General features: G+C 42.9%; 52 protein-coding genes and 2 tRNA genes (1 of these 54 running past the window's edge). 27 read left to right on the top strand and 27 right to left on the bottom strand.

Features of this window, described 5'->3' with window-relative positions; translation table 11 throughout:
* The 4 genes from GTQ38_RS20750 to GTQ38_RS20735 form a co-directional block, all read right to left on the bottom strand.
* Window positions 1-1,190: the 5' end (the start) of an RHS repeat protein gene (locus GTQ38_RS20750; RefSeq protein WP_161437507.1), read on the bottom strand. 2,320 nt of this gene lie to the left of the window's left edge; 1,190 of the gene's 3,510 nt are visible here — the first part of the coding sequence; it begins with the start codon at window positions 1,188-1,190; its stop codon lies beyond the left edge, outside the window.
* Between the two features lie 948 nt (window positions 1,191-2,138).
* Window positions 2,139-2,693 (bottom strand): REP-associated tyrosine transposase, encoded by a 555-nt coding sequence (locus GTQ38_RS20745; protein WP_161437506.1) that lies wholly within the window; start codon window positions 2,691-2,693, stop codon window positions 2,139-2,141.
* A 736-nt stretch (window positions 2,694-3,429) separates the two neighbouring features.
* A tRNA-Val gene (locus GTQ38_RS20740) sits at window positions 3,430-3,504 on the bottom strand.
* A gap of 48 nt (window positions 3,505-3,552) precedes the next feature.
* Window positions 3,553-4,443: a universal stress protein gene (locus GTQ38_RS20735; protein WP_161437505.1), complete on the bottom strand. Its 891-nt coding sequence runs from the start codon at window positions 4,441-4,443 to the stop codon at window positions 3,553-3,555.
* Window positions 4,444-4,627: 184 nt separating this feature from the next.
* Here GTQ38_RS20735 and GTQ38_RS20730 point away from each other — a divergent pair, with 184 nt between their 5' ends.
* Window positions 4,628-5,395 (top strand): YoaP domain-containing protein, encoded by a 768-nt coding sequence (locus GTQ38_RS20730; RefSeq protein WP_161437504.1) that lies wholly within the window; start codon window positions 4,628-4,630, stop codon window positions 5,393-5,395.
* A 57-nt stretch (window positions 5,396-5,452) separates the two neighbouring features.
* On the opposite strand, the gene GTQ38_RS20725 is transcribed toward GTQ38_RS20730, so the two are convergent.
* From GTQ38_RS20725 to GTQ38_RS20715, 3 genes are read right to left on the bottom strand one after another with little or no spacing between them, the layout of a single operon-like run.
* Entirely contained in the window at window positions 5,453-6,472 is a 1,020-nt protein-coding gene (locus GTQ38_RS20725; RefSeq protein WP_161437503.1) for a hypothetical protein, read from the bottom strand.
* A complete protein-coding gene (locus tag GTQ38_RS20720; protein ID WP_161437502.1) occupies window positions 6,469-7,644 on the bottom strand; it encodes a M20 family metallopeptidase in 1,176 nt (391 codons plus the stop codon). The genes GTQ38_RS20725 and GTQ38_RS20720 overlap by 4 nt, the downstream gene beginning before the upstream one ends.
* Window positions 7,641-8,252, bottom strand: coding sequence for a flavin reductase family protein (locus GTQ38_RS20715; RefSeq protein WP_161437501.1), 612 nt, complete (start codon window positions 8,250-8,252; stop codon window positions 7,641-7,643). The genes GTQ38_RS20720 and GTQ38_RS20715 overlap by 4 nt, the downstream gene beginning before the upstream one ends.
* A gap of 185 nt (window positions 8,253-8,437) precedes the next feature.
* On the opposite strand from GTQ38_RS20715, the gene GTQ38_RS20710 reads away from it, so the two are divergent.
* The gene (locus tag GTQ38_RS20710; RefSeq protein ID WP_238858058.1) at window positions 8,438-9,523 is read left to right on the top strand and encodes a site-2 protease family protein; all 1,086 of its coding nucleotides are present in this window, start codon (window positions 8,438-8,440) and stop codon (window positions 9,521-9,523) included.
* A 39-nt stretch (window positions 9,524-9,562) separates the two neighbouring features.
* On the opposite strand, the gene GTQ38_RS20705 is transcribed toward GTQ38_RS20710, so the two are convergent.
* From GTQ38_RS20705 to GTQ38_RS20695, 3 genes are read right to left on the bottom strand one after another with little or no spacing between them, the layout of a single operon-like run.
* Entirely contained in the window at window positions 9,563-10,534 is a 972-nt protein-coding gene (locus GTQ38_RS20705) for an MlaD family protein (protein WP_161437499.1), read from the bottom strand.
* 4 nt (window positions 10,535-10,538) lie between these two features.
* Window positions 10,539-11,264, bottom strand: coding sequence for an ABC transporter ATP-binding protein (locus GTQ38_RS20700; protein ID WP_161437509.1), 726 nt, complete (start codon window positions 11,262-11,264; stop codon window positions 10,539-10,541).
* A 53-nt stretch (window positions 11,265-11,317) separates the two neighbouring features.
* A complete protein-coding gene (locus GTQ38_RS20695; RefSeq protein ID WP_161437498.1) occupies window positions 11,318-12,100 on the bottom strand; it encodes an MlaE family ABC transporter permease in 783 nt (260 codons plus the stop codon).
* Between the two features lie 272 nt (window positions 12,101-12,372).
* Here GTQ38_RS20695 and GTQ38_RS20690 point away from each other — a divergent pair, with 272 nt between their 5' ends.
* Together GTQ38_RS20690 and GTQ38_RS20685 are read left to right on the top strand one after the other, a co-directional pair.
* The gene (locus tag GTQ38_RS20690; RefSeq protein ID WP_161437497.1) at window positions 12,373-12,876 is read left to right on the top strand and encodes a hypothetical protein; all 504 of its coding nucleotides are present in this window, start codon (window positions 12,373-12,375) and stop codon (window positions 12,874-12,876) included.
* A 14-nt stretch (window positions 12,877-12,890) separates the two neighbouring features.
* Window positions 12,891-13,259: a GerW family sporulation protein gene (locus GTQ38_RS20685; protein WP_161437496.1), complete on the top strand. Its 369-nt coding sequence runs from the start codon at window positions 12,891-12,893 to the stop codon at window positions 13,257-13,259.
* A 173-nt stretch (window positions 13,260-13,432) separates the two neighbouring features.
* Here GTQ38_RS20685 and GTQ38_RS20680 read toward each other — a convergent pair whose 3' ends face one another.
* From GTQ38_RS20680 to GTQ38_RS20670, 3 genes are all read right to left on the bottom strand, one after another.
* On the bottom strand, window positions 13,433-15,094 hold the full coding sequence (locus GTQ38_RS20680; protein WP_161437495.1) for a tetratricopeptide repeat protein: 1,662 nt from the start codon (window positions 15,092-15,094) through the stop codon (window positions 13,433-13,435).
* A 73-nt stretch (window positions 15,095-15,167) separates the two neighbouring features.
* A complete protein-coding gene (locus tag GTQ38_RS20675; protein WP_161437494.1) occupies window positions 15,168-16,253 on the bottom strand; it encodes a helix-turn-helix domain-containing protein in 1,086 nt (361 codons plus the stop codon).
* A 31-nt stretch (window positions 16,254-16,284) separates the two neighbouring features.
* The gene (locus GTQ38_RS20670) at window positions 16,285-16,683 is read right to left on the bottom strand and encodes a cupin domain-containing protein (protein ID WP_161437493.1); all 399 of its coding nucleotides are present in this window, start codon (window positions 16,681-16,683) and stop codon (window positions 16,285-16,287) included.
* Window positions 16,684-16,954: 271 nt separating this feature from the next.
* Here GTQ38_RS20670 and GTQ38_RS20665 point away from each other — a divergent pair, with 271 nt between their 5' ends.
* The 9 genes from GTQ38_RS20665 to GTQ38_RS20625 all read left to right on the top strand — a co-directional run bounded on the left by GTQ38_RS20665 (window position 16,955) and on the right by GTQ38_RS20625 (window position 26,394).
* On the top strand, window positions 16,955-18,775 hold the full coding sequence (locus tag GTQ38_RS20665; protein ID WP_161437492.1) for a pyruvate kinase: 1,821 nt from the start codon (window positions 16,955-16,957) through the stop codon (window positions 18,773-18,775).
* A gap of 292 nt (window positions 18,776-19,067) precedes the next feature.
* On the top strand, window positions 19,068-20,933 hold the full coding sequence (locus GTQ38_RS20660; RefSeq protein ID WP_161437491.1) for a YVTN family beta-propeller repeat protein: 1,866 nt from the start codon (window positions 19,068-19,070) through the stop codon (window positions 20,931-20,933).
* Window positions 20,934-20,997: 64 nt separating this feature from the next.
* On the top strand, window positions 20,998-21,462 hold the full coding sequence (locus GTQ38_RS20655) for an SRPBCC family protein (protein WP_161437490.1): 465 nt from the start codon (window positions 20,998-21,000) through the stop codon (window positions 21,460-21,462).
* A gap of 479 nt (window positions 21,463-21,941) precedes the next feature.
* The gene (locus GTQ38_RS20650) at window positions 21,942-22,829 is read left to right on the top strand and encodes a lysophospholipid acyltransferase family protein (protein ID WP_161437489.1); all 888 of its coding nucleotides are present in this window, start codon (window positions 21,942-21,944) and stop codon (window positions 22,827-22,829) included.
* Window positions 22,830-23,000: 171 nt separating this feature from the next.
* Window positions 23,001-23,405, top strand: a complete 405-nt coding sequence (locus GTQ38_RS20645; protein ID WP_161437488.1) for a helix-turn-helix domain-containing protein — start codon at window positions 23,001-23,003, stop codon at window positions 23,403-23,405.
* Between the two features lie 31 nt (window positions 23,406-23,436).
* Complete coding sequence (locus GTQ38_RS20640) at window positions 23,437-23,832, top strand: VOC family protein (RefSeq protein WP_161437487.1); 396 nt, start codon at window positions 23,437-23,439, stop codon at window positions 23,830-23,832.
* A gap of 82 nt (window positions 23,833-23,914) precedes the next feature.
* Window positions 23,915-24,580, top strand: coding sequence for an O-methyltransferase (locus GTQ38_RS20635; RefSeq protein WP_161437486.1), 666 nt, complete (start codon window positions 23,915-23,917; stop codon window positions 24,578-24,580).
* A 126-nt stretch (window positions 24,581-24,706) separates the two neighbouring features.
* On the top strand, window positions 24,707-25,885 hold the full coding sequence (locus tag GTQ38_RS20630) for an XRE family transcriptional regulator (protein WP_161437485.1): 1,179 nt from the start codon (window positions 24,707-24,709) through the stop codon (window positions 25,883-25,885).
* Entirely contained in the window at window positions 25,885-26,394 is a 510-nt protein-coding gene (locus tag GTQ38_RS20625) for a DUF4411 family protein (protein ID WP_161437484.1), read from the top strand. Before GTQ38_RS20630 ends, GTQ38_RS20625 begins: the two co-directional genes overlap by 1 nt.
* A gap of 100 nt (window positions 26,395-26,494) precedes the next feature.
* Here the strand turns inward: GTQ38_RS20625 and GTQ38_RS20620 are convergent, their stop codons facing one another.
* Window positions 26,495-26,998, bottom strand: coding sequence for a flavodoxin domain-containing protein (locus GTQ38_RS20620; RefSeq protein WP_161437483.1), 504 nt, complete (start codon window positions 26,996-26,998; stop codon window positions 26,495-26,497).
* Window positions 26,999-27,248: 250 nt separating this feature from the next.
* Between GTQ38_RS20620 and GTQ38_RS20615 the strand changes: the two genes are divergently transcribed.
* The gene (locus tag GTQ38_RS20615; RefSeq protein ID WP_161437482.1) at window positions 27,249-28,424 is read left to right on the top strand and encodes a DmpA family aminopeptidase; all 1,176 of its coding nucleotides are present in this window, start codon (window positions 27,249-27,251) and stop codon (window positions 28,422-28,424) included.
* 2 nt (window positions 28,425-28,426) lie between these two features.
* Here the strand turns inward: GTQ38_RS20615 and GTQ38_RS20610 are convergent, their stop codons facing one another.
* On the bottom strand, window positions 28,427-29,317 hold the full coding sequence (locus GTQ38_RS20610) for a LysR family transcriptional regulator (protein ID WP_161437481.1): 891 nt from the start codon (window positions 29,315-29,317) through the stop codon (window positions 28,427-28,429).
* Between the two features lie 136 nt (window positions 29,318-29,453).
* On the opposite strand from GTQ38_RS20610, the gene GTQ38_RS20605 reads away from it, so the two are divergent.
* From GTQ38_RS20605 to GTQ38_RS20565, 9 genes are all read left to right on the top strand, one after another.
* Complete coding sequence (locus GTQ38_RS20605) at window positions 29,454-29,846, top strand: rhodanese-like domain-containing protein (protein ID WP_161437480.1); 393 nt, start codon at window positions 29,454-29,456, stop codon at window positions 29,844-29,846.
* 11 nt (window positions 29,847-29,857) lie between these two features.
* A complete protein-coding gene (locus GTQ38_RS20600) occupies window positions 29,858-30,301 on the top strand; it encodes a GNAT family N-acetyltransferase (RefSeq protein ID WP_161437479.1) in 444 nt (147 codons plus the stop codon).
* A gap of 117 nt (window positions 30,302-30,418) precedes the next feature.
* Window positions 30,419-31,453 carry a phosphotriesterase family protein gene (locus GTQ38_RS20595; protein ID WP_161437478.1) on the top strand — a complete coding sequence of 345 codons (1,035 nt, stop codon included), beginning with the start codon at window positions 30,419-30,421 and terminating at the stop codon, window positions 31,451-31,453.
* A gap of 74 nt (window positions 31,454-31,527) precedes the next feature.
* Window positions 31,528-32,397, top strand: a complete 870-nt coding sequence (locus tag GTQ38_RS20590; protein WP_161437477.1) for a DUF5694 domain-containing protein — start codon at window positions 31,528-31,530, stop codon at window positions 32,395-32,397.
* 98 nt (window positions 32,398-32,495) lie between these two features.
* Window positions 32,496-32,885: a VOC family protein gene (locus tag GTQ38_RS20585; RefSeq protein ID WP_161437476.1), complete on the top strand. Its 390-nt coding sequence runs from the start codon at window positions 32,496-32,498 to the stop codon at window positions 32,883-32,885.
* 34 nt (window positions 32,886-32,919) lie between these two features.
* A complete protein-coding gene (locus tag GTQ38_RS20580) occupies window positions 32,920-33,453 on the top strand; it encodes a DUF7010 family protein (RefSeq protein ID WP_161437475.1) in 534 nt (177 codons plus the stop codon).
* A gap of 88 nt (window positions 33,454-33,541) precedes the next feature.
* Complete coding sequence (locus GTQ38_RS20575; RefSeq protein ID WP_161437474.1) at window positions 33,542-35,029, top strand: ArnT family glycosyltransferase; 1,488 nt, start codon at window positions 33,542-33,544, stop codon at window positions 35,027-35,029.
* 112 nt (window positions 35,030-35,141) lie between these two features.
* Window positions 35,142-35,957 (top strand): DUF5694 domain-containing protein, encoded by an 816-nt coding sequence (locus GTQ38_RS20570; RefSeq protein WP_161437473.1) that lies wholly within the window; start codon window positions 35,142-35,144, stop codon window positions 35,955-35,957.
* 51 nt (window positions 35,958-36,008) lie between these two features.
* Entirely contained in the window at window positions 36,009-36,797 is a 789-nt protein-coding gene (locus tag GTQ38_RS20565; protein ID WP_161437472.1) for a PhzF family phenazine biosynthesis protein, read from the top strand.
* Window positions 36,798-36,844: 47 nt separating this feature from the next.
* Here the strand turns inward: GTQ38_RS20565 and GTQ38_RS20560 are convergent, their stop codons facing one another.
* From GTQ38_RS20560 to GTQ38_RS20540, 5 genes are read right to left on the bottom strand one after another with little or no spacing between them, the layout of a single operon-like run.
* Complete coding sequence (locus tag GTQ38_RS20560; protein WP_161437471.1) at window positions 36,845-38,296, bottom strand: class I SAM-dependent DNA methyltransferase; 1,452 nt, start codon at window positions 38,294-38,296, stop codon at window positions 36,845-36,847.
* Window positions 38,297-38,300: 4 nt separating this feature from the next.
* Complete coding sequence (locus GTQ38_RS20555) at window positions 38,301-39,182, bottom strand: hypothetical protein (RefSeq protein WP_161437470.1); 882 nt, start codon at window positions 39,180-39,182, stop codon at window positions 38,301-38,303.
* Window positions 39,179-40,765 carry an ATP-binding protein gene (locus tag GTQ38_RS20550; RefSeq protein ID WP_161437469.1) on the bottom strand — a complete coding sequence of 529 codons (1,587 nt, stop codon included), beginning with the start codon at window positions 40,763-40,765 and terminating at the stop codon, window positions 39,179-39,181. The genes GTQ38_RS20555 and GTQ38_RS20550 overlap by 4 nt, the downstream gene beginning before the upstream one ends.
* Window positions 40,762-42,507, bottom strand: a complete 1,746-nt coding sequence (locus GTQ38_RS20545) for a restriction endonuclease subunit S (RefSeq protein WP_161437468.1) — start codon at window positions 42,505-42,507, stop codon at window positions 40,762-40,764. The genes GTQ38_RS20550 and GTQ38_RS20545 overlap by 4 nt, the downstream gene beginning before the upstream one ends.
* A 10-nt stretch (window positions 42,508-42,517) precedes the next feature.
* Window positions 42,518-42,727 (bottom strand): helix-turn-helix domain-containing protein, encoded by a 210-nt coding sequence (locus GTQ38_RS20540; RefSeq protein WP_161437467.1) that lies wholly within the window; start codon window positions 42,725-42,727, stop codon window positions 42,518-42,520.
* 146 nt (window positions 42,728-42,873) lie between these two features.
* Between GTQ38_RS20540 and GTQ38_RS20535 the strand changes: the two genes are divergently transcribed.
* Window positions 42,874-43,080: a hypothetical protein gene (locus tag GTQ38_RS20535; protein ID WP_161437466.1), complete on the top strand. Its 207-nt coding sequence runs from the start codon at window positions 42,874-42,876 to the stop codon at window positions 43,078-43,080.
* Window positions 43,081-43,351: 271 nt separating this feature from the next.
* Here the strand turns inward: GTQ38_RS20535 and GTQ38_RS20530 are convergent.
* From GTQ38_RS20530 to GTQ38_RS20500, 7 genes are all read right to left on the bottom strand, one after another.
* Window positions 43,352-43,426: transfer RNA gene (locus GTQ38_RS20530), tRNA-Val, on the bottom strand.
* Between the two features lie 87 nt (window positions 43,427-43,513).
* A complete protein-coding gene (locus tag GTQ38_RS20525; RefSeq protein ID WP_161437465.1) occupies window positions 43,514-44,725 on the bottom strand; it encodes a bifunctional folylpolyglutamate synthase/dihydrofolate synthase in 1,212 nt (403 codons plus the stop codon).
* Between the two features lie 31 nt (window positions 44,726-44,756).
* Window positions 44,757-45,656, bottom strand: coding sequence for an energy transducer TonB (locus GTQ38_RS20520; RefSeq protein ID WP_161437464.1), 900 nt, complete (start codon window positions 45,654-45,656; stop codon window positions 44,757-44,759).
* On the bottom strand, window positions 45,656-46,042 hold the full coding sequence (locus tag GTQ38_RS20515) for an ExbD/TolR family protein (RefSeq protein ID WP_161437463.1): 387 nt from the start codon (window positions 46,040-46,042) through the stop codon (window positions 45,656-45,658). Before GTQ38_RS20515 ends, GTQ38_RS20520 begins: the two co-directional genes overlap by 1 nt.
* Window positions 46,043-46,052: 10 nt before the next feature.
* Window positions 46,053-46,745 carry a MotA/TolQ/ExbB proton channel family protein gene (locus GTQ38_RS20510; RefSeq protein WP_161437462.1) on the bottom strand — a complete coding sequence of 231 codons (693 nt, stop codon included), beginning with the start codon at window positions 46,743-46,745 and terminating at the stop codon, window positions 46,053-46,055.
* A 58-nt stretch (window positions 46,746-46,803) separates the two neighbouring features.
* Window positions 46,804-48,192: a sodium:proton antiporter NhaD gene (gene nhaD / locus GTQ38_RS20505; RefSeq protein ID WP_161437461.1), complete on the bottom strand. Its 1,389-nt coding sequence runs from the start codon at window positions 48,190-48,192 to the stop codon at window positions 46,804-46,806.
* Between the two features lie 15 nt (window positions 48,193-48,207).
* Window positions 48,208-49,440, bottom strand: a complete 1,233-nt coding sequence (locus GTQ38_RS20500) for a Glu/Leu/Phe/Val dehydrogenase dimerization domain-containing protein (RefSeq protein WP_161437460.1) — start codon at window positions 49,438-49,440, stop codon at window positions 48,208-48,210.
* Window positions 49,441-49,738: 298 nt separating this feature from the next.
* Between GTQ38_RS20500 and GTQ38_RS20495 the strand changes: the two genes are divergently transcribed.
* The 3 genes from GTQ38_RS20495 (at window position 49,739) to GTQ38_RS20485 (ending at window position 57,191) form a co-directional block, all read left to right on the top strand.
* Window positions 49,739-50,881: an acyl-CoA dehydrogenase family protein gene (locus GTQ38_RS20495; RefSeq protein WP_161437459.1), complete on the top strand. Its 1,143-nt coding sequence runs from the start codon at window positions 49,739-49,741 to the stop codon at window positions 50,879-50,881.
* Between the two features lie 327 nt (window positions 50,882-51,208).
* Window positions 51,209-55,717 (top strand): glutamate synthase large subunit, encoded by a 4,509-nt coding sequence (gene gltB, locus GTQ38_RS20490; RefSeq protein WP_161437458.1) that lies wholly within the window; start codon window positions 51,209-51,211, stop codon window positions 55,715-55,717.
* A gap of 7 nt (window positions 55,718-55,724) precedes the next feature.
* Window positions 55,725-57,191 carry a glutamate synthase subunit beta gene (locus GTQ38_RS20485; RefSeq protein WP_161437457.1) on the top strand — a complete coding sequence of 489 codons (1,467 nt, stop codon included), beginning with the start codon at window positions 55,725-55,727 and terminating at the stop codon, window positions 57,189-57,191.
* The last annotated feature ends 480 nt before the right edge of the window (window positions 57,192-57,671 follow it).

Genomic DNA, 57,671 nt, shown 5'->3' with positions numbered 1-57,671 from the left:
CTAATAGAAGCTCCTCTGTATACGCTTGTAAGCTTTAAGGCCTTGGTCCGGCTATTGGTCTGTTTGGTGGAATCAAAAAAGATAGGTGCATTGTCATAGTCCCGTGAAAAATTACCCCCGGACCTCTGAAAGTAATCATAATTAAAGTGGAACTGATCTATAAGTTTCCCATTGGCCGTATCGTCATTAGTATAAATCTTGATAGCATCCAATTGATAGTCGTCCGCCAGGTCAGTTCGCCCTAAAGAGGATTCAAAATCAATATGTCCATTATTGAAAACGATTTTTTCAAGAAATTTTCTACTTGTAACAACGAGTTCCTGATATGCCGCTTTGAGATATAAATGAGCGACGGAGGGCAAAAAGCTCCCGTCTATATAAATGGTTTCACTTGCCGGTTCCGAATATCCACTCTGCTTTCCCAGGGATTTGTATTCAAATGAAATGCTTTGCTGCCTATCCTGAGATACCAGGCTAGTGAGATACCATGCGGAAATATAATCGAAAGTATAGCTGGCATTGTGATGATTTGTTACCTCAGTCGCTAAAGTCCCATCCTTTTCTTTGCCAAAGATGAGCAAAGTACCGTCTTCCAGTATGGCGTGTATTTCATCGGCAGACACTACCGATATCTCAATAGGGCTACCATCCTCAAAAACAGCTTTAAATCCTTTGTTCTGATCAAAATAGAAAGTTGCGGTCCTTCCCAGAGCATTGAGCACGTACTGATCTGGTGCCGTATCCCTAAGTCCATTAGTTGCCCCCAGTAAGTAGTTGTAATTGGTCTGAGAAAAGGCAGCGTTTTGCAAATTTGGAATATTACTGTTGTAGGTTTTATCGGGTAGACCTTTAACATTCCTTACAATCGCACCTCCCGCATCCAATGACCAGCCCAGTCCAACCCAGGAGGCCAAATCATTCAATCTTATTCCTGATGTATTGTAGTTCAAATTTATTGGAACAGTCAAACCACGTTCAGAAAGTGTATAGATTGGAATGTTAACATTGGCCGTCCCCAAGCTTTTATTTACTGGGTACAGTCCGAATTTACCAAGACTGGCGGCATTCGGAGATACCGGGTGGTAGTTTGGCAGGTCGAATGTAGACTGTTGGGAAAACGAACTGGTCAGAAGAAGAAAAAGGAGAACCGTAAAGATTTCCGTTCTTTTTCGATTTGCATTTATTGTCATAGATATTGAATTATTATTCTATAAGGTGAGCAATTGCGAAAACTTATCTGCCACAGGCTGTCGTATTGCTTTTCTTTAAATACCATTTACACTCTTGATATCCTTAAACATCCAACCAGATCAACCTTTTTATTCTGGGCCTATTTGCTTCTAACTCATTAGCAAAAGCGCAAGTGGTTCTTGATTTAATTTTACATCTGAACAAACAACATGTTCTGTCATAGACAATTGGGATTCATTGGTAATAGTCCTTCAACCAAAGATTTGCTTGTGTTATGCTAATGTGTCTTGAGTAACTTGACTATATTACCGAATCCCTTAAATTAATTCGGGCACAAATGTAATCTCCCAGACTGCAGTTTTTTTGCAGGGAAGTGATTTGAATAGAAATTAGAGTATGAAGTAAAAAGCGCGGATTACAGGTCTGGGCTATAAGATTATGAAAAAATATTAAACCGTAAAATTGAGGAATTGAGGAATTGAGGAATTGTGAAATTGATAGCAACTAGAAATTGCATACCACAAATTTATTCTCCAAAAGGGAGCGAAGGAGGGCTGTTTACTTTAATAAGTACAAGTTTAAGTTCAAGATCAAGCTTAATTATTTGGAGTTGGCTTTGCGCTATGCGCTATACGCTTTCATTCTGCGAAACTTACTAAAGGAGTGCTGTTCACTCCCGATAGCTATCGGGACTGTTTACTGTTCACTACAAAAAAACCCCACGCTACCGCGAGATTGTATCTCGTGGGAAAACCAAACTTACAAAAAGAAAAACCAGCAGTCATAGACTGGCGGTAGCAGAACTTTAAACCGAAGGTTTTTCAGAAATAGCGGTGCTGCAAGCGGAAGTGCTTTCGCCAAAGGCGAAAAGAGCATGTAGCGATAACGCTAACAAAAGATAGCGCGGATTTCCACCAGAGGCGGACAAGGTGCAATCCGTGCTCCAATTACTTCAAAAACAAAACGGTTACTTCCAACTCACTTTCCATTTCCGAATAATTTCTTGCCGAACTGAACAAGTAGTCTTCAGGTAAAGCAACAATTTTTGCAGCTACCGGATTATTGTGTATATACTGTATTTTTTGTTTGATGAACCAGTTAGATGTGGCGATCTCTGCATGATATCCATCTTGCCAGACTTTGTGTTTTTGGTCTCTTTTCAGATGTTGGCAGGCTTTTTTAAAATGATCGAGCATCCACTCCCTTCTGCTCTCTGGAAATTCCATCATGGTTTGTATAATTCTCTTTGAAGTATGTTTTTTAAAATCACGAATGATATCAAAAAGCAAAAATCCTTCTTCTGCCTTACATACCAGATGCAAGTGGCTAGGCATAATACAATATGCATAGATCTTAAGGCCTTTCTTGTTTTGGCAGTATGCCAAACTTCCTATCAGAACATATTTTTGCCTCAACCTTGTAAAGACATCGATCCAACCTACAGTAGTAATAGTAACAAAATAGGCCACATCTGGCATAGTGGCTTTATATTTTGTAGACACTTTCGTTTTAAGTCAAATGTACTGGCCAAGACTGTAATATGATTGCAGGAAAAGTATTTGTAGAAAATAGCACGGATTGCAAATTCGCATTAGTTTTTCGGAGTTTGGGGGAATAGCACGGATTGCAAATCCGCGCTAGCCACTTTGGATTAACTCGCTTACGCTCGTTGATCGCAGGTTAGTTCTCGACTGCGCTCGAACTGACATGGTCTGCTCTTGACGATTTATTATAACCGAAAACTAACTGTCACAGATTGGGCTTCGCCTGCAAAGTGTTTTTCATTTTAAAACATCGTGAGCAAGCTCCGGATTAACTCGCTTACGCTCGTTGATCCAGGGGGTGGTCCCTACATCCCAAAATCCCGCAGGCTTCGCCTGTGTGGTGTTTTTCATTTTAAAACATCTTGAGCAAGCTCCGGATTAACTCGCTTACGCTCGTTGATCCAGGGGGTGGGTCCCTACATCCCAAAATCCCGCAGGCTTCGTCTGCAAGGTGTTTTTCATTTTAAAACATCTTGAGCAAGCTCCGGATTAACTCGCTTACGCTCGTTGATCGCAGGTTAGTTCTCGACTGCGCTCGAACTGACATGGTCTGCTCTTGACGATTTATTATAACCGAAAACTAACTGTCACAGATTGGGCTTCGCCTGCAAAGTGTTTTTCATTTTAAAACATCGTGAGCAAGCTCCGATGTTCTAAAATGAAAAATCCCGATAGACTATCGGGATTTTGGGTGTGGAGTGTATTGGATTCGAACCAACGACCCCCGCCCTGTCAAGGCGGTGCTCTAAACCAGCTGAGCTAACACTCCTAAAGGGCTGCAATATCGTAAAATTATCGGGATTGGTAAAAGGGGATCTTAGCTATGCTTGTCAACAGCATAAAATTGTCGGGTATCCTTGCTAACCTGTGCAGTATCTCTTATGACCAGGAAAGGGATCTTCACCTGAAATCCGATCTGATCCACATTTTGTCTCCAGAGCAGACGCTCCATAAAGGAATGCTTTCTGTTCATCATGGTCAATAGCCCAAAGTCGTTTTCTTCTATGAAGTCCAATATGGCTTTAGGCATTAATGTATTTTCTACCTCTCTTTGAGTTACCGGTACATCTTTAAGGCATTCCAACAGGTGTTTCTGATTCGCTATCTGGGATTCATTGAGTTCAAATTCTTCCTTTATATGCAAAAGCGTGATCTCAGATCTTTGCGATTTTGCGAGATCCGCTATACGCTGTATTTCGTGTTTGTTGTATTTGGTCCAATATCCAGTAGGAAACAACATGTTTTTGATCTCTTTGAACTTGCATTTTTCCGGGATAGCCAATACGGCAGTCTCGGCTTTTCTCAAAACATATACCGTATTTGATCCAAGAAAGATCTCCTTGGCTCCCGTGGCGCCCTGGGTTCCCATGACCACCAAATCAATTTCCTTTTCCCTGCATACATCCACAATCTCATCCGCAAGGAGATTGAATGCCGAAATGATCTCGAACTTGTGCTTTGGATTGTTATATGCCTTTTTGATCTCTTCCAAAGTAGTTTCCAGGCCTTCCACAGAAATATCTACGCCGTAATCCGGTACGGCGCTCACAGCAGGCCCTCCAAAAACATAATCCATCCTGTAAAAAGCAGGTGTATAGGTATGGAGCAAGTAGAACTGGCATTCTTCCTGGCTGAACATTTCCATTGCATAGCATATGGCATTCCATGCGTTAGAGGAGAAATCGGTGGGAATAAGTATTCGTTTCATAACTGCTGCTTCAAAATGTGTCCTACAAATTACAATGCATAGAATCCTTATACCATGATTTATGTCAGTCTGTAAAGCAAACACTTGCGGTTTGACATTTGTCATTGTCTGGGTCTGACCTATTTCAAAACTTTGATATAGCCATCAGTTCCGGCCTATAATCGCCGCAAATCAAATCAAAGTCATGAATAAAAATAAAATCATCTCAGTTACTCCTGAAAATGTAGACCAGCAGACCCTATATTGTATTAAGAACACAAAAAGTGAAGGTCATAAACAGAAAAAAGAATGGTTTAACGAACAATACTCCCGGGGACTACGTCTCAACATACTACAGGACGCGGAAGAGAATATGTTGGGTTTTATTGAATATGTTCCGGCAGAAAACGCCTGGCGACCCATTGTAGCTCCTGGCTTTATGTTCATTCATTGCATTTTTGTCTACCCAAACAAAAACAAGAACGCGGGGAACGGATCCCTACTGATACACCAGGCTGAAAGGGAAGCAAGAGCACTGGGAATGCACGGCCTGTGCACAATGAGTAGCAAAGGCTCCTGGGTAGCGAGCAAAAAGGTATTTGTAAAAAACGGATTTAGGCAGGTCGGCAAACGCGACCGATTTGAACTATTATCAAAAAAATGGATCATCTCAGACGCGGATCCCCTACTTGCGGATTGGACCGCCAATCAAAAAAACTACCAGGGCTGGCACCTGGTCTATGCCAATCAATGTCCATGGCATGAGAAGTCCGCTGAAGCCATGCTAAAAGTTGCCCGGGAACACGGGATAGATCTGAAGATAACCCTGTTAAAAACTCCGTCAGATGCACAAAATGCACCATCGGGCTTTGGGGTTTTTAGTCTTTTACACGACGGCAAATTGCTCGAAGATCACTACCTCAGCGAGACGCGTTTCCGGAATATCTTAAAGAAAGAATTACAACTGGGTTAAGTCACTATGATAAATCGGCCTTTTACAGCGTTCAGGCCAGAGTTTATCTGGCCAGTTTTATAACTTAAGTCCGGTCTTTTCCGAGAGGATTTGTTTTAATTCATCTGTGGTTGAAGCATCTATCAGATTCAGTGCTTTTACTCCGCATAATTCCTTAACCATTCTTGTCCCGGCCAGGGTATTCGAAGCAACTCCGGTAACGATATCAGGAACCAGATCAAAGGCCTTCATCAATCCGAAAACCGCATAGGGATCGGAAGCACTGAGGATGGTGCATCGGACGTGTTCTTTTAAAGCGTTTATAGCCGTATCGCCGTTGTAGGGTTCTAATGGTGAAGCCCCAATCTCTATGATGGCGATATCAGCCTTTTGAACTGCCATTATATTCAAAAGCCGAAACAATTTGTCTTCATAGACCTCTTTGGGACAGATGGTGGAAGGAAGCCCGACATCCACAAAATCCAGGACTGAATCCGCACCAACGTCTGCCATTGCCAAAATATCTTTATACCGTCCGGCACCTGTAAGTTTTGCCGCTGCCACCTTATAACCCGCAAGTTTAAAAAGATGTGTTACGATTCTGGCAGAAGTAGTCTTTCCGGCAGACATTGAAGTACCTACAAATAGTACCACAGGTATATTGAATACGGCCTTTTGATGGGGTTTTACAAAATGGTCCATAGTGACTTTAACCCCATCCCTGCAAACATGACCTGTATAGGAAACTTCTATCATATTAGGGATAAATACGGATTTTGAAGTTAGCTTCCCCAGCAGGCCTGCACCGGTTAAAACACTCATTCTAAGATCTTCTGAAACCTCGCGCCAGGTTCCGGTAGCCTCCAGTGTTGCAAACCGCTCCCCCAGGGCACCGATCAGTGATTCTCCTCCTATTACCCCTCTCATACGGCCATTGGGCAATTCAAGGTTCAGGGTATGACTTCCCGGATCTTGTATTTCGCAAGCGACATAGTCTCCGGTCTCCCAATCTGCTTTGTCCAGTTTCTGCACAGAAAACTCCTTTTCCTGCAGATCGGAAATACGGGTAAGTGAAGTAAAGATATATTGATGTTTCATGAGCTGACTTTCAATGGATCCGCTAATAGTAATAGGGTTAACAAGGCAGTTCTTTCGATAAGCTTTTCATGAAATATATATTCATGCAGCGCGTGGGCTCCGTCTCCCGGAGTTCCGAGACCGTCCAGAGTGGCAGTAAACAAACTTGTGGTATTAGCATCAGAGGCACCACCGGCAGTGGCTTGCTGAAGTTCCAGATCTAAATAATCCGCCTGGTTCCTGGCCATATTCCACAAGCGTTGATTGCGTGAGTTTTTCTCCATTGGCGGTCTGCCAAAGCCGCCTGTAACACTTAATTCCACACCTTCAAAATGGGGTTTTAGCCCCAGGATCTTTTTACTGATATAGGGGATATCTTCCGAAGACAATACCCTGACATCAATTACGGCCCTGCTTTCGGGAGCCACAACATTAGGGGAGATACCACCTTCGATCATTCCGATATTCAGGGAAATCCCCTTTTCCGGATCATTCATGCCGTACAATTTTTGCACCTGACGTGATAGTTCAACGATCGCGTTGATCCCCTTAGCCGGATCTAATCCCGCATGAGCCGGTCTTCCCTTAACCTCTATGGTAAATCGGCCTATTCCTTTCCGAGCAGTTTTTAACTTTCCATCAATTCCCAATGGGGGCTCTAAAACATAGGCGCGATTTGCGACTTTGGACAAACAACGGATCAGTCTTGTAGACTCCTTACTGCCGATTTCCTCATCCGAATTGACCAAAATAACGGGCTCTGCGCTCAGGTCTAACGATAAGGCTCTGATGGTCATCAGAGAAAAGATCAACTGAGTGATCCCTGCCTTCATATCGTAGATCCCCGGTCCTTTGATCTTGCCGTCGTCGTGTTTGAGGGGCATATTTTCTAAGGTCCCCAGAGGCCAAACCGTGTCACAGTGCCCAATAAGTAGTTGAATGGGCAGGGATTTGATCCTTTGGCGACGCCTGGAATAAAGAGCTCCTCCAGTGTTTTTGCCCGGAAAATGCTCTGCAAAATATCCCATAGATTCAAAGCGTTCCTTCAAAAACTCCAGGATCTCGTGCTGTGGGCTTACCACAGATGAGGGTGATTCTTTGAGAACCAATTCACTCAGGAAAAGGATCATTTGCTCCTTATGACCATTCAGATATTCCCTGACCTGTTCCGCAATATTACCCAGCTGTGTCATCGTCTAAAGCCTTTAGGAAAAGGAAATTTATAAGTCTCCGTGATCCTTGCAAATCTGCCAGGAGAAATATACGCGAGCAAAGGGGATTGTATAAATTGGTCCTGTTCATCCTTTTCAAATTGATGCAAAAAGTCCTTGTGGCCATGAGCACATAGCACCTTCCCCGTTATCAGGCTATTGCTGTCAAAGCCCTCAATAATCTTGAACAATTCACATTCCAAATACAGATAAGCCCCTTCAAGCAAAGGCGCATCAACGCAAGTCCCTGGCATTGTGGGTAAAACCTTTAACACACCTTCATATTTTGATATTTCCTCTTTGCGCCTTGAGGCGCTCAGAGAAGTTGTTATCAATTGATCGAAAGTTGGAAAGCTGACGGTAAACTTCCGCGTTTCCTTTATGTTGTGATAGGTAGCGTGCTCAGCTGTACATACAAATCCAAAATAGTTCCCGAAGCCAAGAGGAGTTATCATATGTTTTGGAGCAAGATTGTATGCTTTTCCCTCTTTTGTGCCGATCAATACCAGTGGCGCTACTGTAAAAATCTGATCCCAAATTGAGGAATTTAAATCCAGGGAGCTATAATCCTCCTGTAATACATTGTTCATACAAAAAGCTTTGAGGTTCACTAAAAATACTAAAGGTATAGCAGGAGGGTAATGACATATATCATCGAAACCTGCAAGCCGCTTAATTCAGATCTACGCTTTAGATCATCAGCCCGAACGCTCTCCCGATGATAATCGTCATAGTAAAACCAATAGATACTGATTATTTTCCCAAAAAGCTGAGCATGAAAGGTGTTTTAAAACTTGGACGGATAGCCGGGATAAAGATCGAAGTCCATTGGACCTTCAGTTTACTTTTGATATGGGTGGTTTATCTGGACCTGAGAAGTGGTGGCAATATAACTTCTGCCATTTTAAATGTCTCCCTGATCTTAAGTTTATTCTTTTGTGTTGTACTTCATGAGTTGGGTCATGCTCTAACAGCTAGAAGGTTTGCCATTCAGACCAAGCGAATTACACTTTTGCCGATTGGCGGAGTGGCATCTTTGGAAAAAATGCCCGAAAAACCGGGGCAGGAATTGCTGGTAGCACTGGCAGGGCCAGCGGTAAATGTGGTCATTGCCATTTTATTAGCGTTGGTGGTTCCGGTACGGAAGTATCTCAGCATGGATTTTGAGAATATAGAGGCGCTGTTATCCAGCCCTGGACTGGAAACTCTGTTGTTTTACTTACTAATAGCCAATGTCATGTTGGTGATATTTAACCTTATACCGGCATTCCCGATGGATGGTGGCCGTGTGCTCCGGGCTTTGCTTTCCTATGGTATGGGAAGGGTAAAGGCCACTGAAGTGGCCGCAACACTGGGTCAGATATTAGCGGTAATCTTCTTTATTTTAGGATTAATGATCAACCCTTTTCTTGTCTTAATTGCATTTTTCATCTTTTTCGGGGCTTATGGGGAAAACAAAATGGTAAAGCAGGAATTCGTGCTGCATGGACATTATGTAAAGGAAGCCATGCTTACCCAGATTACCATAATTTTACCTACAGACAGCCTTCAAAGGGTTATAGAGGTAGTGCTTGCCGGAACGGAAAAGGACTTTGTGGTCGCTGAAAATGGAAAAATCGTCGGGATCTTAGATCATAAGACCATCATTGAGCATGCGAAGGATCCATCGGTACTGGTTGGCGATATCATGAAAAGAGATTTTAAAACCATAGACAGTAGTTTAGAGATTCAACGGGCCATTGGCATCATGAGCCAGGAAAGATCCAGATTTTTCCCTGTGGTTGAAAAGCATAAACTGATAGGAGCAATTAACACTGCCAATATCAATGAGTTTATTTTATTGAAAGCCAATTTCTCTTGAAGATCAACAATGATTTCATGCGTTTCCGGAATGAGATTGTCAGTTCCTGGCCTGCTCCTTTTCCATCTTCTTAAAATACCTTCGGGTAAGAAAACTGTGCTTTAGCGCCTCCATATTTTCATTAAAACTCGCGGTCCCCTCCTCAATATTTTTCATAGTTCTTTTCAGGTTTCCAACGAGGACGGTATCCCTTGACAGGTAATTTACTACCCCATCTTCAGCAACCAGATGGACTACAGCACTGTCCAGTCTTTGCACTAATGAACTCATACTCCTGCTGCTGACTTCCAGATTTGTAATAACATCTTTCATTTTGACTGTAGACAAAGAGTCTGCAAATAAAACACCAGCCACATTTTCGCCTTTGCCCATTTGCTCGATCACAGTCTGCAATTCCGCCAATGTGTTATTTGCCTTAGAGCTGGCACTTTTAAGATTGTAAATGGTCTGTTCCAGGTTTGCGGCCATTTCCTTATCGTTTAAAAGTTTACCCAGAGTTCCCTCACCATTGTTCAAGCTTTCTGTAACCCTAAGCAAATCAGATGTAAGCAGTGCCGCATTTTGGTTGGTTACGTTAAGAGTACTCAACATATCTTCGGCTCCTATACGGCTGTAGGATGCGATCTTGTCTCCTGCGCTCACGAACGGGGCCTCTCCTACACCAGGAACTACATTGACGATCATACTGCCAACAAGACCATCTGAACCTATTGTAGCAACGGCATTGGTCTTAATATGGGCTTTCATTTTTTCATCAATAAGCATATGGACGTTGATCGTGGTATCATTGACCATTTCAATTGCTTTTACGGTTCCCACATCAATACCTGCGTAACGGACATTATTACCCTTTTGCAGCCCGTTCACATTCTTAAAAACCGTTGTTACGGTCAGCGTATTCCCGAACATATTCTGCCGATTTCCAATTAAGTAAACTGCTACGATAAAGGTAATCGTCCCCAGTATGACTAAAACTCCTAATCTCAATTTTTCAGCTGCGGTCCTTTCCATTTTATTATTTTTTAAAAAATGCTTCTACTTTTGGGTCCGTGGAGCGGTTGAGTTCCTCGAATGTACCTTCCACGTAGTTAATGCCGTCTACCAGCAACACCATTCGCTCAGATATGACCCTGGCACAGTCTACATCATGTGTAATGATCAGAGAAGATGTTCCGTATTTCTTCTGAATACTTCGCATTAATTCAATGATCTCCTTAGCCGTTATAGGGTCTAAGCCGCTGGTTGGTTCATCATATAGAATGATCTTAGGTTTCAGGATCAGCGTTCTAGCCAGAGCCACACGCCTTTTCATACCACCGGAAAGCTCTTCGGGCATAAGGTCTATTGCATCTGCGAGCCCTACATTCTGCAACGCTTCTACCACCAACGGTTCGGGATCGGTATTTCCACCCATTTTTCTTTTGTGTCTTCGCAACGGGAATTCCAGATTCTCTCGTACGGTCATGGAATCGTACAGTGCACTACCCTGGAACAAAAAGCCTATATCGGACCTTAATACATCTAAGGTCTCCCTGTCCAGGGTTTTTATCTCTTTTCCCATAACAGAAATAAAACCCTTATCCGGTTGTATGAGTCCAACCAGACATTTTATCATCACAGACTTCCCTGAACCTGATTTTCCCATAACCACCAAATTCTCGCCTTCATACAGTCTCAAATTAAAGCCGTTAAGGACGTGGTTATTCCCAAAACTTTTGTACAGATCCTTAATATGGATCATCAAACGCTTTTGCTGGGACTCAGTATTTCCCGAAATATGGTTTTCCAGTGTTTTCACAGGTCATAAAATATATCTGTTATAAAAACCGCTATAAAATCAATTACAAAGAGCAGCATAGAGGTAAATACAACGGCGGTATTTGCTGCTACACCCACACCTGCCGTACCTTTTTTACTGTAGTATCCCTTGAAACAGCCAACAAGGCCAATGGCAAACCCAAAGAAGAATGACTTGATGGTGGCAGGGATCAGATCTCCATATTCCAGGGCATCGAACACCTGATTAAAATAAAGTTTAAAAGAAACGTGTCCTTTGATATTCTCCACCAGCGCGGAGCCGTACAATGCTATGGCATCACCCAGAAGAACCAAAATTGGCAACATCAGCGTAGTAGCCAGGATTCTTGTCACCACCAGGTACTTAAAGGGGTTGGTACCAGAAACTTCCATGGCATCTATTTGTTCGGTTACCCGCATGGAGCCCAATTCAGCGCCTATACCCGATGCTATCCTGCCTGCGCATACCAGCGCCGTAATTACCGGTCCCAGCTCGCGAACTATAGAAATGCCTACCATATTGGGCATCCAGGATACCGCGCCAAATTCAATCAAAGTAGGCCTGGATTGCAGGGTAAGGACCAAACCTATTATAAAACCGGTGACCAAAACCAGGAACAAGGACCTATTCCCCATATGGTAGCATTGCCGCAGTAGTTCCTTAAATTCCAAAGGTGGTTTAAGCACCTCCTTAAAGAATCTTCGGGCGAAATACGACAGTTCCCCGATTTCGATGAAGAATCGTTTAATCCCACTGAGTATTGGGCTGTAAGTGTTCATTAGGTACAAGTAAAATTGCAGAGGGGGGTATAAGGTCAAATATACCTTTATTGCAAAGGAGTAAATATGATTTAGATCAGCAGGTCTTTAGATCCACAAACCACAGAAATACTGATTTCTTTGAACTTGTCAGGCCAATTCAAGGGCATCCGGACAAATTGGAGGCCGTTTTGACAGCCGGATTTTTACACGTTCACCGGAAAAAAAGGAACAGCCATTGACCTGCGTCATTTGGCATAGAAACCACATTCCCTTCCTTTGCAAAAACCAATATGATGTGGTTAATTCTTGGATTCGCATTGTTCCTTGTTTTGTTGATCTCATTGCTTTTTGCCCCAATCGATCTGCTGGTGAATACCAATAAAAACAAATATAAAATTAGGATAAAAGGTCTGGCAAAGGCAGAAATTGAAGCAGATGAAAGCGAACTTTTGCGTATAAGACTGAAGGTTCTCTTCCTGAAATTTTATTTCTATCCACTTCGAAAGAGAAGCGCTTCCAAAAGTAAAAGAGAGGTGACGGGTGTCACCCGAAAAAAGAAAAGGCAAATGCCCTTAAAAAGGGGGCTGAAAGTACTCAGGTCTTTTAGACTAAAACGCCTGTTCTTAGAAATAGATACCGGCAACTGTATTTCTAATGCGCGGCTGTACCCCCTCTTCGCACTTTTGAACTTTTACACCGACGCGATGCTTCATATAAACTATGAGGGAAGAAATAGCCTGGTAATGCATGTTCAGAACAGGCCGGTCAATATTATTAGGTCATTCATTAATTAATTAAAACGAATATTATGGATTTACAATTTGAAGGTTTATTAGAAAAAATTACTGACTTTATTAAAACAGAAGCGAAGACGGAAACTGTGGTTGGCGAACAGTTTCAACTCGGCGAATTCATGTGTGTACCGGTCATAAAGGTAGGCATGGGATTTGGCTCCGGAGGAGGTGAAGGGACCGAAGCCAAAGGGCGCAAAGGCGAAGGTATGGGTGCCGGCGCAGGTGTGGGCATAGAGCCTATTGGTTTCCTGATCACCAAAGGAGATGAAATATCATTCCTGGAAGCCGGAAAAACCCACGGACTGGCAGCAGCCTTTGAAAAGGTTCCGGATTTGATTGAAAAACTAGCCGAAAACAGGCGTAAAGACAAAGAAATGGCTTAACAATAATTAGCCTGAAGTCAGGAATAGGGGTAGGAATATTCAAAAGACAGTTTGAATCCTGCCCCATTCTTTTTAATAGACTTTCAGAAGCTGAAGCAGTACGTTGTATCGGGCAATTGCTTTAGTCCGATAATAGTATACTGAAATCTCCTTTTAGGAAAACTTCTCCGGATCTATTGTGAATTGAGATACTCGAAGATAGCTTCCAGGGCAGGGTCGCGGTCGTTTGAGTATTCTTCAGCGCTCAGTTCCGCTACCAAATCCGGAGCAATCCAGGGCCGATTATCCTCCGAAGTACTTCCACCCTGCCAATACCTGCTGGAAATACTCCCCCTCAGCCCGCTGTAAGGCAAGCTGAACTCGTCGTCCTCTCCATAGAAATTGGGTCTGGAAGCCGTTGGTTCTCCCACAAAAATGGTATTGGTCTGTTGTTCCAGGTCTGAGGCGAGATTCATGGCTGCGGAAAAGGTCCTCCTGCCAATAATGGTAAAAAACTTACCGTGGGTATTGATCTTTTCACTTCTGATGATCTGCTGCACCAAGGCTTTGTTCAGGAAATTATTGCCGCCATTGTTGAGGCGGATATCCAGTACCAGGGCCCTTACTTCACGAGTGTCCACAAAACTAAAAAGCTCTTTGGCGAATTCTGCCAGGCTTTGCTCCGGCTTGTTCCTTACCTGATTAAACTGACAATACACCACTTTCTGCTCCTCCAGGTATTTATACCAATAGAAGTTTTCAGGATCTGAAGTCCATAGCGAGGAAGTTTCTTCTGATTTCCTTATCTCTACCCAGTGTTCCGGAGCAAATCTGCTCATAGGATCCCTCATAAGCGGCAAAGCATTCAGAGTCTCTTTAAAAACAGTTCCATCAGCTGATTCCAAGACGAATTCGGCCCTCTTTGCGATTCCTGCTCCTGTTAATGCATATATTTCGGTAAAGCTCAGGGCGATAGGTGTGATCCATTTTAATTGGAAATCGTTATCCCGACTAAGGTATCTCTGCGCTTTTGAGATCAGCTCCGCCGTTGAGAGTTGCCCCACCCCGATTACCTTAGTGCCTACCAGGTGTGCGAGTTCCGGAGCCGCGGCCCTTATATAAAGCTCATCCTTGAATAAATAGAATTCAACCGCAAAGGCATGGAAACCGTTGGCACCTTCAAAAGGGGGATAGAGGACGGTATGTCCGTCTCCTACCATGGCCATAATGGCCATAAATTCACCTATTATCTCAAGATCTGATAGTTCCGGGATCTGCTTCCGTAACTGCAGGACAGCACTTTTAAAATCTTGCTGCTGAACCGTATGATAGAGGTTCTTATGGCGGCTTTTCATCAGCTCTACCAAATAATCCAGGTCTGCACGCCATCCCTCATCCCGGTCCTGAGATTCAGGAGCTTCAAAGTTCACTAACTCCTTAAACTCCGGAGACCCCGCCAGGGCTGCAAGGACCGCGTCCCCAGCTATCCGGTCCGGGGCCGTTTTCCCTTCCTCCATATGGATCTTTAGCCACTTTGCGGCCTGCGAATTCTGTTGGATACCCGTGTAACTTTTAGCCAAAATCAAGGAAAGAGGTTTCTTTGAGGCACCGGTCTCAAGTGCCCGAAGGCCTGCCCTTATCGCTTCTTGAAAATTCTCAGTCTTTAGGCTTGTATAGGCATATTTACTCCAAAATTCGGGATTATAAGAGTTCAGCTTGGTCAGCTTTTCATAGCTTTTAGCGGCATCAATCCAGTTCTTCGCCTGAAATTGCTCCTGAGCCTGGTCCAGAAGATGTTGTGCATCAACACAAAAGCTACATACAAAGAGCAGACAAATGAAAGTTAATCTTTTCATTACTGTGTTTTTTGATTGTTTGAATGCAGCTAAAATCCGGAATAAGTCTAGGCCGGTCGTCTCATCGGGAAGGTTAAGACCGATTGTTTTTGCGGAATTCCGCCGGAGTGGTCTTTTCACTCTGTTTGAAGATGCGGTTGAAAGAAGCTTTGCTTTGAAAGCCGGACTCAAAAGCCAGTGCCAGGATGGTCTTATGGTCTTCCTCAGGGTCCGAAAGTTTTCGTTTAACCTCCCGTAGCCGATACTGGTTGATCAGCTGATAGAAATTCAATCCCAATCCTTCGTTGATTGCCTGGGAAAGTTGGTTTGGAGGTATGCTAAACTTTCGGGAAAGTTCGCTCAGGCTGATATTTTCATCCAGATAGGGCTTTTCAGACTCCAGATAATCCTTAAGCGATAATAGCAGCTGCTCTTTTTTGTGCTCCCCCAATCCGGATTTAGAGTATTTTGGGAGTACCCGCAGGCTTGCCGTAGGAATAAGGACATGAGGCCTTCGCAAGGTATTAAAGGAAAGCAGGTAAATAAAAATGGTTATCAGGATGATTCCCAGCATATCGGAATCCAGGGCAAATTCAAGTCCGAAGTAATTCACCCAAAAGGCCAATAGGCTTACAAGGGATATGACAACAAAGGGCCAGACGATATGCTTCAGAAAGTTTATTCGATCTGAACTGCCTTCTTTCCTTAGACTTTCAGCAGATCGGATCTCCCTGAGGATCCATATGGTATATATGCTTACAAAGGCAATTTTTAGCAGTACCAGGATGGCCACAGAGTCCGGAATGGTCCCAAAACTGGCATTGGTATTTCTCAAACCGGTAAAGTACCATACAAGCCCAATGCACACCGGGAGTAAATGCAGCCCGTCCTTTTTGCCAAATGCCGTCTGTCTGTTCAGGAAAAAACGCGCGGCCAACAACAATATAGGGCCAAAAATCAGGTCGATCAGAATAGCGTATTGTAGTACCGGAAAATTATCCGGCGAGATCCCGAAAAGTTCAAGGAATTCGGAGAACATCAGAGCTACTAAGAGCAATAATAGTAAAGCAATAAGTCTGGGAGCCATATTGCCCTTGCCTGAATAGAAAAACAACACCGCTCCAAGCAACAGTGCCTGAAGTATCCCTATGCTGAAAAAGAGTTGTAAAACCTGTTCCATCACCCAAAATCAAATGACTTTTAGACCTGTGCTATTGATCAAAAAATACAAGAACCTGCAGGTCTTCTTCAATATTAGTGAACCGATGCGCCACATTTGCCTTTACGAACAATACGCTACCCTGGCTGACCTCGGTTTCCTTACCTCCTGCAGTAAAACTGGCTTTGCCCTTTAGTACGTAATACACCTCATCGGTATCGTGAGGCCTTTGCTTGTCTTCGTCCCCGGCCTTTAAATAATACAAACCGGTCAATACATTTTCGCCCTTCAGAAAAGAAACCCAACGCTGATCTTTCGATATGAGTTCAGAACTTATGGTATCCAGATGAAAGAAGCGGGCATCCGGATCTTTGGGTTTTATATCCTGGGCAAACAAACTGCAAAAACTGTACAAAGTCAGACTAAAGACGAAAACACGGGCGTTTTTCATGGTTTTTTCTGTGATTTCCCAAAAGTTAATAATAATCCAATAATTTGTTTAAGTTTCAAAAACATTTATTTGATCGTCTATAACCTATCTTACCCGGAGTTTCTCGTAATAATGGATGATGGAAATGAATTTAATGCATAGTAAAAATCCTTGTTGTGGATAATTCGTTTTTTTCTAATTTCATTATGAGCATTGTTTGTATTTAGATATTGATCAAAAAATGGAAGTTCCAGGCAGCACAGCGGATCAGTTTGGATAATAAAGGAGTATTGTGAAAATAAATGTCGATAAAATAAACGAAGTAATAGAGACTCTCGATCGGGCGCTGGAAGCTATGGCCCTGGAAGAGGACCAACACCGGGAGTCACTGGAAGAAACTGATCCTATGTACGCTCAGAGTGCAAGGAACCTGCTACACTATAACGCCTTTAGAAGATTTGATCTCCGAAGTACCCAAAAACGACTCAAAAACATCGGCCTGACCCGTTTCGCGAATGCAGAGGGACATATTAAAGCCAGTGTGGTAAACACCAGGTATATCCTTTCAAAGCTGCTGGAACAGGAGGGAATAATTCCACATAAATCCGGCTTATCCATAAAAAAAGGCAAAAGATTACTGAATTCCCACACGAAATCGCTTCTGGGAAATCGTTCTAAGGGCCGCAGGGTTCGCATTATGGTAACCCAACCGACCGCAGCGGCTTATGACAGGCAATTGGTGTACAATATGGTACAAAACGGGATGAATTGTGCCAGGGTAAACTGTGCTCACGACAACGCTGAAGTCTGGAAAGGGATCATTGATAACGTTCGGGAAACCGCAGAGGAACTGGGGCGTGAAGTACAGATAGCTATGGATCTTGCCGGCCCCAAGATCCGTACGGGGCGTATTGTCCCCGGGCCAAAGATCCGAAAGTTCTCACCCGAAAAGGACCACTTTGGCAGGGTGGTAAATCCGGCCAGAGTTGTATTGGTACCAGAAGAAGACGGGATTGTTGAACCGCAGTTCTTACCTGTACCCGCAGATCTGTTGGATGGAATTCGGATGGGGGATAAACTTCAGTTTACCGATAGCAGGGACAAAAAACGCAAATTAATTGTGGTAGAGGTGGAAGACGATGCCGTGATTACCCATTGCTATAAAACCGCTTACATAAGTACAGGAACCCTATTGCGCTGCTCCAATCGAAAGCTGGAAGATATCCCGGTGGGTGAGCTTCCCGCTGTTGAAAGATCCATCCTTCTCAAAGAAGGAGACGTGTTGAGAGTTGTTAACGAAGATATTGAGGGTAGACCAGCGCTGCTGGACGAAGCCGGGAATGTTACCGAACCGGCTGTGGTAGCCTGCCAGCATTCCCGGGTTTTTAAGCGTGTAAAAGCGGGTGAGAAAGTCCTTTTTGACGACGGTAAGATCGAAGGGGTTATAGAAAATGCTACCGATACCCATTTTGAAGTAAAGATCATAAGGGCTAAAGAGAGAGGTTCCAGGCTCAAAGCTGAAAAAGGTATAAATTTCCCGAACACAGATCTGGGAATAAGTGGTTTGACGCCAAAAGACAGGGAAGACCTGAAATTTGTAGCCCAGCATGCGGATATTGTGAATTTTTCTTTTGTGAATTCACCTGAAGACGTTCAGGATCTGTACTCGGAACTGGAGCAACTCCAGGCCCTGAATAAGCTGAATGTTATTCTGAAGATAGAGACCGGCCGGGCTTTTGACAATTTAACCGAAATACTGCTGGAGGCCATGAAGGCAAAGCATTTGGGGGTAATGATCGCCCGTGGGGACCTGGCGGTGGAAACCGGATGGGACAGTATTGGCAGGGTACAGGAAGAGATCCTGGCGCTGTGCGGCGCTGCCCATATTCCTGTGGTTTGGGCTACCCAGGTCCTGGAAAAACTGGCCAAAACCGGCCTGCCTTCAAGATCGGAGATCACAGATGCCACCACTTCTCTCAAGGCTGAGTGTGTAATGCTCAACAAAGGCCCTTACATTATTCAGGCGATAAGCCTGCTGCACACTATTTTATCGGATATGGAAGCCTTTCATGAGAAAAAAGAGGCGATGCTACCTAAGATGCAGAAGTTGTAGGGGACTATTGGAATATTAGAAGGACACATCAACTTTAGTCAGATATTTCAGATTAGACTTTTAGGTTTTTAGATTATTGGACTTCTTAGATTGTTTGACATCCTGGAGAATTAGACTTAAAGGATTATTAGACTGCTTATGATGTGCAGGTCTTCAATAAGGAGCTTTCTGGTATAGAGATTAAGGTCTACCTAAATCCAAAAAAAAACTGTCTTATGCGAAATTGCTTCATGGCTTAGATTTGTGGATTTCCTATCTTAGAACAACGCTTATGTTTTAAGGTTGTATCGATATGAAAGCTTTAAATTCTGGATTACTGATCTTGCTAATGTTCACGGTTACCTTGGGCTGTAACGATAGTGAGGTCATAAAACAATTTGAGCCGGGCACCATTTCAACGGCTTCAGTGGAGTATTCCAGCACATTTTCACCCTCAGGAGAGGAGCTGTATTTTGCCCGAAGTGAACAAAAATGGGCTTCCGGGAATATGAAAAGTACCATCTACAGATCCACCCGAAAAAACGGTAGCTGGTCTGCTCCTGAAGTAGCTTCTTTTTCCGGAAAATACGACGATGGAGACCCACACCTCAGCCGGGACGGTAATACGCTCTACTTTATCTCCACCAGGCCTTCGGAGGATAGCCTGGTATCTGCGGATATCTGGAGAGTTAGAAAGGATGCGGCAGGCGCATGGGAAGCACCGGAGCGTTTGCCCTATCCTATAAATTCCTCAGGTACGGAATACGGTCCACGTACCGATGGGGATGGCAATCTTTACTTTGCATCGGACCGGCCGGGGGGATATGGGCAGGGAGATATTTATGTTTCCAAAAAGGTAAATGATAGCTTGTCTGCCCCGGTAAATATGGGAAATACCATCAACTCCCCTACCGGTGAATGGAACCTGGAAATTAACGGCTCCGGGAAGCTGCTTATTTTTGAAGCCTCACAAAGACCCCAGAATATAACCGGCTACGGAGATCTTTATATTAGCTTTAAACAGGGAGAGAACTGGACCCTACCTCAGCATATGGAGGAGCTAAACACCTCAGGTAGCGATCTGTTCCCCTATCTGCCGGAAGCCGAGGATGTACTCTACTACAGCAGTAGCGACAGCCTCAAAGGTGAGAGCACCCATATCTACTACACGGATTTTAAGCCGCTGGTCGCCAAATACAGGGCTGGTGCAAGAGTACCGAAGAAATATTTGCTGACGGTGAACAGGTCGGCGCACGACCTGTCTTTGATCAGTTTATCAAATCAGCAACTGATTAGGCGAATTCCGGTCGGCATAGGACCGCATGAATTGAGCCTGTCCAAGGACAATAAACTGGCCTTTGTGGCCAACTACGGCTCCTACCCCAAACCGCATGAAGAAGCCATCAGTTCCTCTCAATTGGAATGGGTAGAAGAGCCTCAAAATACCATTACACGAATAGATCTGACTGACTTTAGCACAGAGACTTTTACCATTGCCGGGAGCGAAGCGCATCACGGGATATTAACTAACGTAGATGGCTCTGTGTTCTGGACCACGGCCGAGAACGAGGCTAAGCTACTAGAGTTGGATGGGACTAGTGGTGAGGTCTTAAGGGAGTATACCACTATGCCGGGAAGTCATATTTTAAAGGCAAACAGGGACTTCTCCAGGATCTTTGTTTCGAATATAGCATCCAACACTGTTTCGGTGATAGATAGGGAGAAGGATTCAATTACCCATATTTCAGTACCTAAAGGCCCAGAGGGCCTGGAACTTTCGCCGGACGGGCAGCAGTTGTGGGTTTTGTGCAATAGCGCGAACAAGATTGTTGTACTGAATACAAGCACCTTAGAAGTGATCAAGACCTTTGATGCCGAAGGCAAATTCCCGGTAAAGCTGGCTTTTATCAATAATGAGGCTTGGGTAGCCAATGTCTTTAGCAAGCAGATCTCGATTTTTGATGCTTCAAGTTTTGAATTTAAAGGGCACATAGTTTTGGAGTCGACCCCCCTGGGAATTACGGCAGATAATGAGCAGGTATTTGTGAGTTTGCCGAGGAAGAATACCATTGAGATTTATGATCCCAAGACCAGGGAAAAGCGAGGGGAATTCACCCAGGGCATGGAGCAGGACGGGATGGTGGTAATCAATGATGTGGAGGGAATGATTGGGGAATAGTGATCTTGTGTGTATAAATTCACAATCGCTACAGGTTGAGAAGTACTCATAATCAGATATTATTATGGATGAAGCACAAAAACCCATGGTGGAATGCCAAATGATGGTACGAAAACCGGTTTCGGAAGTATTCCAGGCATTCGTGGACCCTTCAGTTACTACAAAGTTTTGGTTTACAAAATCCAGTGGAAAACTTGAACAAGGCCAAACAGTGACCTGGGAATGGGAAATGTACGGGGTTTCAGCCCAGGTAAAAGTGATTGAATTGTTTCCGGACGAAAAAATAACCTTTGAGTGGGACGATCCGCCAACCAGGGTAGACTTTGACTTTTCCGAACTATCCAAAGCATCCACCTATGTTGTCATCAAGAATTATGGCTTCCATCAAAGCGGAAATGAATTGATTGAAGCCATTAAAAACAACACTGGTGGATTTACCACAGTATTGGACGGATTAAAAGCTTATCTTGAATTTGGGATAGAACTAAATTTAGTGAGGGATAAGTTTCCTCAGATTGATCAGAAATGATGGTAAGTAGTATTTCCCACAGACTAATTCTGTAAGCCTTATTTAAAAAATTACCAAGTAAGTCTTGGAGAGATGACCAGGAATTCTGGGATTAGACTATTTGATTGTTAGATTGCCAGACGGTTAGATTTTTGGATATTTAACTGTTTATTATTGACTGTGGACTATTCACTTCTTAAATAGGTCTCGACTGCGCTCGACCAGACAGTGCTGCCAACTTATAGAATCCTCCGAAGCCTTGGCGAAGGAGGACTGTTTACTGCCTAAATAGGTCTTATAGAGATGCTAAGTAAAAATTGAATATATTGCCTGTATCAATTCCATTAGGATACCTCTGCCTTAGTTCCTATCTTTCACTGATCCGGAAAAACTGCAGTAAAGAGACATATACTGCAATCCAACCAAAAAAGATCTGAAACAGGTCAATTGCAGCCAGAATAGCTGATTATTAATACAACCAAACCACCAGCCGGAATTTCATGGACAGACTTATCTATTACGTATTGCTTTTGCCAATTTCACGTTTACCATTTTTCGTTTTGTATGGCATTTCTGATGTGCTGTATTTAATTGTGTATCGGATATTACGGTATCGTAGAACAGTAGTAAGAAATAATTTGACTTGTTCTTTTCCCAATAAAAAGGCATCCGAAATACTTGAAATTGAAAGATCCTTTTACCGGCATCTGGGTGATATGATCGTGGAAAGTATAAAAAACTTTACCATTTCCGAAACAGATTCCAATAAGCGGATGAGAATTGTCAATCCCGAATTGTTGGATCAATATTTTGATAGTGGTAAGAATGTAATTTTGGTAGGTGGGCATTACAATAGCTGGGAATTATTTGCACTGGCTGTACCGGGACAGATAAGACATAGTCCCATGGCCCTATATTCACCTCTAAACAACAAGTTTTGGAACGAAAAGATCACCAGTAGTCGTTCTAAATACGGATTGCAAATGTTGCGTATTGATGCGGTACTTCAAAAGATGAAAACACTAAAAGATCAGCAAATTGCTGTGATTTTTGGGAGTGATCAGTCTCCAAGAAAATCACAGTTAGTTCATTTTACAAAATTCTTAAACCAGGAAACCGCTGTAGCCTACGGTGCTGAAAGAATGGCACGGGAATTAGACATGCCTATCATAGCAGGCTCAAACATCAAGGTATCACGTGGGCACTACAAGGTAGTTTTTAACCTTATATCAGATAATCATAAAGATTTAAGAAAAGGGGAAATTACGAAAGCTTTTACAAGGCAATTGGAGAAAGATATTCTGAGTGCTCCACAATATTGGTTGTGGTCTCACAAGCGTTGGAAACACTGTGAGGCTGAACACCAGCCTGATCGATTGATCAGATAAAGGCATCAAATCCTTACGGCATTTTTACAAATCTCATAATTCGTCCTACCCGGACACAGCATGAAAAATTTTCCTAAATTGAAATCTTAGAAAACGAAATAGCAAGATACCACTACGACCCGATGAGAAAAGGAATGGTGGCAGTTGACAGTATCCTAAGAACCAAAAAGTATGACCTATTTCGAAAAAGAGCTTGCGAAACTCAAAAGCCTGATGTATTCCAACCAGGAGCAGATAGAAATGGTTATTGGGGTTCGGAATTATATCGACAATAATTATGACGCAGCACTGAATCTGGATTTTTTGTCCCAGGTTCGCTTTGTTTCCAAATACCATATGTTAAGGCTGTTTAAAAGGCATTACGGGGTAACGCCAAGACAGTATCTGATAGACAAGCGGATCGCTGCATCAAAAGAGCAGCTAAAAAAGGGGTTGTCTGTCACCGAAACCTGTTTTGCTGTGGGTTTTGAAAGTTTGGGTTCCTTTAGCAGTTTATTTAAGGCCAAAACCGGGAAATCTCCAAGCGAATATCAAAAAGAGCAACTTTCGAGAAGCGGCTTGCCACCTGAATCCTGATTTTTGGATAAACCTATAAAAAAACTCGAAAATGAAAGTAAACATTATCAGCATTCCCGTACGGGACCAGGAGAAAGCCTTAAAATTTTATACGGAAAAACTCGGATTCTTAAAGAAGAAAGACAAACCCATGGGAGGCGAAAACAGATGGTTAACCCTGGTATCCAAAGAAGCCCAGGAGGGGCCGGAAATATTGCTTGAGCCGGCACCTCTTCATTTTGAGCCTTGTAAGGTATTTCAGGACGCCCTGATGGAAGCAGGAATTCCCTATACTCAGTTTGATGTGGAAAGCGTGGACGCTGAATACGAGCGTTTGACAAAACTTGGGGTGGAGTTTAGCGTAAAACCTTCCACCATGGGCACAGCCAAATACGCTGTTCTCAATGATACCTGCGGCAACTATATCGCGATTACGGAGGAATTGTAAAAACACCATTGCCGATAAGCTGAAAAGGTATTTAACTCAAAGTATAATGAACCCTTTATACTCCAAAGTCTAATCCAACCCTATGAATGACCCCATTTTCCAAAATGTAGATGATTATTTAGCCGATCTGTTCCGCTTAGAAGATGATGTTCTAAAATCAACTGAGGAGTCCATACGTGAAAATGGTATGCCAGAACACTCGGTTTCTGCAAATCAGGGCCAGTTTCTTTATTTGTTGGCCAAATTGTGCAAGGCGCAAAGAATTATAGAGGTGGGGACCTTAGGAGGATATAGCACCATATGGTTAGGTCGGGCCCTGGATGGAAAGGGAAAACTGACCTCCATAGAAATCGACCCGAACTTTGCCGAAGTAGCACGAAAGAACATCAGTAATGCCGGATTGGAGCAAACCGTTGACATTATTACAGGAGATGCCCTGGAGATTTTAGGTGAGTTAAGTAATAATGGACATGAAACGATTGACTTATTTTTTATGGATGCAGATAAACCGAACTATGTAGCTTATTTTGAATGGGCCTTGAAACACTCCAGAAAAGGCTCACTAATTGTAGCGGATAATGTGATCCGTGAGGGTCAGGTACTGGATGAAAACAGCCGGGACGAAAAAGTGATAGGCGTTAGGAATTACAATAAAATGCTTTCGGAAAACCTGCAGGTCACAACTTCCATTTTACAGCAGGTTGGTATAAAGGATTACGATGGGATTGCCATATCCATGGTACAGTAAAATACCGGGCACTATTCCTGATATGAATGTCATGAGGATAAATGTCTTGGCTACACAATTCCTTGAACCTTTATCTGCAAGCACAAAGACAAATAAAGATTATTGTAGATTTGTAAAAAACGTAAAATGGCCGACAAAGCATTCCTAACTCCAAAGATTTTGAAATGGGCTCGTGAATCATCAAAAATTTCTTTGGAGGATGCTGCCAAAAAGGTAAATGTTTCACCGGAAAGGTTGGAAGCCTGGGAAAATGGAGCTGATTATCCTACAATAAGACAAGCATCTATGCTAGCGAAGTTTTATCGCCGACCTTTTTCATTGTTTTTCCTACCAGATATACCACTGGACTTTCAACCCTTACAGGATTTTAGAAGTGATGATTCGATTGATTTAGATACTGCTTCACTATTTATTATTAGAGAAATTCAGCAAAAACAAAGTTGGATAAGTGATTTGTATGAGGAAACTGGAGAAGAGGCTTTACCATTTATCGGTAAATTTTCCCTTGATAACAATCCAGAGGAGGTAGCAATTGACATTCTTAAAGCTTTAAACATTAATCCGGAATATTATGAAAAGGATCCCATAAAGGAATGGATTGAAAAAGCTGAAAGAGCTGGGATTTTCGTATCTCGGACAAGTTTTATTCACTCAAAACTTATTATCGACAAAGATGTTATTCAAGGGTTTGCCATTGCAGATAAATACGCCCCTTTTGTGTTTGTAAATTCGCAAAACTGGGACGCACCACAGCTTTTTACTTTAGTTCATGAGTTAGCCCATATTTGGATAGCTAAATCTGGTATATCAAACGAAATTGAAATCGACATAGTAGGAGACAGAAAATCAAAATACCATCCTGTAGAGTTGTTTTGCAATGTTGTTGCGGCCAATGCATTGATGCCTGTTAACCTAATGATGTCAATTCCAAGCGACGTATTTGATTCTCAAAGATCTGTTTTTAGGATAGTTAAAACTCTGGGTGTTAGTTCTTTTGCTTTTTTATATCGCTCACTAAATCTAGGCTTGATTGATCTTAATTCATATCGCGAACTAAAAAAAGATGCTGAAGAAGCTTTTAACGAATTTGTGCTAAGAGAACAAGAAAAAAAGCGCAAAAGAAAAGAAGAGGAAAAAGTTGGCGGCCCAAGTCCATACCTTCTTAAGCTAAATAAAAACAGTAGATTATTTACTCGTGTCGTAATGGACTCTTACAAATCTGGGATTCTTCCCCCTTCTATAGCTAGTAATTTGTTGAACACTAAAATCAATAAATTCTCAAAATTTGAAACCTATATGACTTAATGATTGAGCGTGGCTATCCATTGTATTGTCTCGATGCTAACGTACTTATTCAAGCTTGGCAGAAGTATTACTCACCTGAAATTAGTCCATCCTACTGGGATACATTAAACGATTTAGGTAGAAGAGGAATAATATTCGTCCCTTCTGCTGTTAAAGATGAAATAGAGAAGGGTGAAGACGACCTATATTTATGGCTAAAGTCAAGTAGCATTCCTATTCGCCAAATTGATGGACAGGTAACCAAATGTTTAAAGGACATATATGCCGCTAACCCAACCCATAAATATTTAGTATCTAGCAATGGTATACACTCTTTGGCGGATCCTTGGGTTATTGCCCACGCGATTAACGAGAATGCAGTCGTTGTGACTAAAGAAATCAAAGATGTATATAAAAAACCAACTAAGATCAAAATTCCACACGTTTGTGACAATATGAAAATAAAATGGATTAATGACTTTGACTTTATAAAGGAAGTGAACATCAGATTTAACTGTGAACTAAAATAACGTCATCAGCGAACAACGGCTATAATCCTTTCCGTTTATGAATTCCAAGGTGGAAATTAGAGTCTGGAGTATTTTTTTGAATGAAACGTCATAATTTATCCTAAGCTGCTTTAAATTGCTCAACAAGCTCAAGGATAGGATTGATGCTCTTTTTATCCATATAGTCGAAGCCTTCAAGTTCCTCCTTACTTGCTTCCGGGTCTTTATTGAACTTAGATCCAATGAATAGCATCATCCTGTCAAACCAGCTTAGCTTAGATCGTATTTGCCTTCCCTTGAGCGCAACATGATGCATTTTAGAAATAAAGCTTTCAGGTAAACTATTGGCAATCCACTCATTGAGTTTTTCTCCGGCAGGAGCTCCTGATACCGAGAAGAATATTACCGGCTTGGTATTGATTTGAGGTAGATATTTTTTTATCCATTTTCGGATAGAGAGCTTAAAATAAAGTATCGGACTTCCTATGATAAAATAATCATAGAGGTCCGGATCATAATTTCTATCTTTTACGTTGAACATGGGCAAACCGGTAGCCTCGGCTATCCATCTGGCGTATTGCTTTGTACTGCCATACTTACTCTGATAAAAAATCGCGCCTCTCATGATAAATGGAATTTTGAATAAACCTAAAGGTACTCTCGTTCAGAGAGATACGAAATGATACAGATCACTTTCTATATTTGCTATACCCTCTACTGTAATTGCAAAAGGGAGTAAATTAATAACGGTCTGAGTTAATTCTCAGGCTGTTGTTTTTATTTTACTTAGTATCTTCATAACCGGGATTTGAGATCCATATCATATTGTCGCTAGTCCTATAAAATGCCACTGCACCACTTTAAATACCAACACTATGAAATTCCTCTTTCCGCTGCTGACCATTTTACTGATTTCTTTACAGGCTTTCTCCCAAAAACCCAGGGCCAGGGATCTTGGGGTCCCCTTCTTTGGGCAAACGGGACCGCTAAACGCTATTACAGATGTTGCAGGGGTCCAGGTAGGCTATTCTACCATAATTTCTGGAACAGGGGATAACATGGCCGGCAAAGGTCCGGTAAGAACAGGGGTTACAGCTATATTTCCAAGAGGGAAAGAGGGTAAATTCAGTCCGGTTTACGCTAATTGGTATAGCCTGAACGGCAATGGGGAAATGACAGGAACTACCTGGGTAACAGAGTCTGGTTTTTTAGAGACCCCCATTATGATCACCAATACCAATAGTGTAGGGGAGGTAAGGCAGGCCGTGCTAAAATGGTATGTGGATACGGATTGGTACAAGGGGGAGGATTGGTGGTATACTTATCCTGTTGTAGCAGAGACCTACGACGGATTCCTCAACGATATTTACGGCTTCCACGTAAAGGAAAAACATGTGCTGGAGGCTATAGAAAACGCGTCCGGCGGTAAGATCGCGGAAGGGAATGTCGGTGGTGGCACCGGAATGCTGTGCCTGGGATTCAAAGGAGGAACGGGTACGGCCTCCCGCCAGTTCAAGATCAAAGACTCAACCTATACGCTGGGTGCACTGGTACAGGCCAACTTTGGGGCGAAGTTCAATCTAACCATATCTGGTGTTCCCGTAGGCCAGGAATTGAGAGACACTTTGAATTATGAATTGAAAAAGCCACCCATGTCTAACAGGCAGGAAGGAGACGGTTCCATAATTGTGGTAATTGCTACGGACGCCCCGCTACTACCCCACCAGCTCAAAAGGGTTGCCCAGAGAGTGCCGCTCGGGATAGGAAATGTTGGCGGCAGAGGATCCAATGGCTCAGGGGATATATTTATTGCCTTTTCCACGGCCAATGAAAATGCCTTCAACCGGGACGAGATCGTCCAGATAGAGAGTTTGCCCAATGACCAGATGAACTGGATATTTCAAAGTACTGTACAGGCCGTTGAAGAAGCCATTATAAACGCCATGATCGCGGCAGAAGATATGGAAGGGATCAACGGGAATAAGGCCTATGCCATACCACATGATTTGTTGATCAGCACCCTAAAAAAGTATAATCGAATTGAGGAATAAGGCTATTTCCTGGAAAACTCTTCTTCAAAGTTGGAGATAAAGTCATTGATGTACTTTTTGGCTTTGTCCACCTCGCGAAAGACCAGATAATGCCTTCTTTTAAGGCCATTCTTGCCAATTCGCTTAAAAACGAGCTCATCGGACAGCTTAAAGGGTTTTAAGGCCCATTTTGGGATACACATTATACCCATATTGGCATGGACCATTTCCAGGGCTACCTCTGTAAGGGGTATGGCAGAGATCTTTAAAGGCGTAATTTTATTGGGTTTTAAATATCGTTCATAGACGGATACGGTTTCCAAGGGAAATGAATGAATGATCAGGTGAGCATCCGAAAAGTCGTGGGTATCTAAAAAATCGGGCTTATTCAAGGGATTTTCCTTGTGCATGATCGCGAAGATCTCATCTTCGTATATCGCTATACTGGACAATGTTTCGTTTTCAGGCTTTACCGTGACTACGGCAATATCAATTTCGTTAGACAAGATCTTGGAAATGGGTTGATGGGTGGCTTCAAGAATTAAATCAACCTTTATCTCCGGATACAACAGGCCCATTTTCTGGATGAAGCCGGAAAGCCCCTGGTAAAAACTATAACATTCCGTACTCACCTTGATGGTCCCTACAGAACCTGATCGCAATTGCTCAATATTCTGAAAACCCTTTTCAATGCTGTCGAGTATAGAGTTTCCCAATCTATAGAGCTCGGCCCCTTCATCCGTCAGTTGCCATTTATTGCGTACCCTGTTAAAGACCTTAAATCCCAATCGCTCTTCCAATTCACGCAATTGATGACTTAAAGCGGATTGGGTTAAAAACAATTTTTGCGCAGAATTCGCGATACTGCCTTCTTCCTGGATTGTCTTTATAAGCCTGAAGTACTTGATCTCCATAAGAAGCAAGGTAAAAAATCTACGGATAGGTTGTAGCTGAGAAATTTTCAGCTTTATATTCAAAAACCTCAACTTCAAAGTTCGGAATCACCCGGTATCCCCCATTACTTTTGATCAAAACAAAAATCTGAAAATCATGCAAAAGCAAATTGAATTTTACGAAAACAAGCTTTCTTACGAAATGGACCCTTCGGATCTATGGGATGCTTTAGAAAACAATGAAAAAGTGGTTGCCCTGGATACAAGGCAGGCTTTTGGTTATGAAAAAGAACACATCCCAACGGCAATCAACATCCCTCACAGAGAGATGAAGGAAGAAAGCACCAAACATCTGGACAAGTCTAAAACCTATGTTTGCTATTGCGACGGGATAGGTTGTAACGCTTCCACCAAGGGAGCCTTAAAAATGGCCAAGCTCGGATTTAAAGTAAAAGAGCTTATGGGTGGTATAGAATGGTGGAAATTCGACGGATATGCTACCGAAGGCAGCAAACCTTTTGAAGGAGCAAAAATGGCCTGTGCCTGCTAGTAAGACAACTCATGGAATTACGATTAGTTGAAAAAAAGGACTTGCCACAACTTGTTGAATTGTGCAGGCTTCACGCGGCTTACGAGAAGGGTGAGTTTGACCCCCGTAATAAGTTAGAAGCCTTGTCTGATCACCTTTTCGGGCCAAGTCCCAGCTTCCAATGCCTGGTTGCAGTACGAGAAAACTCCCTGCTTGGGTATGCCGCTTTTACGAAACAATTTTCTACCTGGGATGCGGATTTTTACCTCTACCTGGATTGCCTGTACCTGAAAGAAAGTGCCAGAGGCCAAGGTTTGGGAACGCTTTTTATGAACAAGGTCATAGAATTTGCCAAAAAAGAAAACTGTGATATGGTACGATGGCAAACACCAGCAGATAATGAGAAAGCCATTAAATTCTATCAAAAGATGGGCGGTGTATCAAAAGCCAAAGAAAGATTCTTTATGAACATTTGAAAGCGGAAAGTACAGGCAAAAAATAAGTTTAAAAACAATTGCGGTTCGGGTGAAAACCCGGGCCGTTTTTGTGCTTATTTGAGTATCTTGAGATACGAAATGCAGATAGTGTTAATCATGGGCAAATTAATCCTCTTCATAATAACTTGTTTTTTTATACTTGCCTGTACTCCAAAACCGGAGCCGGCAAAACTCATTACGGTTAAAGGCGAGATTCCTGTTGAAGCCATGGGAACCTCCTTAATTCACGAACACGTCATAGTAGATTGGATTGGAGCAGACAGTACAGGCTCGCACCGATGGGACCGGTCTGAGATAGTAGCGCGTGCCCTGCCTTTTATGATGGAAGCCAAGAGCAGGGGTGTAAATACATTTTTTGATTGTACCCCGGCTTACCTGGGTCGTGACGCTGAAGTGCTCAAAGAGCTGGCTGAAAAAACCGGAGTCAATTTGGTTACCAATACGGGTTACTACGGCGCGCGGAATAACAAGTTTATCCCAAAGCAGGCCTTTGATGCCACTCCTGAAGAACTCGCCCGGATCTGGATCGACGAATTTAAGTATGGGATCGATGGCACCGGGATATTTCCCGGGTTTATGAAAATTTCTGTTGGCCGAAGCGATACGCTTTCGGCGTTTCACACTAAGCTTATAAAAGCCGCTGCAATTGCCCATAAAAACACTGGTTTGACCATTGTTTCCCACACAGGTCCGGACGGGCCGGCATTTGCGCAATTAAAAGTGCTGGAAGATGCCGGGGTTTCTCCTGAGGCATTTGTTTGGACACATGCGCAAAACGGTACTTCGGAGGGTCATATAAAAGCCGCCAGCCTAGGTGCCTGGATTTCCCTGGACAATGTCCGATACATCGCCTCCGGGCCAGATCAGGATCAGGGGAATATCGATTGGTATGTCGATCAGCTGACAGCATTAAAGAAGGAGAAGCTATTGCATAAAATATTGATCTCTCATGATTCCGGCTGGTATACCGTAGCTGAGAAAAACGGAGGAGATTTTCGGGATTATAATGATATTTTTGATCATCTTATCCCGGCTTTAAAGGAAAATGGGTTTACTCAGGAAGACATTGATGTATTGCTTGTTAAAAATCCCCGGAAAGCTTATGCCATTCAGGTTAGAACGATTAAATAGCGATAACTTTGGGAGAGACTTTTACTTTCTATCAAAGAACCTCACATAACACCAATCAGAACTAAAGCTAAACTATGAAATTAGTATGGATTACTGTTTTGGCCGGAGTGCTTATTGTATCTGGGGGCTATGGGCAGAACACCAAGGAGGCGGTTCAATCTGATCTTGAAAAAATAGCCTCTGATTTAAAGGTTTACGATTCTCTTGCGCAATATGAAGTAATGGTGGTCGGGACCGCTCACTTTGGCAAAGAGGTTTTAACAGGGGAAAATCAAAAAGAAATCTCCAGACTGCTTGACAAGCTTGCCGGTTATAATCCAACTAAAATTGTTTTGGAATGGGAACCCTCCAGGCAATCCAAAATGAATAAGACCTTTCAGGAGTTTTTAAAGAACGATTTTGACATTTCCAAAAGGGAAAATGAAGTCTTCCAACTGGGATTTCGGCTTGGAAAAAGGGTAATGCACGACAGTTTATACCTTTTTGACAATCAGACAGAGTTTATAGGCTCCCTGGAAAACTTCTCTTTTGATTCTTTTGTAAAGTATGCCAAAGAAAATGATGAAGGCTTTTACAATAAGTATGAAAAGGTCATAGGCGAAGTATTTACTGAATATCAAAAGAAACTTGAAAGTCTCAGTCTTTACGATCGCATTTTGCTCATGAACTCCCCGAAAGCCCAGGAAATGAATGCCCGTAGGATGCATATGTTTGAAATGAGAGTGGGGATAGGGAAAAACTGGATAGGACCGGATTGGCTGGGTAGGTTTTATCAAAGAAATGTGAGAATGGTTGGCAATGTTCTGAAATTCGCTGAAGAAGGAGATCGGATAATCATCATTGTAGGGGATAATCACAAATGGATATTAGATATGCTCTTTGAAAACACCCCGGATTTTAATGTGGTATCCAGTTGGGACAGGCTAAGAAATAACAATAAATAAGAGATCTCACTTAGTAGCCCACTAAGTTCGGGATTCGGACATTAAACAGTGTTATCCCTATTACAAAAGGGCCCTAATGAGAATTAAAAAAAATAAATATGAATAAGATCGATCGATTGATGACGAACATATGTTCCGACAACCTGGCGGCAAGTCGGGACTTTTATACTAAACTGCTGGATTTTGAAGTGGCTTATGACAGTGTTTGGTTCGTTCAGCTAGCCTCAATAGACAAAGGGCTGGAATTGGGAATCATAGACCGGACCAATGAAATTGTTCCTGAGGATTTCCAGCAAACTCCACAGGGGTTTTACATAACGTTTGTAGTGGAAGACGCAGATGAGGTATTTAAGATCGCTGAATCGGAAAATTTTGAAATCGTAAGCGAACCTGTGGACACCTTCTACGGACAACGGCGACTATTGCTAAAAGACCCAGATGGAACCTTAGTAGACATTTCTTCTCCTATCAGGAATTTTGAATTTTAGAACAGGTTTATCGAAAAAATATTGAATTGAATAGATGGAAAGAACATTAGACGAGCAACGGATCGCATTTGCCAATCAAAAATTTCTGGCTACCCCTCTGGCAGGACTTATTATCTGGACTATTATTGGCTTTACCGGGATTTTTTTCTCTGATTTTGTGGCTATATGGACAATATTTATCGGAACGGGAAGCATTGTTTACCTGGGATTGTTTCTCTCCAAATTCACCGGAGAGAATTTCCTGGATAAAAGCAAACCGAAAAATGAATTCGACACGCTTTTCATGTATACCGCTGCGCAGGCGATCTTGGTCTATGCCATAGCCATCCCCTTTTTCCTGCTCGACTATTCTTCCCTTCCGATGACCGTAGGGATACTGACAGGCTTGATGTGGTTACCCTTTTCCTGGATCATAAAACATTGGGTTGGGATCTTTCATACCCTGACCAGAACCACCGTAGTTCTTGCTTTGTGGTACCTTTTTCCTGATTATAGGTTTATTGCCATACCCTTCGCCATTGTTTTGATCTATATCATTACCTTATTCATTCTCAATTCCAGGAAATGAATTAAAAAAGACACTATAACAGTTGCTAAGATTCTTCCTGATAATGCAACCTTGGACATGAAACATTCCCAAAACCCTTAACCAGCCCATGAAAAAATTCCTCCCAATAATTGTAATACTTTCTATAGGCAAACTATCAATACAATTAATTGGGAACAGGAATTACGGTTTTCACCGCGATGAACTGCTTCATTTATCTGTAAGCGAGCATCTGGACTGGGGGTTTATGGAGTTTCCGCCCTTGATTGGTTTGATAGGAAAAATATCCTATTTGCTTTTCGATTATTCTCTTATGGGCATGAGGCTTTTTCCAACGCTGGCCGGCGTAGGCATCCTTATATTATGCTGCCTGATGGCCAAAGAATTGGGCGGTAAGTCTAAAGCTGTACTGCTTTCAGGCATATGTATACTTGCTTTCTGGCCCTTTTTCCGAAATCATACCCTGTTCCAGCCTGTCGCATTTGATCAATTCTTCTGGACACTCGGTTTATACTATTTGATACGGTTTATGAATTCTGAGGATAAAAAATTCCTGGTTTTAATGGGCATAACACTCGGCCTGGGCCTGATGAACAAATACACCATCTTAGTTTGGGCTTTCGGAATCTTTATCGGGCTGTTCTTTTATCAAAAAGGAAAAGTATTCCGGAATAAGTGGCTTTATATTTCGGCCGGCATTGGGCTCCTGCTATTCATTCCGAATATCATATGGCAGGCTCAAAATGACTTTCCTCTTCTAAAGCATTTGGAAGTTCTGGACCGAAAACAATTGTCTGATTTAAATCCCATGGAATTTGCCCTGGAACAATTGAGCTTTCCCATTACACTTATCGTTAGTATTTTGGGTATTTTCGCCCTTTTCATCGACAAAAATCTGAAAAAATTTAAAGCTATTGGTATTGCCAGCCTGGTCATATTTGCTACCATGTGGATCCTAAATTCCAAAGCCTATTATTTTTTCGCTGCTTACCCTGTACTTTTTGCTGTTGGAGCCGTTAAACTAGAGGCATTAATTGCCAAAAGACCCAAGCTCATTTATCCAATCTGCGGCTTGTTACTCTTGCCATCCGTCCTGTTAATCCCGGAAGCCACCCCAGTACTTAAGATTGAAAGTTTTGTGGCCTACCAGGGTTTGGAAGAAGAAAACGGACGCATAGAACTTAGCGGGGATTACGCGGATATGTTTGGTTGGGAGGAGCAGGTTAAATTGGTGGATAGTGTTTATCAATCATTAAGTCCGAAGGAAAAAAACAATTGCGTGCTGTGGGCAGAGAATTATGGGGAGGCCGGGGCTCTTAAGATCATTGGTAAGAAGTACGGGCTTCCGAATCCAATCAGCAGGCATGGGAGTTTCTGGACCTGGGGATACGGCAATAAAAATGCCGATGTTTGGATTAGTCTGGGGAATGAAAAGCCCTCCGTTGAGCGTGTATTTAAGGGTGTTCAACTGGTTAAAATAATAAAGCATAGATATGCAATTGGGGAAGAAAACGGGATTCCCTTATATATCTGCAGGAACCCAAAAGTGGATATTGAGCAATGGTGGAAGGATTATGAAGAGCATATTTTTGATTGAAAAGCCCGGCCTATGCTAATGGACCCAAAGCAATTAAACAGGACTGTTTTTTTTACCCGAACGATCTGTAACCAACCCTTGAGTTTCATCGTCATAAACGGAAAACCACATTATGAGACCAACTACACTTTTTATCATTGCCTTATTCGCCAATCTGACATTCTCTTTTGCCCAGTCTAATCCGGGCGAGGAACAAAAACCTACAATCGCTTTACTCGGAACATTTCACTTTGCCGGATCTTCTGATCTCATTGCTCTGGACGTTAAGGATCTAAAAACGGACAAAAGGCAAGGCGAAATTCAAGACCTGGTGACCGCTTTAGCTAAGTTTAAACCCACCAAAATAATCCTGGAATATCCATATCAGAAGAATAGACTTGATTCTCTTTATCAAGAGTATCGGGAGGGCGAACATCAATTGTCCATCAACGAGAGGCAGCAGTTGGGGTTTAGGCTGGCGAAGGAGCTGGGACATAATCACATCTATCCGGCGGATCATCATTTGGATCTGCCCTTTGATGAATTGATGGCCTTTCTTGAAGAAAACGAACGCATGAATGAGTTTCAGGCTATGATGGAATACATGAAATCTGAGGTAATGGTTAGCATGCAGAATGCCTACGATAGCGCTTCCTTAAAAGAATTCTTTGTTTGGTTGAACAGTGATAGATCAGACAAAATGAATAAGAATCTCTATATGGAGCGTATCAATAAAATGGGAGCCGAGAATAATTATATCGGCTCTGATGTTGTATCAAAGTGGTGGGAAAGGAATTTTAAGATCATGCGGAATATCGATGAGATCATGGAGCCGAACGATCGGGTATTAGTCCTGTTTGGACAAGGACATACTTCTTTGCTAAAAGACTTTTATCGCGATAGGGATGATGTGATCTACACAGACATCCTGGATTATCTAAAAGATTAGGGATTTCATAAATTGCATATCTAAAAGATTAGTGCGAAGGAATAGCTTAAAATGAAGCTCCAGCTTTTTCAAATAGATGCATTTACCGATAAGACCTTTGGAGGGAATCCGGCCTGTGTGGTTCCTTTGGATGATTGGTTGGCTGACGATACACTCTTAAAAATAGCCCGGGAAAATGCGGTGGCGGAAACCGCATTTTTTGTGGACAAAGGAGATAAGATACATTTGCGATGGTTTACCCCGGAGATAGAAATGGATCTGTGTGGCCATGCCACCCTTGCCACGGCCCATTGCCTGAAGTCCATCTTAAACTATCCGAAGGACGAAATAACTTTCGAAACACATAGCGGCGAGCTAAGCGTTTCTGTTACGGAGGATCTGTATCATATGGATTTCCCCTCTCGCATGCCAATTGCTGCAGAGCTTCCGGATATCATCAGCAAGTCATTAAACATCCAGCCCAAAGAAGTTTACAAATCCAGGGACTATGTGCTGGTCTACGATAGCGAAGAGGACATCCGGAACATCCAGGTGGACCGACAACTATTTGACCAGATCAATCTCGATCCGGGTGGGGTGATCGTAACCGCAAAAGGAGAGCACTGCGATTTTGTGTCCCGCTTTTTTACGCCCCAGGCCTCCATTCTGGAAGACCCTGTAACCGGTTCCGCGCATTGCTCCTTAATTCCGTTTTGGGCAGCAAGGCTTGGGAAGGATGAGTTATTCGCCAGGCAAATTTCGGACAGAGTTGGGGAATTGTTTTGCAAGAACAGAGGAGAGCGGGTAGTTATTAGCGGTAAGGCAAAGACTTATTTTGTTGGGCATTTGTGGGTGGGGTAGACTTATTAATGGTTTAAACAAAATCTGTTCAATCGACCAGCAAGGGACTAATCATCCTTTAACATACTTGCCACATTTTCGAAACTTTCCAATCCAGCCCTTAAGTTTTCGATAATATCATTGGCGATTACATCAGGTTCAGGAAGATTGTCTAGGTCAATCAGGCTGGCATCTCTAAGCCAAAATATATCCATGTTAGTTTTGTCTCTTGTAACTATATCATTGTAGTTGTATTTCCTCCATCGTCCTTCTGGACTAGATTCACTCCAGGCTTCTTTTCGCTTACTTAAGTTGCCCACTTTGTAACAATTAATAAAATCTCGAAGATGCTCAAAAGTTAAAGGGTTTTTTTTAGGTGTATGATGCACATTAGTCCGGTAATCATAAAACCAAATCTCTTTTGTTCCAATTTCTTCTGAGTTGTCCTTTTTTTCAAAGAATAGAACATTTGACTTTACTCCTTGGGCATAAAAAATACCTGTAGGTAATCTGAGTATGGTATGAACATTTACCAACTTCAGAAGTTCCTTTCTAACTGCTTCTCCGGCTCCCCCTTCAAACAAAACGTTATCCGGAAGTACCACAGCGGCTCGTCCTTTTTCATTTAACATAGTTACTATGTGCTGCAAAAAAGAAAGCTGTTTGTTACTCGTAGTTACCCAAAAATCATCTCTCAGAAAATACCGTTCTTTTTTGGCTTGTTCTTTGTCAGTTGTTGGAATATCACTGCTACTCTTGCCAAAAGGAGGATTTGCCAGTACTATATCCACTTGATCTGGCTTGGTTTTCAAACTATCTTTAACCTGTATATCTGGTGTTTCTTCCAAGTCTCCTATTCCATGTAAGTAAAGATTCATTAAGCACAGTCGGGCAGTTGCTTTTTCAATCTCCCATCCATGAAACATTTTAAACTTAATATGCTCTTTTTGTTTCTGTGAAAGCTTTGGCAATTTCTCTAGATATTCAAGTGCTCCTAAAAAAAATCCCCCCGTACCACATGAGGGATCGGCAATAGTTTCATTGGGCTTTGGCTGTATGCATTCAACCATGACTCTAATCACAGGCCGTGGCGTAAAATATTGCCCTGCTCCACTGTTTTCTGCGTTCTTCTGTAATAGAGATTCGTAGATTTCACCTTTAATGTCTGCTTCTGTTAAGGTCCAATCTTCATCATCAATGAGGTTAATTAGCCTTTTTAATTTGGCAGAATCATGAATTTTATTTTGAGCTCCTGAAAAAATCTTTTCCAGCATTCCCCCTGATTGGGCAAGAGTTTTTAAGATACGCTCATACTGATCCTGTAAATCACCTCCACTCAAAGAGGTTAGTTTACCCCATTCGCATATATCAGGGAGGTTATACTTGCTCTGGTTTTCGTCAGCCATCTTTAGAAAGAGCAAATAAGTGAGCTGTTCTAAATAATCATTATACCCTAGTCCATCATCTCTTAGAGTATCACAGAATGACCAAATTTTCAGAACTAAATTATTCGTTGACATTTCCTTAAAGTGTTCTTACTAAATTCTTTAACCACGAAAACTCGCTCAGTTCTGAGTATACCATAAGGCAAGCCTTAGTAGTGCTTGTATATGGTTTGCGTTCAGAATCCGCAAGTTTTCTTATCTCGCGAAAGCATTTTGCCATCATTGTCTTTTTCTCTGCAAGAGTATTGGAGTTATCAATGCAATTTTTAGCATCTTTTAATTGCTCAACGCAATCATCCCAAACGATTTTTCTATCCCTATTTAACTGATCCAAATCCAAGTGATAGTAGAAGATAGACTGCTTTACCCTATCAATTTCTTCATCATCATTGGTCGCCGGAATAGGTAAACCTTTATCAAAAGTTAAAAGGCAAACATCAGCCGGATCAATCGGATCCAACAGAATTGGCATTTCACAATTCGTATCTTCTTCATCATTGGCGACTCGACCATCTACCAGATTTAACGGGAAATAGTCTCCTTTACCCTTTACTTCGTCTGTTCCCCCTAATCGATCACGCCTACGCTTATTGGCCAGGGCTCCAGTTAACCTGTAGTTTGTCCATTCATAGGCTAACCACCAATATCCGTTCTGTTTATGGGTAACCGATTTACTTTTTGGATCAGTGTAATCAACTTTCTGTTTTGATTTGTTCTTTGGGCGAAAATGGTCTACTTCAAAATCACCATTCCCGATAGGAGCTTCCGAATACCAGCACTTGTTGTGCGAAACTCTTAACATAGCGGGTTGAAGTCGATTCCAGTCTGGATTATTTGTGACATACTGTTTTCTAGCAGTAACGTCCATTCCTTGCATAGCAACTGAATGTACTTGTTTAGTGGCTTCCCATCCTAGTTGTTCAACCTCATCCTGAATTATATTAAGGTCGATATACCTCATTTCGTCTTTTCTTCCCTTAAAATTTCATCCAAGACCTCTTTGGCTATTCGATCTAGCTCTTCCGCCTCTTCCTTGGTATATTTCCTTTTCGTAAATGCCTCTTTTTCGCTTGTAAGCCTTAAAAACTGATTATATCGACTGTCTGCCGTTTCCTCATTAAATCCAATTCTATCGAAGTAGGTCTTTAGTCGTTCAAACTCTTTGCGCTCAATCTCACTCAGTTCACCTTGCACCAATTTGGCTTGTAGGAATCGCTTTTGATTGAGCAAGTCTTCAAGTTTTTTACTCATTAGCGAAGGAATTCCGAAAAGTTCACTGGTAAGGATTTTGGAAACGCTCATCTCTCGTGGACTCATGTAGGGGTTGAAAGCTTCCGTTTTGCCTTCTTCGTTCTTTTTGAAAATCTGAACTTGGTTCTTTTTTAGATTACCAATTACCAAAGGATCATGAGAGCAAAAGATGATTTGAGTATTTTCCTTGCGCTTAACAACCCTATCTAAGTAGTCTAAAAATTTCCATTTCCACATTGGGTTTAAGTGAGTGTCAGGTTCGTCTAATAAGATCAAGGATTCTTCATCCTTTGTAAATTTCAATAAGCCAAGTACCGTAAGTAGCTGTTTTTCTCCTTCGCTTAATTCGGCCATTGCCAATTCACCGTCCACTCCTTCCTTTTGTACCTTGATCTTTACATCATGGAGCATATCTGATATGTGAATGCTCTCTAAGGCATTAAATAGCGATATCTTATTGGTATATTTTGACTCAACCAATTGAGAAAACGTTTCTCCATCGGGAATGAAGAGGTACAACCTATCTTGTGTTTCCGCTCTCTTGTATGACACTTCGACCCTTGCTTTATGCTGTATTGGAGCAAAGGAATACTCCAACAAATCATCCAGAAAGTTCCTGACCAAACCTTCCGCACCCCACAAAACAGCTTTTTTGTTTTTTGGTCTTACCCATTTTGGCTGCTTTAGCATAAACAAAGCAGAACCAAATTCATTGATCTTTAACTCTTCACGAAGAAATGTCAGCGTTTCATCACTATGATCTTCCTGAAACATATAGAAGGCAATCAGGGCAAAACTGGCATGAATGTTCTGAGCAAGAAAAATTCTGCGGATAGTATCGAATTGAGTAATCCTGGCTCCTGACTTAATTATCTCATCGTAATAGAGCTTCTGATGAGGGATGTATAAATCCGCTAATCGGTCGCTAATACCGGAATAATATATAAATACATGCTTTGGAAGATAATGCTCGATGTTTTGAGTCACTTTTGTCGTTTCAGCTTTACCATTTACCTTAAAAGAGTACTTGCCACCATTCAGATCAATTTCAATGTGATGACCTCTACACTCATATTTGACATAAAAGTCAAACTCATGCTTCTTGACCTTCCGTTTATGATTGTAGATTAAGTCAAGGTCTCTGAAAATGATTACTAGTGCTTCCAGAAAGTTCGATTTTCCAGTGGCATTGAGTCCTAATAATACTGTCTCCCAAGCATTTTCGTCAATGTCTATGACAAAATCATTTAAGTTTTTGAAAGCAGACTTAATATGTACCTTGTCAATCCTCATGACCTGAGTGACAATAATGATTGTGTACCTTCCTTAACCTGCTTTATGCTGGTCTTAATCTCCTTGAGCTCCGAATAGAATTTTTCAATATCGCCCTTGTACTCACTTTGTTGCCAAACATCTTTGGCCAGTACCGGCTCGCTAGAGGCTTTTAGTATTTCTTTGATATTTAGGATTTTGCTCATCTTTTTAATTCTTTTTATCTGCTTTTCTTTTAGTGCCCTTCGACTATCCTGATATTCTTTTTTTTCGGTTTTAATTCGCTCCAGTAATTCCGAAACTGGTTCATCATTAGAGTTTTGTTCTACAAGGTTGCCCTCAAAAGCTTTCTTCAATATGCTTTGTTTAAGGGCTTCTGTTTGTGCCAAGCTCTCCTGGATGGACTTTTCAAGATTTTCGATTATTGAAAACTTTGACTCTAATAATTCTACAATGACTTCCTGCTCTTCTTTTGGAGCCAATGGAAAAGGAAAGTTTCTAATCTGGTTAAATGTAAGAGCTTCGCGAGTAGCACCGGAATTAATTCTTCTGATGATCGATTGTGCTCTTGGAGAGTTTAGGTAAAAAGTCAAATACTTATAATTGACCAATTCTGTGCAAATCCTAATTATACATACATGTTGATTTACATTGGCTTCACCGAAACCCTCAGGGACAAAAGCAGTACGACCGATTGATGCTCCCGTTATATTAATAAGAACATCCTTGTCATGCACTTGACTTCTCTGCATACGCTTATGCGTGTAATCATCGATATGAGCTACATCTTTTAAGTGTAATTTATTACGTAAAACATTTTGACTTCTGATGAATTTAACTCCCTTATCAGTATATGCACTTCTTCCGCCTTTAGGTGTTGAGCCACTTCCAATCAACTCTTCAAAATCACTAATTCGAATCCATTTCCAATGTCTAGGAATAATAGAGGGGGGAATATCAAAATCTGTCTTTGACGCTGTATATCTAAGAGGTTTTCTTGGTTTAATCCCTTTTCTCGTTATATTCCATTGCTCAATTTCAACTTTCCATAAGTATAAGATTTCGTTGTGTCGTTCTTCCTTTTCATTTAGTACTTGATCATGATATTTTTCTATGGAATCGAAATCATGTTTTCTTGCCCATTTTTCGGAAATTTCACCATCAAATGTACTACTAAGTAAAGCTTGACTATAAACGTCCAATAGCTTTTGAGCACGGGTTAGACTTGATGTACTGTGAACTAATTCACTCAATAATTCCTCTAATTTGTTTACTATTCTACTTTGTTCTTCTAAAGGAGGGATAAAACACTCCGTAGATTGTAATTCCCGTTTTGTTATGTGAGCGAGACCTGCGGTACCCTTTGATTTTTCAATAAACTTACGTACCTGCTGATTTAGAAGATAAAAGAGGAAGTTTCTGCTCATACCAGAAAAGCAGATAACTTTAAAGATATGTTGGTTAAGATAAGCTTTAGGTCCCTTCCAAATGTGTGCCCCAAAAGAAGTGCCTGGAGTCCCAGACCAAGCAAATAACAGGTCTCCAGGTTCAACAAAATATTTTTCTTCAACATACTGATTACCTGAAATGTAGTTGAATTTAGCGTCTTTATTATTTAGATTCTGAATCCTGATAATAGGAATTCCCTCACCCTTCCAATCAGATGACTTAAAAGATTTGCCATTAATAAAAAGTGCAAGGGAATCTATATTTGTCAATTTCCAACCACTCGGTAAATCATATTTGGAAAATGCTTTATTCACGGAATTAGTTTTAAAGTTCGAGACCAGCATAAATTTCCTTCAGTACATCGCAGGGGTCAGCTCCAATAGCCAAGGAAATAAGATAGAGTTCCTTTGCTCTTAAATGTGCTGATTCCTTCAACGTTAATTCGCTCAACCGCGGTTTGCTAATACCCGTTTTACGTGAAACCTCAGATTTATTAATGGATCTTTTAGCTAAATATTCTCCTAACTCAGTCATCGTTATTTAAAGATTTTCTGTAAGTAATATCGGATAAAATTATAAAATGTACATAGATGCAGAAAACTAATTTGGCAAATTGAAATTAAATCTTTAAACTTGTATGGATTTCCTGTAAATATTTATTTAATCGATTAAAACGAACAATGAAACGATACACCAAAGCCGACTTAGAAGAAATCGTCTACGCACAACTAGAAAACCTAAACGCCTTACATGACCTGCTTAGCATTATGAAACACCAAAATGAATTGTTGGAGAAGGCCAACATGAAATTAAGAGATGAAATCACGGATTTCAAACAGAAGATGTATCCCAAACTTTCCGGACGGAAGAGTAAATTGTCTGAATAAGATAAATGTACAAAGAGTACATTGCTAACCCAACATTTTCAGACCATAACCCGAATAAACGCAGGATTTTAAAAGTTACCAAGTAAGTCAAGAAAAGATACTTGGTAAGTCCTGGAGAGATGCTAGGCAAATCTTGGGGAGATACTAAGTAAATGGTTCAAACCCGTCCTGACCCCTGCGTCAGGACATTTACTCCGAACGCGAAAACGAGTTTTCGGTTCTCCGTAAATGAAAAAATCCACACCTTTCGGTGTGGATTTTCTGCTTGATGTGGGCCCTACTGGATTCGAACCAGTGACCCCCTGCTTGTAAGGCAGGTGCTCTGAACCAACTGAGCTAAGAGCCCCCAAATCCTTATGATCAAATAAGGGTGTGCAAATATAGGATAGTTTTTTGTTACCCAAAACAAAAAGATGGAAAAAATAAGAGAGATTTAGAGCACCTCAGCAACGGTAAAGGTACTGCCCCCTACAAAGATAAAATCCTTCTCTCCTGCCTCACTTAAAGCCGTATCAAAAGCAGTGCTTATCGAAGAGAATTCCCTTACTTTTAGCCCGTAATCCTGCATCTTTTCTCTGAGAACAGCAGCGCTCAAACCCCTTCGGATATCAGGGCGGGAAATATAATAGATTGCATCTTTCGGAAGCAGCGGTAGGATCTGCTCCAGGTTTTTATCCTCCACAAATCCCAAAACCAAACGGAGCTTCTCATATGGTTGTTGCTGTATCTGTTCCAGTACTATAGCCAGGCCCTCGCTATTATGCGCGGTATCCGCAACCACTTTAGGTGCTGTTTGCAGCAGCTGCCATCTTCCCATTAACCCGGTATTCTTTACAACATTTAGCATACCCTGCTTAATAGCGTTTTCCGAGATCTCGAGACCATTCAGCCCGTTGAGCGTAGCCACAACCCCACGGATATTTTTCAGTTGATAGTTGCCCAGCAATGGAGTTTCGTAGGAGGCATTCACAATATCTTCAGCAAACACAATAGGCGCGTTTCGGTTTGCGGCTATTTCCTCAAAAAGACCGGCAATTTCGGGCTGTTTCTCACTGATCACCACCGGAATACCCGCTTTGATGATCCCTGCCTTTTCCCGGGTAATCTGTTCCAGGGAATTTCCAAGGGTGTCCGTATGATCCATTCCAATATTGGTAATCAAAGATATTTCTGGTTCTATAATATTCGTGGCATCCAAACGCCCTCCTAAACCAACCTCAATCACCCCGATATCCACCTGGTTTTCAGCGAAATACTGAAATGCCATGCCAACCGTCATCTCAAAGAAAGACATCTTGCGGGCCTCAAAAAAGTCGCGATGCTTTTGGATAAAATCGATGACAAATGCCTGTTCCACCGGCTTTCCGTCAATCCTGATGCGTTCCCTGAAGTCTTTGAGGTGTGGCGAAGTATAAAGTCCGGTTTTGTAACCGGCTTCTTGCAAAACAGAAGCCAGCATATGGCTACTGGAACCTTTACCGTTGGTGCCCGCTATGTGAATGCTTTTAAACTGTTTGTGAGGATCTCCAAGGTATTGCGAAAGCTCCCTGATGTTATCCAGCTTACCATTAAAGGCTTTAGGGCCTTTATGTTGATACATTGGAAGTTGGGCAAACATCCAATCCAAGGTTTCCTGGTAGGTCATACTTTACCGATTGAGCGCACAAAGGTACGACCTATTCGCCCAATTTAAAATTGACAACCACAAAACCGATCTGTTCGTTGGGTGCTTTGGAATCCGGGTTCCATCTGTGCTTAAACGCGGTTTTCCTGGCAGGCTCTAAAAGACATGGATCGCTGTTAGTAGTCCCTTTTACCCCAGGGAGCGCTTCAACCACTTTACCGCTTTTGTCTACCTTGATCCTCACCACTACCCGGCCTTCCTGGTTGCAGTCTTGCTGTACTTTTCCTTTACCGGCCAAAGACCTGCCTCTTAATCCGTAACCCCCCGTTCCACTTCCGGATCCCGGACTGCCGTAATAGCTACTCGCATAGGGATCACCCCCCTCCTGACCTTTGTCTCCGGGACGGTTATCATCCCCTTCACTTCCGCTGGCGGTACCGTCAGATTTGTTCAGGCCACCCATAAGGTCGTCCAGCTTTTTCTTCTTAGCTTCCTGCTCTTTGCGGGCGCGCTCTTCTGCTTCCTTTTTCTCCCGCTCCTTCCTTTCGGCCTCGGCCTTAGCCTTACGCGCAGCTTCTTCAGCCTTGCGTTTGGCCGCCTGCTGCTGCTTTATACGGATGGATTCTTCGGATTCCTGGGTCAGTAGTTTTTCTGAAGGTGCTTCTGTCACTTCCTCCTGGGCTACTTCCTCAGGCGGGGCAGCTTCCTGTTCCTCTACCACTTCCTCTTCCACAACCTCCTTTTCAGGCGCAGGTTGCGATCGTATCTTTTCCTTGGGTTGCTGATTGCCCATGCCCACATCCATGGAGCCAAAGTTTACCGTAATTCCGTTCTCTTCAGGCGGGTCCAGGTAGGTCAACCCGATATAGAACAATAGCAGGATAAGAACACTTAACAAGGTTGTGGTAAGTGTAAAGGATTTTTTCTTGTGTCTCGTGTCTAAGAATGACATTAATTCGGTCGCACCGCCAGTATCACCTTGTAGTTATTCCTATTGGCAATATCCATCACGTTGACCGCTTCTTTGATCGCAACGCTTTCCTCTGCCCTTAGAATAATGGTCGGCTTGTCCTGGCCTTCCAGTGCTTTTTTTAGTTCAATTTCAATATATTCCCCGTTGATCTGCTCGTTGTTCACAAAATACTGAAGGTTCCTGTTTATGGTAACGGAAACGTTCTGAGTGTTGGTCGACTTCCCTTTAGCTTTAGGTAATAACAAGTCCAAAGCGTTAGGAGAGTTCGCGGTGAGCAAAAAGAAAATAAGCAACAGAAATACAATATCTGTCATGGAAGACATACTGAATTCCGGGCTTATTTTATTTCTTCCTTTCAGTTTCATATTCTAGTGTCTAAACCGGTTCGTTCAAAAGATCCAGGAACTCCACGGCATTTGCTTCCATTTTGTGTACCACCTTATCCGTTCGGTTTACCAGGTGGTTGTAACCCATATAGGCAATGATACCTACCACAAGACCTGCAACCGTAGTGGTCATGGCGGTATAGATCCCTGATGCCAATGCACCCATTTCTGCCTGCCCTCCACTACTGGCCATTTGATGGAACGCTAAAATCATACCAATTACCGTACCAAGGAAACCGATCATGGGAGCAGCTCCGGCAACTGTAGCAAGTATATTCACGTTTTTCTCCAGTTTATACACTTCCAGGGTTCCCGCATTTTCTATCGCCGTGTTGATGTCGTCCAGGGGCTTCCCGATACGGGAGACACCCTTTTCCGTGAGTCGGGCCACGGGAGAGTCTGTCTGTGCGCAAAGGATCTTGGCTGCTTCCAGCTTGCCATTCATCACGTGATCACGAATTTGATTCATGAAGTTCTTGTCGATCTTAGAGGCCGCTTTGATGGCCAAAAGGCGTTCAAAGTAGATATATAAAGCCACGGCCAGCATGGCAAAAAGAACCGAAATAATTACAATACTTCCGGTCCCTCCATTAAAAATAAGATCAATAACAGAAAGGGTCTTTTCCTCGGAAACGACTTCCCCCACTTGGGCGTCGTTCACCAGGTCTTGTAACAATGCCATATATTTTCTCGAATTTAAGTTGCCTTTATAACGGTATTTTGTCGATAAAAGTATACAGCTAGAATAAATAACGCGTCAAAATAAATACTACGGCTCCAGCGATAAATCCGACAGCAGCCAACCAGGCAATCTTGCGCAGGTACCAGAAGAAATCTATTTTTTCCATTCCCATGGCCACCACACCTGCTGCGGAACCGATAATAAGCATACTCCCACCTGTCCCCGCGGAATAGGCGATAAAATGCCAGAGAGGATTATCCTGAGCTTCAGAGAACATCCCCAAACTCGCGGCTACCAATGGAACGTTGTCAATGACCGCTGAGGCAACACCCAGGAGTATGACCACCAGGTCTGAAACTTGTGTACCTACAATTTCTGTACCTACAAGAGGGGTAGCCACTTTCAGCCAATCCGCAAAGCCAAACAACAGGCCTAAGGACTCCAGGGCCGCCACGGCCATCAGTATCCCAAGGAAGAACAGAATACTGGGTAGTTCTATTTTAGATAAAGCCTTATGCACCGGGCTGTGATGCGCTCCCTCCTCATGATCCCCGTCAACCGTTGATATGCTGAATTTGCTGCTACTGTAGATCTCGGCAAAGGTAGCTACAACCGCCAGCGAAAGCATCATTCCAACATAAGGTGGAAGGTGTGTAATTGTTTTGAAGATGGGCACAAATACAATGGCGCTGAGTCCAAGATACAACATCGTTGGGCCGAAACGGTGCAGTTTCTGCCCGTCCTCTTCTTCGTAATCTATCTTGCCTTTGAAAGCTGGCAGGTAAGAAGCGATAAAAGAAGGGATCAGCATACAAATTAACGATGGTAATAACAGGTAGCTTATCAACTTGACCGTAGTTACCTTATTTCCGATCCAAAGCATGGTAGTGGTCACATCCCCGATAGGAGACCATGCCCCACCCGCGTTGGCTGCAATAACGATCAAACCGGCGTACCACAGTCTGTCTTCCCTCCTCTTTACGATCTTCTGTAAAATAGAAACCAATACTATAGTGGCGGTAAGGTTATCAATGATAGCTGAAAGGATGAAGGCAAGAAAAGAAAAGATCCAAAGTATCTTTCTTTTACTTCGCGTTCGGACAAATGTTTTTATAGTGGCAAATCCATTGAAGTAATCAATGATCTCAACAATGGTCATGGCACCCAAAAGAAATACCAGGATCTCTGAAGTTTTACCAAGATGATGTAGCAGAGTCTCCTCCAAAAGATGCATCCTGTCTTCGTGCATTAAAGCTTCATAACCATCAACAAGGGCATGTTTCCCAGAGTCAAACCATGTGGAGAAACCATCTACTCCAAAGGCCATGATGGCCCACAGTATCGCCATCATTGCCAGAGCCGGGATTAATTTGTCTACTTTAAGATTATGCTCAAGAGTAATAGCCAGGTAGCCCATGGCAAAAATGACAATAAGAAGCGTCTCCATAATTTAGTGGTTGGTTTAAATTAGTTGTTTCAATGCAATTTCGAATGCAGTTCTGCTTATATTGGTTTTGGCTGCATTTTGCTTAAAGATATTCAAAATTGCGTTTCTAATGGTATTCGAGGTATCATTAAATATCAATTCGTCATCCATTCCTACTCTACGCTCCATAAAATAGGCAAAAACACGGGCCATTCCGCAGTTGGAAATGAAGTCCGGGATCAGACTTACGCGCTCATCCGTGTACTCCATAATGGGTCCGAAAAATATTTCCTTGTCCGCGAATGGTACATTGGCGCCCGAAGAGATCACCTCTAATCCGGTGTCCATCATGGTAGTGATCTGCTCTTTAGTGATCAGCCTAGAGGCAGCACATGGCGCGAAGATCTCCGTGGGTAAACTCCAGATCCTCTCATTCATTTCCGCGAATGGGATCATTCGATCCGCGTCTGCTATGAGGGTATTTCCTTTTTTGTGAAGAAAGAAGGTTTTGATCTCGTCATAGGAAAAGCCTGCTTCGTTGATCACTCCTCCTTCACGGTCTATGATCCCAACGATCTTAGCCCCCATCTGAGCGAGGTAAAAGGCGGCCGCCGCACCCACGTTTCCAAAGCCCTGGACAATAGCTTTTTTACCTATCACAGAACCTCCGAAAATATCGTAGTAATGCTTGATGGCTTCCGCAACGCCAAAGCCCGTGATCATATCAGCAACGGTATATTTGTTTTTGACACTTGGGGAATACTGATCGCTTTCAAGGACCTTGATCACCCCCAGCCTTAATTGTCCAATACGATTGATCTTGTCTGCCTCAGTGGGCCTGAAATGTCCGTTAAACACCCCTTCCTGAGGATGCCATACCCCGGCGTCTTCGGTGATTGGGATCACCTCATGAATTTCATCTACGTTGAGATCTCCTCCTGTTCCGTAGTAGCTTTTAAGCAGTGGGGAAACCGCCCTGTACCATCGTTCCAGTACCCCGCGCTTCCGGGGATCGTTCGGGTTAAAATTGATACCGGATTTTGCTCCTCCAATTGGTGGGCCGGATACCGTGAATTTCACTTCCATGGTCTTCGCCAGGGATAATACCTCATTCATATCCAGGCCTTCCCGCATCCGGGTACCTCCTCCGGCGGCTCCACCGCGAAGTGAGTTGATCACCGTCCAGCCTTCTGCCTCAGTTTCAGGGTCCTTCCAATTAAAAACAATTTCAGGAGCCTTATTTTCATATTTCTTTAAAAGTTCTTTCATTACAATTGATTTTGATCTCTATATACATTACCTAAGCATTCTCATTCCCGAAAATAAACGCAATAAATCCCCCAAATGGGGCTAGTGTTGTCTCATAATTATAGGATTAAATCAATTGCCGGATATCGGCCGGACAAATATAAAAATATTGCATCGGATTGAAAGGGATCCGGCACATCATAGTGCACTAGCATTGGAAAATAAACATTGATAAATTCTCAACTATCCTTTAGAATAATTTAATTTTTTCTTTTGGCACCGTATATTTGCACTGATCTTTTAAAGATATCACAGCGAAATGGATTTTACCCTGACAGAAGAACAACTGATGATACGGCAGGCCGCCCGAGACTTTGCCCAGACTGAATTACTGCCCGGTGTTATTGAAAGGGACGATGCACAGCAATTTCCCGCCGAGCAAATGAAGAAGATGGCAGAACTAGGATTTTTGGGTATGATGGTAGATCCGAAATACGGTGGTAGTGGTCTGGATACTCTTTCGTATGTGCTGACCATGGAAGAGCTCTCCAAGGTAGATGCTTCTGCTTCGGTTGTGGTTTCCGTTAATAACTCGCTGGTATGCTGGGGGCTTGAAACCTTTGGTACAGAAGCCCAGAAAGAAAAATACCTGACGCGCCTGGCCACGGGAGACTGTATTGGGGCCTTTTGCCTTTCTGAACCAGAGGCTGGTAGTGATGCCACCTCGCAAAAGACCACCGCTATAGACAAAGGAGATCACTATGTACTGAACGGCACCAAAAACTGGATCACCAACGGAAATACGGCCGAGATATACCTGGTGATCGCACAGACGGATAGGGAACTTGGACACAGGGGGATCAACGCCCTGATCGTCGAGAAAGGCATGGATGGCTTTGAGGTTGGGCCTAAGGAAAACAAGCTGGGTATTCGCGGAAGTGATACACACTCCCTGATCTTCAACGATGTAAAAGTACCAAAGGAGAATAGGATAGGCGAGGACGGCTTTGGTTTTAAATTCGCCATGAAAACCCTTTCCGGAGGGAGGATAGGTATTGCAGCACAGGCCCTTGGAATTGCCGCCGGCGCTTATGAGTTATCCCTGAAATACGCCGGAGAGCGAAAAGCCTTTGGAACAGAAATAGGGAATCACCAGGCAATCGCCTTCAAACTTGCCGATATGCATACGCAAATTGAAGCGGCCCGTCATTTGGTGTACAAATCCGCATGGGATAAAGACAACGGAAATAACTACGACCTCTCCGGGGCCATGGCAAAACTATATGCTTCGGAAGTGGCTATGGCCACAACGGTTGAAGCTGTGCAAATCCATGGTGGAAATGGTTTTGTAAAGGATTATCACGTAGAAAGACTCATGAGAGACGCCAAGATCACCCAGATCTATGAAGGTACTTCTGAGATTCAAAAAATAGTTATTTCAAGAAGTATTCTTAGAAATTAGTTGATTTAATTCCGATTGAATCTAAACCACCCCCCTCAAAAAATAGGGGGTATCTTCCATAAATTGTATTTTTTTGTGTTGCACCACTAAAAATATAGGGAAAAGTCCCATCAACTAACTACATTCTTATCCTAACCCCATCTTTTGGGCGGGTATCCCACTTACGAGCCTTCGATTTTATCAATATCCCAATTTAAGCATCCCAATATTTTCAATATGTGTTTTTTTTAACGTTTAATTAAAAACGTTAAATATTTTACATATATGATATTAAATGTGTACATATTTATCATCAATTATGATATTTTTGAGTAAATACAATAATTTATGACATTGAAGAAGCAGGGCTTGTATTTACCGGATTTTGAGCATGACAATTGCGGAGCGGGATTCATATGTAGCTTAAAAGGGCAAAAATCTAACGATATCATTCATAAGGCACTGGAAATTCTGGATAAGCTGGAGCATCGTGGTGCGGTAAGTGCGGATGGTAAGACCGGCGATGGTGCTGGTATCCTCATAGACATTCCTCACGAGTTTTTCACTGAGGTCTGCGCTTTTGAACTGCCCGAACCAGGAGATTATGCAGTAAGTAATGTTTTCCTGCCACAAAAGGACAATCAGCGGGACTTTTGCATAAAGACCTTCGAGGACAATATTCGGGATCAGGGACTAAAACTGCTCGGCTGGCGGGACGTTCCGGTAGATCGATCCATACCGGGTCGAATTGCCATGAAGACCGAACCTTTTGTCAAACAGGTCTTTATAGCCAAAGAGGATGCGGATCAGGATGATTTCAGTTTTAACAGAAAGCTATTTGTGGCCCGTAAACTCACGGAGCACGCTATTATTGACTCCAGGTTGTCTGAGAGCCAGTTCTTTTATATTCCAAGCCTTTCCACAAGAATTATCATATTCAAAGGGCTCTTAATGCCCAACGACATCAAGCTTTATTACAAGGACCTTCTCAATCCGAAAGTGGTAACCAGACTGGCTTTGGTTCACCAGCGCTTCTCTACCAACACCTTCCCTACCTGGGACCTGGCTCAGCCGTTCCGATATATGTGTCACAATGGAGAGATCAACACCCTGAGGGGTAATGTAACCCGGATGAAGTCCAGGGAAGAATTACTGGAAAGCGAACTTTTCGGAGAAGACATAAAGCGCATACTACCCATCATTTTACCCGGTAAATCAGATTCTGCCACTATGGACATGGTGGTTGAACTATTGTTGATGACCGGGCGATCCTTACCAGAGGTCATGATGGTATTGGTACCGGAAGCCTGGGAAAAGAACCCGGATATGTCCGAGGCGAAAAAAGCCTTTTACGAATATCATTCCTGCATGTTGGAACCCTGGGATGGTCCTGCCAGTATACCTTTTACAGATGGCAACTACATTGGGGCGGTACTGGACAGGAACGGACTACGTCCTTCCCGATACTCCGTGACCAAAGACGGTTATGTGATCATGTCTTCGGAAACCGGAGTGGTTGATTTGGCGCCCGAAAACATTGAATTTCACGGAAGGTTAGAGCCAGGGAAGATGTTCCTGGTAAATATGGAGGAAGGCCGGATTGTGAATGATGAGGAGATCAAGGAAGAGATCGCTCAACGACATCCCTACAAAAAGTGGCTGGACAATAATCTGGTTCACCTCAGGGATATCCCGTATAATGATTGCCCTTTGTTTCTGGGTGAGGCCTCCCTGGACAAAAGAAAAGCCATCTTTGGTTACACCCTCGAAGATATAAACACCATCATTCTTCCTATGGGTAAAAATGCAAAGGAGCCCATAGGGTCTATGGGGTCAGACACTCCTATTGCGGTTCTGTCCGAAAGGCCACAATTGATCTACAACTACTTCAAACAGCTTTTTGCACAGGTTACTAATCCTCCATTGGACGGTATACGGGAAGAGTTGATCACGGATATCAGCCTTACCCTGGGAAGTGATCAGAATATTTTCGACTTTACAGAATTACACTGCCGCAAATTAAAGATCCAGAACCCGGTAATTTCCAAGGAAGATCTGGATAAAATAAAGAATTACGACTCCAGCCCGGATTACAAAGTGGTTTCAATTCCAATCTTGTATGATGTGAACCGGGGCCATAACGGCCTTGAAGAAGGGCTACAATCCATACTGGAGCAAGCAGTTCAGGCCATAGATGAGGAAGCGAATATCATCATACTCTCAGACCGTAATTCCGATGCGTTGAATGCTCCGATACCAGCTCTTTTAGCTTGTTCATATGTAAACAGTGGACTACAGCGGCTCGGCAAACGATCTAAACTAAGTGTGATCGTAGAATCCGGGGAACCCAGAGAAGTTCATCACTTCGCCCTGCTTTTCGGTTTTGGCGCCAGTGCTATCAACCCCTATCTGGTCAATGAGATCATTGGAGAGCAGATCGAGGAGAATGATATCACGGAATACACCTTCGATGAGGCCATCAAAAATTACAACAAGGCCATAGGAAAAGGGATTCTTAAGGTTATGAATAAGATCGGGATATCTACTTTGAATTCCTACCGCGGATCTCAACTTTTTGAGTGTATAGGTCTGAATACCAATGTGGTGGATAAATACTTCCCTAATACCCCTACGCGTATACAAGGCATAGGCCTTTACGAAATAGAAAAGGAAATTTCCAAACGTCACGGCAAAGCCTACAAAAAACAACAGGTTGCGGCCAATCTTGAACTGGAGATCGGCGGAGAATACCGATGGAGAAGAGATGGTGAAAAGCATATGTTCAATCCGCTTTCCATTGCCAAACTTCAGAAATCTGTGCGTAACAACGAGCCGGAGACTTATAAGGAATTCGCTGAAATGGTCAATGAGCAATCCACTAACTTAATGACCATACGCGGGCTGTTTGAGTTTTCTAATTTTGATCCCATCCCACTGGAAGAGGTAGAACCCTGGACAGAAATCGTAAAGCGATTTAAAACAGGAGCGATGTCCTACGGTTCGATCAGCAAAGAAGCACATGAGAACCTGGCCATTGCTATGAATCGAATAGGCGGTAAAAGTAACTCTGGCGAAGGCGGAGAAGATGCTGAGCGTTTTTATAAGAACCAGACCGGTGATTGGAGAAACAGCGCAATTAAGCAAGTGGCATCAGGAAGATTTGGGGTTACCTCTAATTACCTTACCAATGCCCAGGAAATACAAATCAAAATGGCACAGGGTGCCAAGCCAGGAGAAGGAGGTCAACTTCCGGGACCGAAGGTTAATCCGGCTATTGCAAAGACCAGGAATTCCACGCCCTATGTCGGCCTGATCTCGCCACCCCCTCATCACGATATTTATTCTATTGAGGATCTCTCTCAGCTGATTTACGACCTCAAATCCGCTAATCGCGAGGCAAGGATCAATGTTAAGCTGGTTTCCGAAGTTGGGGTAGGCACAGTAGCCGCGGGAGTATCCAAGGCTAAGGCCGATGTTATTCTTATATCCGGATCTGACGGAGGAACCGGGGCATCTCCCCTCACTTCCCTGAAACACGCCGGACTCCCCTGGGAGCTTGGTATAGCGGAAGCACAGCAGACCCTTGTCATGAATGACCTTAGGAACCGTGTGGTCCTGGAATGTGACGGACAATTAAAGACCGGAAGAGACGTAGCCATAGCTTGTCTGCTGGGGGCGGAGGAATTCGGATTCGCTACAGCACCCTTAGTAGCCTCAGGCTGCATTATGATGCGTGTATGTCATTTGAATACCTGCCCTGTTGGGATCGCGACTCAAAATCCGGAATTGCGGAAGAAATTTGAGGGCAAACCTGAACACGTTGTAAACTATATGTATTTCATTGCACAGGAACTCAGGGAGATCATGGCACAACTTGGATTCCGTACGGTGAACGAGATGGTAGGCCAGGTCCATAAATTGGACAGGAATAAGGCCATAAGCCATTACAAAGCTCATGGTATTGACCTAACACCGATCTTACATGAGATTGATGTTCCAAAAAGCACCAAATTCTACAATACACAACAACAAAAGCACGGGATTGAGAATTCCGTGGAATTTGAGATCATAGAAAAGGCCCACCCTGCACTCTTTAGGAAAGAAAAGACCAGTCTTGATTTCCCCATCCGAAACACGGACCGGGCGGTAGGAGCCATAATCAGCAATGAGATCTCCAAAATATACGGCGCTAAAGGCCTTCCTGAAAATACCTTAAAACTGAATTTTACAGGTTCTGCAGGACAAAGTTTTGGGGCTTTTGCCACCAAAGGGCTTACCATGGTGGTGAATGGAAATACCAACGATTATATGGGTAAAGGCTTGTCCGGGGCGAAATTGATCATCAAAGTTCCTGGCCAATCCACACTCAAACCGGAAGAGAATATAATAACCGGTAATGTGAGTCTGTACGGAGCAACCTCAGGGGAAGCGTATATCAACGGAAAGGCTGGCGAGCGTTTCTGTGTAAGAAATTCCGGGGCGACGGCTGTCGTGGAAGGAATTGGGGATCACGGTTGTGAATATATGACCGGAGGGGTAGCTGTGATCCTCGGATCTGTTGGCAGGAATTTCGGAGCCGGAATGAGCGGGGGTATTGCCTATGTTTTTGATGAAAAGGGAACTTTTGAGAAAAACTGCAATAAGGAATCCCTGAATTTGCTGGCGGTTGAAACCGAAGAGGATATTTTGCAGCTAAAAGGCCTGATTGAAAACCATTACAATGCCACTTTTAGCCCGTTAGCTCAGCGTATTCTGGAGAACTGGGAGCAGTGTTTGCCGAGGTTTATCAAGATTTTCCCCGAGGAATACAGGCTGGCACTGATACGATTAGAAAAAGAAAAATTGGAAACCATATAATTGATCCATGGGAAAGATTACAGGATTTTTAGAGTACGATAGAAAGGATGAGGCCTACACTCCCGTGGAGGAACGCGTTAAGAACTTTAAGGAGTTTACCAAACCTCTCAAAGAAAAGGCAATAAGGGAACAGGGTGCCAGATGTATGGACTGCGGCATTCCGTTTTGTCATAGCGGCTGCCCCCTGGGCAACCTTATCCCCGATTTTAACGATGCGGTATACCGCGGTAAATGGAAGAAGGCCACTGAGATACTACATTCTACCAACAACTTCCCGGAATTTACGGGCAGGCTGTGTCCTGCACCTTGCGAGGAAGCATGTGTTCTTGGGATCAATGCAGATCCGGTCTCCATTGAAAACATTGAAAAGAACATCGCGGAGATGGCCTTTAAGGAAGGCTGGATCACTGCGGAACCACCGGAAACCCGTACCGGAAAAAGTGTGGCTGTTGTAGGTTCCGGCCCTGCAGGCTTAGCGGCTGCCCAACAGCTGAACCGTGCCGGGCATTTGGTCACGGTATTCGAAAGGGATGAGAAACCAGGTGGTTTATTGCGATATGGAATTCCTGACTTTAAAATGGAAAAACACATCATTGACCGCAGGTTGCAGTATTTGGAAGAGGAAGGTATAACATTTAAATGTGGGGTTAATGTGGGAAAAGATGTTAAAACCGATTCGCTTTTGAAAGATTTTGACGCGGTAGTCCTATGCGGGGGTGCCACCGTAAGAAGGCCACTTCCCATAAAGGGAGCGGACCTAAAGGGAGTAGTACAGGCCATGGATTTCCTCGCTCAAAATAACAGACGTGTAGATGGGCAGAAAGATCTGGGTGAATCCATACTGGCGAGCGACAAAGATGTTGTAGTCATAGGAGGTGGTGATACCGGTTCGGATTGTATAGGTACTTCCTTCAGGCAGGGAGCTACGTCCGTTACGAATTTTGAGATCCTGGGAAAACCTCCTACCGGGAGGCCGGAAGATCAACCCTGGCCATTTTGGCCGATGAGGCTACGCACCAGTTCGTCTCACAAAGAGGGAGCAGAGCGGGTCTTTAGTATCTCCACAAAAGAGTTTATTGGCGATAAGGACGGAAACCTCAAAGGTTTGATCACGGTAAACGTGGAATGGGAAAGGAAATCAGGAGAACGTCCTGTTCTAAAAGAGATTAAAGGAACTGAAAAAGAATGGAAATGCGAATTGGCCTTATTGGCTTTAGGTTTTACGGGTTCTGAAACGACCATGGCGGATCAGCTGGGTCTGGAAATGGATCCGAGAACGAATATCAAAGCTTCAGTGTCTGATTACGCTACCAATATCCCGGGAGTATTTGTTGCCGGAGACCAGCGCAGAGGTCAATCTTTGATCGTCTGGGCTATTTCGGAAGGCCGGCAGGCGGCACACCACGTAGATACTTACTTGATGGGAAAATCGAATTTACCGCTCAAGGGAGAAGGTGACCTCCCTCGAATTTGAATTAGTTATTGTTTGAGTTCAATAGGGGTTGCTCCGACGGGGGCAGCCCTTATTATTTTGGGCAAATTCTAAAAGTAATGATGGGCCTGGGGTGGAATCCCAGCAGGTCTTTTCCCTTTTTAATTAAACATCCTGACGCCATAGGTCAGGAAGTTTTGTGGCGGCGGCCTATCCATGATTCAGCAAAAGGCGTTGCCTTTTTAGCGAATCAGGACCCTGACGAGCCAGAGGCTTCGTCAGCGGCTCTCCCACCTGGTCTATTCCCTTATAAATAAAAAGACCCCTCACACTAGTGTGAAGGGTCTTCGAAGAAGGCGGCGGCCTATCCATGATGTCGCCAAAGGCGTTGCCTTTTTAGCGGATCAGGACCCTGACGAGCCAGGGGCTTCGTCAGCGGCTCTCTCACCTGGTCTTTATCCTTTTAAAATAAAAAGACCCCTCACACTAGTGTGAAGGGTCTTTGAAGAAGGCGGCGGCCTA

It is taken from the genome of Poritiphilus flavus (assembly GCF_009901585.1).
In the GTDB taxonomy this organism is placed as follows: Bacteria; Bacteroidota; Bacteroidia; order Flavobacteriales; family Flavobacteriaceae; genus Poritiphilus; species Poritiphilus flavus.
The sequence above is the reverse complement of the archived record's forward strand: the minus strand, read 5'-3'. Positions and strand labels throughout refer to the sequence as shown.

What these genes read in the sequence shown, in the direction of transcription:
- GTQ38_RS20735 (WP_161437505.1), bottom strand. Translation starts at nt 4,443, where the DNA reads ATGAAACGAATACTTATTCCCACCGATTTCTCCTCTAACGCATGGAAT.
- GTQ38_RS20730 (WP_161437504.1), top strand. Translation starts at nt 4,628, where the DNA reads ATGAATAAAAATAAAATCATCTCAGTTACTCCTGAAAATGTAGACCAG.
- GTQ38_RS20725 (WP_161437503.1), bottom strand. Translation starts at nt 6,472, where the DNA reads ATGAAACATCAATATATCTTTACTTCACTTACCCGTATTTCCGATCTG.
- GTQ38_RS20720 (WP_161437502.1), bottom strand. Translation starts at nt 7,644, where the DNA reads ATGACACAGCTGGGTAATATTGCGGAACAGGTCAGGGAATATCTGAAT.
- GTQ38_RS20715 (WP_161437501.1), bottom strand. Translation starts at nt 8,252, where the DNA reads ATGAACAATGTATTACAGGAGGATTATAGCTCCCTGGATTTAAATTCC.
- GTQ38_RS20710 (WP_238858058.1), top strand. Translation starts at nt 8,438, where the DNA reads ATGAAAGGTGTTTTAAAACTTGGACGGATAGCCGGGATAAAGATCGAA.
- GTQ38_RS20705 (WP_161437499.1), bottom strand. Translation starts at nt 10,534, where the DNA reads ATGGAAAGGACCGCAGCTGAAAAATTGAGATTAGGAGTTTTAGTCATA.
- GTQ38_RS20700 (WP_161437509.1), bottom strand. Translation starts at nt 11,264, where the DNA reads ATGATCCATATTAAGGATCTGTACAAAAGTTTTGGGAATAACCACGTC.
- GTQ38_RS20695 (WP_161437498.1), bottom strand. Translation starts at nt 12,100, where the DNA reads ATGAACACTTACAGCCCAATACTCAGTGGGATTAAACGATTCTTCATC.
- GTQ38_RS20690 (WP_161437497.1), top strand. Translation starts at nt 12,373, where the DNA reads ATGATGTGGTTAATTCTTGGATTCGCATTGTTCCTTGTTTTGTTGATC.
- GTQ38_RS20685 (WP_161437496.1), top strand. Translation starts at nt 12,891, where the DNA reads ATGGATTTACAATTTGAAGGTTTATTAGAAAAAATTACTGACTTTATT.
- GTQ38_RS20680 (WP_161437495.1), bottom strand. Translation starts at nt 15,094, where the DNA reads ATGAAAAGATTAACTTTCATTTGTCTGCTCTTTGTATGTAGCTTTTGT.
- GTQ38_RS20675 (WP_161437494.1), bottom strand. Translation starts at nt 16,253, where the DNA reads ATGGAACAGGTTTTACAACTCTTTTTCAGCATAGGGATACTTCAGGCA.
- GTQ38_RS20670 (WP_161437493.1), bottom strand. Translation starts at nt 16,683, where the DNA reads ATGAAAAACGCCCGTGTTTTCGTCTTTAGTCTGACTTTGTACAGTTTT.
- GTQ38_RS20660 (WP_161437491.1), top strand. Translation starts at nt 19,068, where the DNA reads ATGAAAGCTTTAAATTCTGGATTACTGATCTTGCTAATGTTCACGGTT.
- GTQ38_RS20655 (WP_161437490.1), top strand. Translation starts at nt 20,998, where the DNA reads ATGGATGAAGCACAAAAACCCATGGTGGAATGCCAAATGATGGTACGA.
- GTQ38_RS20650 (WP_161437489.1), top strand. Translation starts at nt 21,942, where the DNA reads ATGGACAGACTTATCTATTACGTATTGCTTTTGCCAATTTCACGTTTA.
- GTQ38_RS20645 (WP_161437488.1), top strand. Translation starts at nt 23,001, where the DNA reads ATGACCTATTTCGAAAAAGAGCTTGCGAAACTCAAAAGCCTGATGTAT.
- GTQ38_RS20640 (WP_161437487.1), top strand. Translation starts at nt 23,437, where the DNA reads ATGAAAGTAAACATTATCAGCATTCCCGTACGGGACCAGGAGAAAGCC.
- GTQ38_RS20635 (WP_161437486.1), top strand. Translation starts at nt 23,915, where the DNA reads ATGAATGACCCCATTTTCCAAAATGTAGATGATTATTTAGCCGATCTG.
- GTQ38_RS20630 (WP_161437485.1), top strand. Translation starts at nt 24,707, where the DNA reads ATGGCCGACAAAGCATTCCTAACTCCAAAGATTTTGAAATGGGCTCGT.
- GTQ38_RS20625 (WP_161437484.1), top strand. Translation starts at nt 25,885, where the DNA reads ATGATTGAGCGTGGCTATCCATTGTATTGTCTCGATGCTAACGTACTT.
- GTQ38_RS20620 (WP_161437483.1), bottom strand. Translation starts at nt 26,998, where the DNA reads ATGAGAGGCGCGATTTTTTATCAGAGTAAGTATGGCAGTACAAAGCAA.
- GTQ38_RS20615 (WP_161437482.1), top strand. Translation starts at nt 27,249, where the DNA reads ATGAAATTCCTCTTTCCGCTGCTGACCATTTTACTGATTTCTTTACAG.
- GTQ38_RS20610 (WP_161437481.1), bottom strand. Translation starts at nt 29,317, where the DNA reads ATGGAGATCAAGTACTTCAGGCTTATAAAGACAATCCAGGAAGAAGGC.
- GTQ38_RS20605 (WP_161437480.1), top strand. Translation starts at nt 29,454, where the DNA reads ATGCAAAAGCAAATTGAATTTTACGAAAACAAGCTTTCTTACGAAATG.
- GTQ38_RS20600 (WP_161437479.1), top strand. Translation starts at nt 29,858, where the DNA reads ATGGAATTACGATTAGTTGAAAAAAAGGACTTGCCACAACTTGTTGAA.
- GTQ38_RS20595 (WP_161437478.1), top strand. Translation starts at nt 30,419, where the DNA reads ATGGGCAAATTAATCCTCTTCATAATAACTTGTTTTTTTATACTTGCC.
- GTQ38_RS20590 (WP_161437477.1), top strand. Translation starts at nt 31,528, where the DNA reads ATGAAATTAGTATGGATTACTGTTTTGGCCGGAGTGCTTATTGTATCT.
- GTQ38_RS20585 (WP_161437476.1), top strand. Translation starts at nt 32,496, where the DNA reads ATGAATAAGATCGATCGATTGATGACGAACATATGTTCCGACAACCTG.
- GTQ38_RS20580 (WP_161437475.1), top strand. Translation starts at nt 32,920, where the DNA reads ATGGAAAGAACATTAGACGAGCAACGGATCGCATTTGCCAATCAAAAA.
- GTQ38_RS20575 (WP_161437474.1), top strand. Translation starts at nt 33,542, where the DNA reads ATGAAAAAATTCCTCCCAATAATTGTAATACTTTCTATAGGCAAACTA.
- GTQ38_RS20570 (WP_161437473.1), top strand. Translation starts at nt 35,142, where the DNA reads ATGAGACCAACTACACTTTTTATCATTGCCTTATTCGCCAATCTGACA.
- GTQ38_RS20565 (WP_161437472.1), top strand. Translation starts at nt 36,009, where the DNA reads ATGAAGCTCCAGCTTTTTCAAATAGATGCATTTACCGATAAGACCTTT.
- GTQ38_RS20560 (WP_161437471.1), bottom strand. Translation starts at nt 38,296, where the DNA reads ATGTCAACGAATAATTTAGTTCTGAAAATTTGGTCATTCTGTGATACT.
- GTQ38_RS20555 (WP_161437470.1), bottom strand. Translation starts at nt 39,182, where the DNA reads ATGAGGTATATCGACCTTAATATAATTCAGGATGAGGTTGAACAACTA.
- GTQ38_RS20550 (WP_161437469.1), bottom strand. Translation starts at nt 40,765, where the DNA reads ATGAGGATTGACAAGGTACATATTAAGTCTGCTTTCAAAAACTTAAAT.
- GTQ38_RS20540 (WP_161437467.1), bottom strand. Translation starts at nt 42,727, where the DNA reads ATGACTGAGTTAGGAGAATATTTAGCTAAAAGATCCATTAATAAATCT.
- GTQ38_RS20535 (WP_161437466.1), top strand. Translation starts at nt 42,874, where the DNA reads ATGAAACGATACACCAAAGCCGACTTAGAAGAAATCGTCTACGCACAA.
- GTQ38_RS20525 (WP_161437465.1), bottom strand. Translation starts at nt 44,725, where the DNA reads ATGACCTACCAGGAAACCTTGGATTGGATGTTTGCCCAACTTCCAATG.
- GTQ38_RS20520 (WP_161437464.1), bottom strand. Translation starts at nt 45,656, where the DNA reads ATGTCATTCTTAGACACGAGACACAAGAAAAAATCCTTTACACTTACC.
- GTQ38_RS20515 (WP_161437463.1), bottom strand. Translation starts at nt 46,042, where the DNA reads ATGAAACTGAAAGGAAGAAATAAAATAAGCCCGGAATTCAGTATGTCT.
- GTQ38_RS20510 (WP_161437462.1), bottom strand. Translation starts at nt 46,745, where the DNA reads ATGGCATTGTTACAAGACCTGGTGAACGACGCCCAAGTGGGGGAAGTC.
- nhaD (WP_161437461.1), bottom strand. Translation starts at nt 48,192, where the DNA reads ATGGAGACGCTTCTTATTGTCATTTTTGCCATGGGCTACCTGGCTATT.
- GTQ38_RS20500 (WP_161437460.1), bottom strand. Translation starts at nt 49,440, where the DNA reads ATGAAAGAACTTTTAAAGAAATATGAAAATAAGGCTCCTGAAATTGTT.
- GTQ38_RS20495 (WP_161437459.1), top strand. Translation starts at nt 49,739, where the DNA reads ATGGATTTTACCCTGACAGAAGAACAACTGATGATACGGCAGGCCGCC.
- gltB (WP_161437458.1), top strand. Translation starts at nt 51,209, where the DNA reads ATGACATTGAAGAAGCAGGGCTTGTATTTACCGGATTTTGAGCATGAC.
- GTQ38_RS20485 (WP_161437457.1), top strand. Translation starts at nt 55,725, where the DNA reads ATGGGAAAGATTACAGGATTTTTAGAGTACGATAGAAAGGATGAGGCC.